Raw genomic sequence first — 56,413 nt, 5'->3', positions numbered from 1 at the left:
AGTACGCCCTCGGGCCGGTAACCGTCGACGAGGTCGTGGAAGTCGCGCAGCCACGTCACCGCCTCGGCGAGCACGTTGTCGAGGACGATCTCCTTGTCGACGGGGACGCCGCGACCCTCGACGTACTCCAGGATCTCGCGGCCGTCCTCGTCGATGCCGTGGAGCTCCGGGATGCCGCGCAGGCCGTTGTCGTGCAGGTAGGTCAGCAGCTCGTGGACCGCCGGCGTCCACGGGCCGGTCGGCCGACGCACGGTGCGGCCGACGCGCGTGGCACCGCCCACCGCGCCGGGCAGGTGCTCAGGCTCTGTGTCGTCGCGTGGCACTCTTTCATCGTGGCACATTCTCACTCGCATGACGTGGCCGACTACGGACCTCCCCGACGCGGCCTCGCCGCCACCCTCGCCGTCGCCGTGTTCGCGATCGCCGCCCTGGCGCTCGCGGCGATGGTCGTCCTGTGGCCGGACTCCGACAAGGTGCCGCACGACAAGAACCCCTACGGCGGGCAAGGCGTCACGACGATCAGCGCCAAGGTCACCGGAGTCGACCCGTTCGACTGCAACAGCGGCGGCCAAGGTCCCGACGGCCTGCCCCAGGTCAAGGGCGACTGTGCGCACATCACGGCAACCACCGACGGCGGCACGGCGACCTTCGACCTCGACGCGGCGCGCTACAAGGCCGGCATCAAGGCCGGTGACGAGGTCAAGGTCCTGCGCCTCGCGACCAAGGGCCAGCCCGTGTCGTACCAGTTCTTCGACTTCCAGCGGGGGGTGCCGCTCACGGCCCTCGCGGTGATCTTCTCGGTGCTCGTGGTGGCGGTCGCGCGATGGCGCGGCCTGTTCGCCCTCGTCGGCATCGCGGTGACGGTGCTCGCGCTCACGAAGTTCGTCCTGCCGGCATTCCTCGCGGGCGAGTCACCCGTGCCCGTGGCGATCGTCGGCTCGACGGTGATCATGATCGTGGTGCTCTACCTCGCACACGGGGTGTCGATCCGTACGACCTCGGCCCTGTTCGGCACGCTCGTCGGCATCGGGGTGACCGGGCTGCTCGGGCTGGGAGCGACGGCGTGGACGAGTCTGTCCGGCGTCGGGTCCGAGAACGACCAGACCCTCCTGGCCACGGTGCCGGGGGTCCAGATCTCCGGCGTCGTCGCGGCGACGATGGTCATCGCCGGGCTGGGTGTCCTCAACGACGTCACGGTGACGCAGGCCAGCGCCGTCTGGGAGCTCCGTGCCATGCAGCCGTCGATCAGGCCGGCTTCGCTGTTCGCCTCGGCCATGCGCATCGGCCGTGACCACATCGCGTCGAGCGTCTACACGCTGGTGTTCGCGTACGCCGGCTCGGCGATGACGATCCTGCTGCTCATCACGGCCTACCAGCAGAGCCTGGGGACGATGGCGACGACCGAGGAGATCGGCACCGAGATCGTCCGTACGATCGTCGGCGCCATCGGCCTCGTCCTCGCCGTGCCGATCACGACGGCGTTCGCGGTGCTGCTGGCGCCCAAGGGCGAGCACGACCACGACGACAGACCGGTGCAGCCCGGGCGACGCCGGGGCAGCCATGCGGGTCCTGCCGGAGCCTGACCGTCAGTCGTTTTCCTCAGCCGGCCCGCCGGCCTGCGGTGCCAGGTCGCCGCGCCGCTCGCCGGTGTCGCTGACGTCCTCCGGCTCGGGCGGTACGGGGCCCTGGTTGGCGAGCTCGCCGTCCTCGTCGGTGTTGGCGTTGCGTGCATCCTTGGGATCAGCCATGCAGCACGCGTACCGCTGAGATCTGGCGCCAAGCGAGATCCGGGACTCGATCGACAGAGGCCTAGGTCCCGAGCATCGGTGACCTTCACGTCCTCCGCGACAGGCTCTCAAACCATACGTTCGTCGTATGGGACGCCGGGGCCGGATCTGCAGCTACGAGCAGCGGGTGGGCCACGCACCCGTTGCTCCAGCCGACGCACTGCTCGCCTTGCGGCGGGCGATCGCGACGGAGGTCGCCGTCATGGCCTTCGAGGCGAGGTCGAGACGCTGAGGCGCGGCGCCACCTTGATGGTCTGCAGCACGACGCAGTAGCGCTCCGTCAGGCGTTCGAGCGTCGCCAGCTGCTCGGCGTTCGCATCGGTGTCGAGCTCGAACGAGAGCCGGATGTCGGTGAAGCCGACCGGCACCTCCCTGTCGACCGCGAGGGTCCCACGGAAGTCGAGGTCGCCCTCTGCTCTGACGACGCCGCCGCGCACCTCGATCCCGAGCGACATCGCGACCGCACTCAGCGTGACGCCGGCACAGCCGACCAGTGCCTCCAGCAGCATGTCGCCGGAGCACAGCTGGGTGCCGTCGCCTCCGGCGGCGGGGTGCAGACCGGCGGCGGCCATCGCGCGCCCGGTGTCCAGCGAGCAGCTGACCCCGTCGCCGAGGTGTCCGGTCGACCGCAGCGTGACGACTGCAGACTGTGGGTCGTCACGGTACTGCTGCTTCAGCGGACCCTGCCTGGCGCTCAACGAGGTGTCGGTCATGCCTGACGATAACCAGTCCACAGGCTGTCCCGTTCACGGAATCGGCATCCAAAGTTCACCTGCCGTGCCCAGCGAACGGACACCTGCGGCCAAGGTCCACTCCTAGCCTTGAGGCATGACGTCAACGCCGCACCGCGCCGCCTGGACGTCGACATACAGGATCTCCTCCGAGACCCGCCAGCAGCGCATCCTGCGTGCGATCCACCGCCTCGACCACCCCGGGATCACCGCGCTCGGCACGACCCGCACCGACGAGCACGTGATCGTCATCGAGTGCACGTCAGCGGCTGCCGAGGTGCGGTCGCGCCAGGTCGTGATGGCGGTCGACGCCCTGGCGATCCGCACCGACACGACCCGCGCCGCGGGGCTCTCGGACGCCGAGGAGAGCCCCGGGACGGTCCACCTCGCCGGGCTCACGATCCCGCGGCAGCTGCTCCGGCTCGTGCCGATGGAGCAGCTCCGAAGATTCATCTGAGATTGTTCGCCGGCTGGGGCATGTCGGCTTGAGTCTCGGCATTTACGCAGGTAGATGTGGGTACGTACGTTTTCGCCTCAAGCAGATGGGCCGGTCGTCATCTCGATCGTCACCTGCTTCCCCCTGCCGAGGAATGGTTCCATGATCGACCTTGTCATCCGCCCATTGGCCGGACTGCTGCTGTGCGCGCTCTTCGCAGCATTCGTCCTGTCACTCCCGACCATCATTCGTCACGTACGCGCATGGGTCGCCCAGATCCGCGAGGGCAACCTCCCGGCTCCCGTGCTGAGCCTCATTCGTCAGCGCGACGACGCCGAGGAGCCCGAGGTCGAGCGCAAGGCCTCCTGAACCAGCCTCAGACGCGGACGGCCGTGCCCGAGTGGACGTATGCCCACGGCCTCGCCAACTTCGGCCCGGGCAGGTAGCGCTGCTCCAGCTCGGCGATCTCGAACCCGGCGGCGCTGACCAGCGCGGGGATGTCGCGGGTGAGGTGGCAGCCGCCGGCCACGGCCTTCTGCATCGGCTCCATCCGCCGCTGCCAGCTCACGACCTGCTGCTGGGGCGCCAGTCCGTGCTCGAGGAAGTGGAACGCGCCGCCCCGCCGCAGCACACGGTGAACCTCGCGCAGCGCCAGCTCGACGTCCGGGATCGTGCACAACGTGAACGTCGAGAGCGCCGCGTCGTACGAGCTGTCGGCCTCGTCGAGCGCCTGGCCGTCGAGCCCTGACCGGCTGATCGGCGTACGCGACCCGGAACGGCGATCAGCGGACATCCGCCACGCGGTGTCGGACGGCTCCACCGCGGCGACCGAGTCGACCGCGGCCGGGTACTTCTCGATGTTGAGACCTGACCCGAAGCCCAGCTCGATGACCTCGCCGCGAAGGCCCGCGCACACCCGCTGGCGTTCCTTCATCACGTCCCCGGTCGACAGCGACCTGTCGACGAGGTGCGGCAGGATCCGATCAGTCCAGAGAGCCATGCTCGATCGTAGGCCGCGACCGGCCTGATCGGGACAGGTCGCGCGTCAGCCGCGCTCGCGCCCCGGCAACGGCGACCCGGCGAGAAACGCCTCGTACGCCTCACGGGCGTCCTCGTCCACCTCGGTCGTGCGAGGGCCGTAGCGGGTGTCGGTGCGGTCGCGCTTGGGTCCGGAGATCCAGAACTCCTCGTCCGTCTCGACGTCCACGAAGTTGCCGTCGACGCCTCCGCCGGGCACGCGTCTGAGCTCCCTTCCCCGGTAGCGGGCGGTCGCCCACGACTTGCTGAAGTCGACCCAGCCGATCCACGAAGGGCCACGATCGGTCCCCTCGTCCGACTTGAGCTGCACGAACATCACGCGCCGGGGCATGCCCCGACCGTGGCACACTCCGCCTGCCCGTTCCATGGATTCGGAAAAGTTCCGACCCAGCCCTTGTCAGGCCGGTGTGACCTGCCTTACATTCGTCGAACCGGTTCGTCGAACCGGTTCGATCAGCGAGAGGGTGTAGCGGATGGCGACCATCGGAGACGTGGCGAAAGCGGCCGGCGTGTCGCGCAGCACGGTCTCCTACGCCCTGTCGGGCAAGCGCACGATCTCGCTCGACACCCGGCGGCGGATCGACGACGCGATCAAGTCGTTGAACTTCACTCCGAACGCCGGGGCTCGAGCGCTCAAGACGTCCCAGACGATGGTCCTCGGCCTGCTGCTGCAGTTCCACGAGGACGAGTTCGCGCCCGCGATGCTGCAATACCTGCTCCCGATCACCGAGTCGGCTCGCTCGCTCGGCTACGACATCTTGATGATGACCGAGGCCGACGGCGCCGCCGCCCTCACGCGCGTCGCGCAGTCCGGCATGGTCGACGGGCTGATCCTGTTGGACGTCGCGCACGACGACCCACGGCTCGCCTCCCTCCGCGCCGCCCGGCAGCCCGGCGTGCTCGTGGGCCTCCCCGCCGACACCGAGGGGCTCGACGTCTTCGACCTAGACTTCCCCGACGCGGCGCGCACCCTCGTCGACCACCTGCACGGGCTCGGTCACGAGGAGATCTGCCTGATCACTCCCCCGCGGCACGTCTACGAGCGCGGCGGCTCGTACGCCTGGCGGTTCCGCGACGCCGCGCTGGAGCAGGCCACCAAGCACGGCATGAAGTTCTCGGCGCACTACGGCGAGTCCCGGCAGCCGGCCATCGACCAGAGCCTGAACCGCATCCTCGACGCGACACCGAAGGCCACCGGCCTGATCGTGCACAACGACGCGTCGGTGGCGGTCCTGCCCGCCGTGCTGCACAGCAGGGGCGTCAGTGTCCCGGACGACCTGTCGGTCGTGAGCCTCTACTCCAAGGACTTTGCCCGGAGCTTCTCGCTGCCCTACACGGCGGTCGAGTCGTCCCCGGACAAGCTGGGCCGCCTGGCCGTGGAGCGTCTGACGCACCGCATCCAGAACCCCGGCACGACGGATCCCTCGGAAGTCCGTTTCATCGCCGCTGAGCTCGTGGACCGAGGCAGCACCCGCTGAGAACACCCCAACCCTCCGCCGCTTTTCGACGCCCGTTGTCGAATCGGTTCGACACAACGAAAGGTTCCACTCATGACCCACTCTCGACTTCGGCCGCTCGGCCTGGCCCTCGCCGGCCTGGCCCTCGCCGGGACCGTCGCCGGTTGCTCCAACGGCAGCGACTCCGGCGGCTCTGGCGGCTCCAGCGGCAAGCAGTTCCAGTTCTGGGACCCCTACCCGCAGTTCGACAACTCCTCCGACTGGGTCAAGCTGGTCAAGTCCTGCGGCGACGAGGCCGGGGTGAAGATCAAGCGGACCGGCTACGACACCTCCGACCTGACCAACAAGGCCCTCCTCGCCGGCCAGCAGGGCGCATCGCCCGACGTCATCGTGATCGACAACCCGGTGATCTCGACCCTCGCCGACGCAGGAGTCCTCGCCTCGGCCGATGACCTCAAGCTCGACACGGCGCCGTTCGCGAAGAACATCGCCGCTGCGGGAGTCCTGGACGACAAGGCGTACGGCGTGCCGATCGGCGCCAACACGCTCGCGCTCTACTACAACGCGGACCTGCTCAAGAAGGCCGGCGTCGACCCGACCTCGATCAAGGACTGGGACTCGCTCAACGCGGCGCTCGCGAAGATCAAGGACGAGGGCGCCAAGGGCATCACGTTCTCGGGCATCGGCACCGAGGAGGGCTCCTTCCAGTTCCTGCCGTGGTTCTGGGGCTCGGGCGCCAACCTCAAGGATCTCGCGTCGCCCGATGCCGTCTCCGCCGTCAAGCTGTGGGACGACTGGCTGTCGAAGGGCTACGCGCCCAACTCGGTCATCAACAACACCCAGACGACCGCGTGGCAGGAGTTCGAGACCGGCAAGTTCGGGTTCGTCGAGAACGGCACGTGGCAGATGGGCAACGCCGAGAAGCTGGGCTTCACGTACGGCATCATCTCGATCCCGGCCAAGGACGGCGGCGCCGCTCCGGTGCCGACCGGCGGTGAGTTCGTCGCGGCACCGGTGCAGAAGGACACCGCCCGGTACGCCAAGACGACCAAGATCATCGACTGCCTGACCAGCCCGGCCAACCTGCTCAAGACCGACGCGACGCTGTCCTACATCGCGCCGATCGAGAGCGCCCAGCAGGAGCAGGCGACCAAGGACCCGAAGCTCGCGCCGTGGGTCACCGCCGTCGGCGACGCCAAGGGTCGTACGAGCGACAACCTCGGCACGAACTACCCGATCATCTCCGAGCAGATGTGGGACGCCTTCCAGAAAGCCATGAGCGGTTCGGACTCGCCGAAGGCCGCGATGGAGACGGCCCAGAAGGCCGCCGCCTCGAAGGTCAAGTAACACCAACCCTCGGACTGGAGCTTCATCATGAGCAACACCAGGGCCGCCATCCGGGCGCCCCGCGTCGAGACCCCGGTCTCGGCGCGGGGGCGCCGGGCCCCTCGCCTCCCCCGCTTCATCGCCTGGGCCTACCTGGCGCCGGTCGTGATCTACCTGATCGCGTTCTACGCCTATCCGCTCTACCGCAACCTCGATCTCAGCCTCCGCGACTACACCGTGCGCTCGTTCGTCTCGGGTGACGCGCCGTTCATCGGGCTGGACAACTTCCGCGAGGTCTTCGCCGATCCCACGTTCTGGCCCGCGGTGATCCACACCGGGATCTTCGTGGTGGTGTCGATCGCCTTCCAGTACGGGATCGGTCTCGCGCTCGCGGTGTTCTTCAACAACAACTTCCGGCTCTCGTCGACCCTGCGCGCACTGTTCCTCGTGCCGTGGCTGCTGCCGATGATCGTCTCGGCGTCCACCTGGTCGTGGATGCTCAACAGCGACTCGGGCGTGGTCAACACCGCGCTCAACGCGTTCGGCCTGCCCGACGTCAACTGGCTGACGTCGCCGACCTGGTCGCTCGTCGCCGTGATCCTGGCGAACATCTGGATCGGGATCCCGTTCAACCTCGTGATCCTCTACAGCGGGCTGCAGAACATCCCCGACAACCTCGTCGAGGCAGCCGCCCTGGACGGTGCCAGCAGCTGGCAGACGTTCCGGCACATCACGCTGCCGCTGCTGCGGCCGGTCTCGGCGATCACGCTGCTGCTCGGCTTCGTCTACACGCTCAAGGTCTTCGACATCATCTGGATCATGACCCGGGGTGGGCCGAGCAACTCCTCGACCACGCTGTCGACCTGGTCGTACGAGCTCGGCTTCGGCTCGCTGCTCCCCCACTTCGGGCCCGCCGCGGCGGTCGGCAACCTGCTCATCATCGTGGCGATGCTGTGCGGCCTGCTCTACATCAAGTTCCAGCGCTCGGAGGCCGCCCGATGAGGACCGCCAGGAGCACCCCCAAGACCGTCATCGGGATCGTCCTGACAGCGTTCATGCTGTTCCCCGTCTACTGGATGCTGAACGTCTCGCTCATGCGTACGGGCGACATGCGGCGGGACCCGCCCTACCTGCTGCCGCTGCACCCGACGTTCAGCGGCTACCGCGCCGTGATCAACGACCAGCTGCCCTACCTCGGCACGAGCCTGGCCATCGGCATCGGCACGGTGGCCCTCACGCTCGCGGTGTCGGCGCCCGCCGCGTACTCGCTGGCCAAGCTGCGACCGATGGGCGGCCGGCCGCTGACGTTCGTCCTGCTGATGGCGCAGATGATCCCCGGGATCATCATGGCGATGGGGTTCTACTCCATCTTCCTGAACGTCGGGATCATCAACACCTGGTGGGGCCTGGTCATCGCCGACTCGACGCTCGCGGTGCCGTTCGGCGTCCTGATCTTCACGGCGTTCATGTCGGGCATCCCCGACGAGCTGATCCAGGCGGCCAAGCTCGACGGCGCCGGCAGCTGGCGCACGTTCACCTCGATCATCCTGCCGGTGAGCCGCAACCCCGTCGTGACCGTCTCGCTGTTCGCGTTCCTCTGGGCGTGGTCGGACTTCATCTTCGCCAGCACGCTCAACAGCGGCGGCTCGATGCAGCCCATCACGCTCGGCATCTACAAGTACATCGGCAACAACAACCAGGAGTGGAACTCGATCATGGCGACAGCCGTCGTCGCCTCGATCCCCGCTGCCTTCCTCCTCGTCGTCGCCCAGCGCTACGTCGCAGCCGGCGTCACCGCCGGCGCCGTCAAGGACTGACCCCACACCTCACCAGCTCAGGAGCTTCACCCGTATGAACATGTTCCGCACCGCCGGATCGGCCCTCGAGGTCCAGCACCGTCACGAACGCCTCCGCATCGAGGCGTGGGGGAAGGACTCCGTCCGCGTACGCGCGGCGCAGTTCTCGATCCCCACGAGCTCGGTCGGCGCGCTCGACGACGTGCCCGAAGGCACCCAGGACCCGGTCATCAAGATCGAAGGCGACCTCGCCCAGCTCGTCCACGGCGAGGTGACCGTCGAGGTCACGTTCTCGAGGGAGCAGGCGTACCCCGAGCCGCTCATCAGGTTCCTGCGCACCAGCACCGGCGAGGAGCTGCTGGCCGAGAGCCGCGAGCACTTCTGGATGCCGGGATCGCGGGTGTTCCAGGGCAACCGCGCCGGGGCGTACGAGATCCACCAGCAGTTCAAGGCGTACCCCGACGAGCGGCTGTACGGCATGGGTCAGCGCACCCACGGCCGGCTCAACCTCAAGGGGCTGTCGCTCGACCTGGTCCAGCGCAACGCCGAGGTCAACATCCCGTTCGTGCTGTCCAGCCGCGGCTACGGCCTGCTGTGGAACATGCCGGGCATCGGCCGCGCGGAGTTCAACGACGACGTCACCCGCTGGACCGCCACGCAGGCACGCGGCCTCGACTACTGGTTCACGGCCGCGGCCACGCCCGCCGGCATCCTCAGCAGCTACGCCGACGCGACCGGGCACGTGCCGGACCTGCCGGAGTGGGCCAGCGGCTTCTGGCAGAGCAAGCTGCGCTACCTCGACCAGGACGAGCTCATGGGCGTCGCGCGTGAGCACCGGCGCCGCGAGCTGCCGATGTCGGTCATCGTGACGGACTACTTCCACTGGTCGGCCATGGGCGACTACCGGTTCGACGAGGCCGAGTGGCCCGACCCCCAGGCGATGGTCGACGAGCTCGCCGGCATGGGCATCGAGCTGATGGTGTCGATCTGGCCGACCGTCTCGCCGCTGTCGGAGAACTTCGCGGACTACCGCGACGGCGGCCTGCTCGTCGGCTCGGACCAGGGCGTCGAGTTTCACCAGACGATCCAGGACAAGGGCATGTCCACTCCCCTGCCCCTGGCGTTCTACGACCCGACCAACCCGGAGACCCGCGAGTACGTCTGGGGCCTGGTCAAGCAGAACTACCTCGACCTGGGCATCCGCGTGTTCTGGCTCGACGCGTGCGAGCCGGAGCTCAACCCGGCGCACCCCGCCAACCTCGTCCTGCACGCCGGGCCGGGGGCCGAGGTGGCCAACATCTATCCCCGTGACAACGCCCGCATGTTCGCCGAAGGCATGGCGTCGGCGGGCCAGGACCCGACGGTGCTGCTGTGCCGCTCGGCGTGGGCGGGCTCGCAGCGCTACGGCGCAGCGGTGTGGTCCGGCGACATCCCGGCCACCTGGCTCTCGCTGACCCAGCAGGTGCGCGCAGGGCTCAACATCGCGATCTCGGGCATACCGTGGTGGACGACCGACATCGGTGGCTTCCACGGCGGCGACGCGAGCGACCCGGCGTACCAGGAGCTCATGGTCCGCTGGTTCCAGTTCGGCGTGTTCTGCCCCCTGTTCCGCCTGCACGGCGACCGCGACCCGCGTACGCCGACCAGCTACGCGCAGACGGGCGGGCCCAACGAGGTCTGGGCCTTCGGCGACGAGGCGTACGGGATCATCGCGGACGTGCTGCGACTGCGCGAGCGCTTGCGGCCCTACATCCACGAGCACATGGCGATCGCCTCGACGACCGGGCTGCCGCCGATGCGGCCGTTGTTCGTCGACCACCCGGGCGACCCGCAGGCGTGGCACGTCGAGGACGAGTTCATGTTCGGCGACTCGATCCTGGTGGCACCCGTGACCGAGCCCGGCGCGACGTCCCGCGCGGTCTATCTGCCCGCGGGTCACCGCTGGGTCGACGTCCGTACGCGTCAGGTGCTCGAGGGCGGCTCGACGCACGTCGCCGACGCGCCGATCACCTCGATCCCGGTCTTCGTCATCGACGGCTCGGCCGTGCTGGAGAGCATGTGACGACACCACTGCGTCCGCTCGCGCCCGGCGAGCTGACGATCGACGGGGGCTTCTGGGGTGACTACCAGCAGCTCAACCAACGCGCGATCATCCAGCACTGCCTCCACTGGGTCGAGCGCATCGGCTGGGTCGGCAACTTCGACGCGGCCGCGGCCGGCGGCGCGTACGAGCACGCCGGCGTCGAGTTCGTCGACTCCGAGGTCTACAAGCTGCTCGAGGCGATGGCGTGGGAGCTGCGTCGCGCACCGGAGGCCGGCCTGGCGACGCAGTACAAGGACCTCGTCGCGCGGGTCGCCGCTGCGCAGGAGGCCGACGGCTATCTCCACACGGCGTTCGGCCACCCCGGGCAACGCGCCCGCTACTCCGACCTCGAGTGGGGGCACGAGCTCTACTGCTTCGGTCACCTGTTCCAGGCGGCCGCGGCCGCGCTCCGCGCCGGCATCGAGAGCGACCTGCCCCGGGTCGCGCTCAAGCTCGCCGACCACGTGCATGCCGAGTTCGGGCCAAGCGGCCGCGAGGCGGTGTGCGGCCACCCCGAGATCGAGCTGGCGCTGGTCGAGCTGCACCGGGCGGTGGTTTCGACAGGCTGGGTTTCGACAGGCTCAACCGGCGAGGCCGGCGATCTGCTCGAGCTCGCGCGGTGCTTCGTCGACCGGCGCGGCCACGGCACCCTCGGCGAGATCGAGTTCGGCGCGGCCTACTTCCAGGACGACGTCCCCGTCCGTGACGCCGACACCTTGCGGGGCCACGCCGTACGCGCGCTCTACCTCGCGGCCGGCGCCGTGGACGTGGCGGTCGAGGACCACGACGAGCAGCTGCTCGAGGCGATCACCCGCCAGTGGGAGCACACCGTGGCCCGCCGGACGTACCTGACCGGCGGCATGGGCGCGCACCACCAGGACGAGGCGTTCGGCGAGGACTTCGAGCTGCCGCCGGACCGCGCGTACGCCGAGACGTGTGCCGGCATCGCGTCGGTCATGCTCAGCTGGCGGCTGCTCCTCGCGACCGGCGACACGCGGCACGCCGACCTGATCGAGCGCACCCTCTACAACAACGTCATCAGCTCGCCCCGCGCCGACGGCAAGGCGTTCTTCTACGTCAACACGCTCCACCAGCGCGTGGCCGGGACGGTGCCGGACGAGGAGCATCACAGCGCTCGAGCGCTCGCCAGCCTCCGTGCGCCGTGGTTCGAGGTGTCGTGCTGCCCCACCAACGTCGCCCGCACGCTGGCGAACGTCGGGATGTACTTCGCCAGTGCCTCGAACCACGCGCTGCACGTCCACCAGTACGGCGACGTGACGATCGATGCCCAGCTCACCGGTGGCGCGCGGGTCGGCGTGCAGGTGCGCACCGGCTATCCGTACGAGCCCTCGGTGTCGGTCACGCTGCTGCGGGACCTCGATGCCGAGACCTCGGTGACCCTGCGCGTGCCGTCCTGGGCCCGCGGCAACGCCGTGCTGTCGGACGGTCTCGACCGAGTCGCCGTCACCGGCGACACCGTCGTCATCAAGGGCCCGCGACCCGCCGGCAGCCCGTACGTCCTGCAGCTGCCCATGCCGCCGCGGGTCACCCACCCCGACCCACGCATCGACGCGATCCGGGGTCAGGTCGCGCTCGAGCGCGGGCCTTTCGTCCTCGCGGTCGAGGACGTCGACCTGCCCGGCGGGGTCACCGTCAACGACATCGAGATCGACCCGGCAGGGGTCGTTCCCGCCGAGGGCGGCGGTGCCACCGTGCCGGTGCAGCTCAGCCGGGTGGCCGTCGACGACGGCGAGCTCCCGTACGGCGACCGGCTCGCCGTCGACCGGGCACCGCTCGACGACCCGTCGGTCGTGACGTTCCGGCCGTACCACCAGTGGGCCAATCGCGGGCCCTCCACCATGCGGGTCTGGACGCCCGTGCTCGACCACGACGCACCAGCAGGATCCAACGATTAAGGGAATGGAGCAGAGATGATGCAACGCATTCGGGGGGCCAGGGGAATCGCGGCGACAGCCGCGGGGGCGCTAGCCGCCCTGACCCTGGTCTCGACACCGGCCCACGCCGCGGAGCCGGACCCAGCCCACCTCATCGCCCACTACGACTTCGACGGCGACCCGGCCACGACCGGGACGGTCGTCGACCGCAGCGGTCAGGGCCTCGACGCCACGGTTGTCAACAAGGCGACCGCCTCGGCCGTACCGGGTGCGGCGGCCGGCGACTCGGCCCTCGACCTGCCCGGCGGCTCCCAGAGCTCGACCGGCGCCTACGTCGACCTGCCCAAGAACCTGCTGGGCAGCGCCACCGACCTCACCGTCTCGGCCCGCGTGAAGTGGGACGGCTCCGGCGGCTCCTGGCAGCGCATCTTCGACATCGGCCAGGACACCAGCCACTACCTGTTTGCCTCGCCGGCCAACGGTGACGGCAACCTCCGGGCCGCGGTCAAGGCCGCGCCTCCGGGCGACGAGTCGTACACGACCGGCTACGCCGCGCTGCCCTCCGACGCATGGAGGACCGTGACGGTCACGCTCGACACGGCCAAGCACCAGACGTCGCTCTACCTCGACGGCGCGTTCGTCGACCAGGCCAAGACCGACGTCACCGCCGCGCAGCTGCTCAACAGCTCCGCGACGCGTGCGGGCTACCTCGGCAAGTCGCAGTTCGGCAACGACCCGCTGTTCAGCGGGGCGCTCGACGACGTCCAGCTCTACGACGAGGCCCTCACCGCCGACCAGGTCGCAGGCCTCGTCGACACGGTCCCCACGCTGACCAAGCTGGCCGACACCTCGTTCGACCTCCGCACCAACATCGGCGAGGCACCCGCCCTGCCGGCCACCATCCGCGCGACGTACAGCGACGGTTTCGACCGCAACGTGCCGACCACGTGGGACACCGTCGACCCGTCGAAGTACGCCTCGCTCGGCACGTTCACGGTGCACGGCACGGCCGGCGGCCAGGACATCACCGCCGACGTGACGGTCACCAAGCCCAACCAGGTCACGATCGACCTCGCCAAGAGCACCGGCGGCTTCCACGGTGGCGCTTCCGGCACGCTCTACGGCGTCTACGGCACCGGCGTGCCCACCAGCAACCTGCTCGAGGGCATGAAGCTGCGCACGGTCTCCACCAAGGCGCAGGACGGACCGCAGCACCCCGGCGCGGACGCGCTCGAGGTCGTCAAGCCGCTCGCCGACAGCACCGGCGGTGACACCTACATCTACATGACCGACATCTATCGCGGGTTCCCTTACCAGTGGCCCGGCGACACCCCCGAGGCCAAGCTGGACGACTTCAAGACGAAGATCGCCAAGCAGGTCGACCAGGTGCTGACCATGCCGAAGACGTACCAGAAGCACGTCGTCTTCGTGCCGTTCAACGAGCCCGAGGGCAACATGTTCGGCACCGGTGAGTGGAGCTACAACAAGGTCAGCTGGCTCGACAACCCCAAGGACTACTTCAAGGCCTGGGACGACGTGTACGCGCTGATCAAGGGCAAGATGCCCGACGCCCGGATCGCAGGACCGAACACGAGCATTCTCTACACGCAGATCCAGGGCTGGCTCAAGCACGTCGTCGAGGCCAAGACCGTCCCCGACGTCATGACGTGGCACGAGCTCAGCAACCCGGCCAGCATCCGCACCAACGTGGCGAAGTACCGCACGTGGGAGGCCGCCGCGTTCGACGGCACGGCGTACGCCGGCACGAAGCTGCCGATCAACGTCAACGAGTACGCGTTCAACTACCACACGTCGGTGCCCGGCCAGATGATCCAGTGGGTCTCGGCGATCGAGGACTCCAAGGTCGACGCCGACATCGCGTACTGGAACATCGACGGCAACCTGAGCGACTCCGCCGTCCAGGCCAACCGCGGCAACGGCCAGTGGTGGCTGCTCAACGCGTACGGCAACATGACCGGCCACACGGTCGCCGTCACGCCGCCGCGGCCCAACACCAACTACACGCTGCAGGGCGTGGCGACGTACGACCCGGCGAAGAGCCAGGCTCGGGCGATCATCGGCGGCGCGTCGGGCAAGAGCTCGGTCCAGTTCGACCACGTCAGCACCGGGAAGTTCGGCAAGAGCGCCCACGTGCTCGTGCAGGAGATCCCGTGGACGGGCCAGATCGGTGACTCGCCGCAGCCGGCGACGGTCGCGGAGTACGACACCTCGGTCAAGGGCGGCAGCGTCGCGCTCGACTTCGGCGAGGGCAAGCTGCCCGCGCTCAAGGAGTCGTCGGCGTACCAGGTCATCCTGACGCCGGGCAAGGACACCACCTCGCCGTCGAAGGCCCCGAAGCTGTGGCAGAAGACGTACGAGGCGGAGGACGCGACCTACACGGGCGGCGGTTACAGCAAGAACGGTCCTGAGGGCTCGCCCGGCGACGTGAGCAAGTTCTACACCTCCGGCGGGTACGACGTCGGTGGCCTGCGCACGGGCTCCGACGGCGTCCTGAGCTTCAAGGTCTCGGTGCCCAAGACCGGCACGTACGACCTGAGCGTCTTCGCCAACTCGTTGAACACCTTCGACAAGGTCGCGGAGCAGGGGCCCACCAACGTGTTCCTCAACGTCGACGGTGCCGCTGAGCAGCAGATCTACCTGCCGCTCGGCTACAAGTGGGTCGTCTGGGACCACTCCGACGCCAAGGTCAAGCTGACCGCCGGCGACCACACGATCTCCCTGGCGGCCAAGAGCCTCGACGGCAGCAAGTCGACCAAGGGCGACGCGATCATCGACAAGATGGACCTCTCGCTGGCCAACCCGGCGGCGAAGACGTCGGTCTACGAGGCCGAGAACGCGGTGCTCAAGGGCGCCAAGCCCGTCTACAACCGCAAGCACGTGTCGGGCTCGGGCACGGTGCCGCTGGGCAGGAAGGGCTCCGTGACGTTCTGGGTCTACTCGGCCAAGGACGGCGAGGCGACCCTGAACCTCAGGGCATCGGGTCACGGCAACGCGCGACTGAGCGTCAACGACAAGACGCTCGCCACGGTCACGCGGTCGATTCCCGCGGCCAAGGTGTTCCTGCGCGGCGGCGTCAACAAGGTCGTCCTGACGGGGCACGGTGGATCGCTCGCGATCGACAGCCTCGGCGTACGTCCTTCGAAGGGCACGCTGCCGACGACGTCGTACGAGGCCGAGAACGCGACCGCTGCCGGCACCGCGAAGGCGGAGTCGTACTCGCTGGCCAGTGGCGGCAAGGCGGTGACCCGCATCGGAGGCGCCCCCGGCAACGGGAACACCCTCACGTTCAAGGTCACCGCCACCAAGGCCGGCACCGACATGGTGACGGTGCGCTACTCCAACCCAGAGCAGTCGCCCGCGACCCACTACAACCCCGACCCGCTGGCCCGGCACGCTGAGGTGTCGATCAACGGGGGCAAGGCGAAGCGCGTGTGGTTCCCGCACAGCTTCCACCAGAACAACTTCTGGGAGCTGTCGTTCCCGGTCACGTTGGCCAAGGGGAAGAACACGATCCGGTTCTCGTCCGAGGAGCTGCCGAACTTCGACGGCAAGACGTACGCGTCCGACATCTACGAGGAGCTGCTGAGGTCGAAGTTCGCACCGAACATCGACCGCATCAGCATCACCCCGCTCAGTGACAAGAGGTCCTTGACCTCACGTCGCTGACAACCCGAGCTGGGGCCGGCGGTCTTCCTCCACCGCCGGCCCCTGCACCACTCGTCAAGGCAGGCGCTCGGCGAGGTCGTGCCTCGCCGCCGCCGCGGACATTCCGCCGCATCAGTTCCCCATCGTGCGGTCGCTCCAACCCCTCTAGTCCGCATCCCAGTCGCTGAGCAGAGAGGCCTTCAACAGATCGACCTGAATCATCAGTGCGCCGAGCAACTCTTCTCGGTTGGGAGCTTCCGTTGTCCTGAACGACCAGGACGGATCCCCGTCCTCATCGAGCAACTTGATGAGCAGGAATGCACTGATCGGAACTTCACCGTCCTCCAACGGGTGAATCCCCATTCCCGGCAGCGCATCCGCGAGCGGGATACGCGGTTCATCTGACATGACATGCAGGCTATCTGAGGCGCCGCGTCATTCCGCTGCGCTGGTGCAAGTAGTGGCTAGTCGGATGGGAGCTCTGTAGCGAAACCCCATACAACAACCAGCGCCAGGATGATCATCATGACGGCGACTACGCCCAGCACCGAAAGCCACACGAGAATTTGAGTTCTGATTGGCGTCTTCCCGCGCGGCTCCTCCGGCTGCTGAGGGATCCCGCCGGATGTCATCTGTCGAATCTAGCCCAGGGCTTGCCGGCAGGCTCAACTTTGCCCCGGCTGTTGCGTCATTCCGCCGCATCAGTTCTATGCCTTCTTGCGTACCGACTCAGACGTTGAAGCGGAACTCCACGACGTCGCCGTCGGCCATGACGTAGTCCTTGCCCTCCATGCGCACCTTGCCGGCGGACTTGGCGGCGGCCATGGAGCCGGCCTCGACGAGGTCGTCGAACGAGACGATCTCGGCCTTGATGAAGCCGCGCTCGAAGTCGGTGTGGATGACGCCGGCGGCCTGCGGGGCGGTGGCGCCCTTGGGGATCGTCCAGGCGCGCGACTCCTTAGGGCCGGCGGTGAGGTACGTCTGCAGGCCGAGCGTGTCGAAGCCGACCCGCGCCAGGGCGTCGAGACCGGGCTCGTCGACACCCATGTCGGCCAGCATCTCAGCGCGCATCGCGTCGGCCTCCTCGTCGTCACCGAGCTCGACCAGCTCGGCCTCGGATTTGGCGTCGAGGAAGATCGCCTCGGCCGGCGCGACGATCTCGCGCATGCGGGCCTTGAGGTCCTCGTCGTTGAGCTCGTCGGTGTCGCAGTTGAAGACGAACAGCTGGCGCTTGGCGCTCAGCAGGTGCAGGTCGCGGATCGCATCGAGGTCGAGCCCGGCCTGGAACGCACCCTTGCCGCCCTCGAGCACGGCCTGCGCCTCCTTCGCGGCCTCGAACGCGGGGACCAGCGACTTGTCCTTGCGCGACTCCTTGTCGAGACGCGGCAGCGCGTTCTCGAGGGTCTGCAGGTCGGCGAGGATCAGCTCGGTCGAGATCGTCTCGATGTCGTCGGCGGGCGAGACCTTGCCGTCGACGTGCGTCACGTCCTCGTCGCGGAACACGCGGGTGACCTGGCAGATCGCGTCGGACTCACGGATGTGCGAGAGGAACTTGTTGCCGAGCCCCTCCCCCTCCGAGGCGCCGCGGACGATGCCGGCGATGTCGACGAACTGGACCGTCGCGGGGAGCTGGCGCTCCGAGCCGAAGATCTCGGCGAGCTTGCCGAGCCGGTGGTCGGGCACGCCCACCACGCCGACGTTGGGCTCGATCGTCGCGAACGGGTAGTTCGCCGCGAGGACGTCGTTCTTGGTCAGGGCGTTGAAGAGGGTCGACTTGCCCGCGTTGGGGAGTCCGACGATGCCGATGCTGAGAGCCACGAGGATCAATCGTACGGGCTGGCACCGGCGTCACCGTCTGCGGCCGGTCGTCAGACGAAGAGGGCGTCGACCAGCCGATCGATGAGGGTGTCGACTTCCTTGCGGGTCTTCGCCGAGCCGTCGGAGCGGGCGAGGTAGATCGCCGCCTCGTCGAGCGCGCCGATCAGCACGTGGGCCAGCGGGAGGACGGGCTGCTGCGGGATGCGGCCGCTCTCGATCGCGCCCTGGATCAGCGCCTGCACCATGCCCATGCCGTGTCGCAGGCTCACCTCGCGCCACCGCTCCCAGCCGAGCACGGACGGCGCCTCGATCAGCACGATCTGGTGCACCGATGGTTCCGCGCACGCGTCGAGCCAGATCCGCGCGCCGACCTTCATGACCTCGACGAGGTCGTCCTGGTCAGCCTCGGCGATGCCGGCGCTGATGCGCGCCATGACCTCGTCCTCGATCTCCTCGAGCACCGCGGCGTACACCTCGGTCTTGTCGGCGAACTGGTGATACATCGCGCCGCGCGTGACCCCGGCGGCACGCGCGATCGCCTCGGCGCTCACGGCGCCGAAGCCGTCGGCGGCAAAGAGCGGCCGCGCCGCGCGGATGAGAGCCTCGCGCGTCGCCGCCGAACGGTCCGCCTGGGTTCGCCGTTGATCTTTCATACAGACTGTATGTATGTTAGTCGGAGCACGTGTTCACCGTACCCGCGAAGGAGAATCATGGCGACCATCGACACCCCGTTCGGCCAGATCAACTACCGGGTCGCCGGCCCCGAGGACAGCGAGGCGCCTCCGGTCGTGTTCGTGCACGGGCTGCTGGTCAACCACGAGCTCTGGACAGGTGTCGCCGACCGGCTCGCCGCCCAGGGCATCAGGTCGTACGCCCCCGACCTGCCGATCGGCTCGCACCCCATCGCCCTCAACCCCGACGCCGACCTCGCGCCCCGCGACGTGGCACGCCTGATCATCGACTTCATGGCCGCTCTCGACCTCACGGACGTGACCCTCGTGGGCAACGACACCGGGGGCGCGCTGTGCCAGTTCGTGATCGACACCGACCACACCCGCATCGGCCGCCTGGTGCTGACCAACTGCGACGCGTTCGACAAGTTCCCGCCGGCGCCGTTCGGGCTGATCGTCAAGACCGGCCGGAGCCCGATGCGGCTGCGCGCCATGATGGCGTCGATGCGTCCGCGCCTGCTCCGCCACTCGATGCTGGGCTTCGGCGGGCTCGTCGCCAAGCCGCTCGATCCCGCGCTGACGACCCGCTGGATCACCCCCTCGCTGCGGGATGCCGGGGTACGCCGCGACACCGCGAAGTTCCTCCGCAAGGTCAAGCCAGCCGAGCTGCTCGACGTCTCCACCCGGCTCGGCACGTTCGGCAAGCCCGTACGGCTGGTGTGGGGCAACGCCGACCGGTTCTTCAAGCTCGCCGACGGTCAGCGGCTCCGCGAGGCGTTCGGTGACAACGCCGAGCTGGTCGAGGTCGACGGTGGACGTACGTTCCTCCCGCTCGACGAGCCCGAGCGGGTCGCCGACGAGATCCGGACGATGTCCTACTCGCGCGGCTGATCGAGGCGGAACGCGCGGAGCTCCACGTCGTACCACTCCGACCTGAGGCCGAGGTCGGTCATGCCGAGTCGCCGGCACACCGCCTGCGAGGCGGCATTGTCCGGATGGGTCACGGCGTAGATCTCGGTCAGCCCGGCCGCGAAGCCGCGGTCGACGAGCGCCTGCGCTGCCTCGGTGGCGTAGCCGTTGCCCCACGCGTCGGGGTGGAAGTGCCACCCCACCTCCATGTCGTCACGGTCGACGCCTTCGCTGGGCGGCAGCGGCGCGAACAGCACCAGGCCCGCCGGGACACCGGTCTCCCTGACGCTGACGTGGAAGATGCCCGCGGCCGGGTGGTCGCCGGCGCGCTTGGGCTGACCGGCGATGCGCCTGAGCGCCTCGTCGCGATCGGCGATGGGCACGCCGTCGCCGCTCCACCGCGCGACCTCGGGCCGGCTGAAGACGTCGTAGAGGAAGTCGGCGTCGTCAGGAGTGAACGGACGAAGGGTCAGGCGTTCGGTCTCGATCATGGGCGAGCCATCCTTCTCGGGTCGTGTGGACACGGGTTCAGCCGTCGATGCGCTGGGAGACGCTGATCGTGTAGCGCACCTGCTTGGGGTTGCTGACCTTGAGCGAGTAGTCGCCCGCCGCCGGGATGTCGAGGGAGAAGCTGCCGTCGCCGCCTTGGGTGTTCTCGAGGCTGTCGACGACCTTGTCGTCGGGCCCGATCACCAGGATCGTCACCGCGGCGCCGTCAGCCAGCTTGTAGGCGACGCTGGTCCGTCCGCGCTCGCCCTTGAAGGCGAACGTACGCGAAGCCGAGTCGTCCGACTTCGACAGGACCTTCACGTTGCGCCACGTCGTGGTCCCGCCGGTCGTCTCCGTCGTCGCCACCAACTTCTCCGGCGAGGCCGACACCTTGTCGTGCGAGCCGTCGCAGCCCGCCATCGAGAGAACCAATGCACCTGCGGCAGCCATCGCCGCGATCGTCTTCTTCATCCTTGCCCCCGAGTTGTCAGCCTGTCGCATCTGCGCCGGGCTACACCGTACAGGCCCGACACCCCGCCGCAATGCCGGTGTCCCGACGTGTCGGTGAACTACCGTCGAAGCATGTCGCAGGCGGTGTCCCGCACACCCTCAGCCATGGCGCAACGCGATCTCGGCGCACGCCAGGCGATCGTCCTCGCCTGCCTGGCGATGGCCGGCATCATCGGCCTCGACCTGATGGATGGGCACCTCGGTCTGCTGTTCTCGGTCGGCTTCGTCCTGATCGCCGTCACGGTGCCGCTGGCCGTCGACGTACGTTCGTTGTTCCCCGCCGGCGTGCTGCCTCCGGCGTTGCTGATCGGCAGCCTGTTGCTGGTGTGCATGTTCGACTCCTCGGCGATCCACGTGGACGGTCTGGCCAAGGACGTCGGCCTGATCGGCCGGTTCATCGCCGCGGTGATCGACCACGGCCTGACGCTGGTGATCGGCCATGGTCTGGCGCTCGGCGTCATCGCGCTGCGGATCCTCGGAGACCGCCGAACCTCGTAGCTGCTCAGCCGTTGGCCTGGTCGATGTAGCACCAGCGCCAGGCCTCGCCGGGCTCGAAGCTGCGGATCACCGGGTGCTCGGCCTCGTTGGCGTGCTGGGTCGCGTGCTTGCCGACCGACGAGTCGCAGCAACCGACGTGACCGCAGTCCATGCAGAGCCGCAGGTGCACCCAGTCGCCGCCCTCGGCGAGGCACTCCTCGCAGCCCGTCGGCGTCACCGGATTGGGCACCGTGGACGCGGCGGCCAGGTGCTCGCAGGCCGCGTCGGGGTCCGAGGGGCGCAGGTCCTCCTCGCGGTTGGCCGTCGTCTCGTCCTCATAGGCCACGTCGAGGATCGACTCCTCGACGTCGAGGGCGTTCATGACCTGGGCCAGCACGGCCTGGTCGACCGTGCCGAGCTTGCGGATGCGGAGCAGCTCGTCGCGCTCGCGCTTGATCATCTCGCCGCGGATGCGGGAGTACTGCGCGCTGGGGGTCTCCGCGCCACCGAGCCGCTCCCACACCGCGTTCGTACGATCGATGGCCCGCTCGCGCAGCCGGTGCATCACGGCGTCGGACACCGAGTCGTCGACCTCCTCGTCGAGGTAGGCCATGCCGGCGTCGGTCACCGACTGCAGCACGGTGGCCTCCTGGAGGTGGTCCTCCTGGATGTCCGGGCCGGGCACCTTGAGCCAGCGCACGAACATCGGGATCGTCAGCCCCTGGATCAGGAGCGTGCCGACCGTGACGACGAACGCCATGAGCACCAGGACCTCGCGCTCTGGCGTGTCCTCGGGCAGCAGGAACACCGCCGCCAGCGTCACCACGCCGCGCATGCCGGTCCAGGCGACGAGGAACGCCGCCTGAGGGGTGGGTCGCGCCTCGGCCTCGGCGATCCTGGGGATCATCCGCGGGATGTAGGTCGCCGGGAACACCCAGACGATGCGCAGCACGATCACGGTCGCGAGCACCGCGATGCACGACCAGGTGATGCGGGTGGCCGTGAGGTCGCTCTTGCTCAGGTCGTCGACGATCGACCGGATCTGCAGGCCGATCAAGAGGAAGACGGCGTTCTCCAGGACGTACGAGATGGTGGTCCAGTTGGTGCGCTCGAACAGCCGCGACGAGGCCGACTGGATGCGCGGCGACTTGTGGCCCAGCACGACGCCGGCGACGACGACCGCGAGCACGCCTGACGGCTGCGAGTCGAGGCCGTGGATGTGGATCTCCTCAGCCGGCAGGTAGGCGATCCACGGCGTCAGCAGCGACACCGCCACGTCGGTCACGTCGTCCTGGATCAGCTTGCGGATGTGGCCGATGACGAACGCGACGGCGAGGCCGATGGCGACACCGCCGATCGCCGAGACGAGGAACCCGCCGCCGACCTGCCACACGCTCACGGTGCCGGAGATCGCGGCGATCGAGGTGCGCAGCGTGACGATCGCGGTGGCGTCGTTGACCAGGCTCTCGCCCTCGAGGATCGTCACGACCCGGCGCGGCAGGCCGACTCTGCGCGCGATCGCCGTGGCGGCGACGGCGTCCGGCGGTGCGACGACGGCACCGAGCGCGAAGCCGACTGCGAGCTTGACGTCGAGCATGGCCCAGACGACGAGTCCCACGCCTACGGTCGTGAACAGCACGAGCCCGACGCTCAGCAGCGCGATCGGCCGCCGGTACGTCTGGAAGTCGATCAGCGACGTGCGGATCGCCGCCGCGTACAGCAGGGGCGGCAGCAGGCCCACCAGCACGATCTCGGGGGTGAGCTTGAAGTTCGGCACGAAGTCGAGGTAGGACCCGATGATCCCCACGACGATCAGCACCAAGGGCGCCGAGATCTTGAAGCGCCCGGCCGCGGCGCTGACGGTGACGACGATGGCCAGCAGGGTCACGAGCGTCAGGGCGGTGTGCACGGGTCCATTCTCTCAGTGGAGTCCAGCACCTCCCGCACGCGTCTGCCACGATCTAGCCATGAGCAGCCAGACATCCACGCCAACGTTCGTCCGCTCGGACCTCGTCATCCTGGGCGGAGGCGGCCTCGCCGTCGTGCTCGCCGGGATCGCGCACTACGCCGACTGGACCGCGGTCGTCGCGTTCGTGGTCTCCGCCGTCGCGGTCACCCTGCTCGCCACGCTGGTCGGCCGCAGCGTCGAGCAGCTCGGCGACCGGTTCGGACCCGGTGCGACCGGCGTCCTGCAGTCGGCGCTCGGCAACCTGCCGGAGCTGTTCATCTGCATCTTCGCGCTGCGCGCCGGCCTGGTCGACGTGGTCAAGGCGGCGCTGGTCGGCTCCGTGCTGGCCAACCTGCTGTTCGTCCTGGGGCTCGCGTTCGTCGTGGGTGGCCTCCGGCACGGCACGCAGCGACTCGACTCGGAGCGCGCTCGTACGATCGCGGTCCTCATGCTGCTGTCGGTGTCGGCGATGGCGATCCCCTCGCTCGCGCACGGCCTCCACACGCCGGCGGTCGCGCACGAGAAGGCGTTCTCGATCATCGTCGCCGTCGTGCTGCTGGTGCTGTTCGCGCTGTCCCTCCCGGCATCGCTGAAGCGCGGGTCTGCGGCGGCGGACCCCCACGCCGAGGCGCCGCGCTGGAGCGTCGGCCTCGCGATCGGCCTGCTCGCCCTCGCCAGCGCCCTGGCCGCGTTCGTCTCCGACTGGTTCGTCGACGCCCTCGAGCCGGCGATGGACGCGCTCGACGTGTCTCAGGTGTTCGCGGGGCTGGTCGTCGTCGCGATCGCCGGCAACGCGATCGAGAACATCGTCGGCGTGCAGCTCGCCGCCAAGGGCCAGTCCGAGTACGCGTTCGCGGTGATCCTCAACAGCCCGATCCAGATCGCCCTGGTGCTGGCGCCGGCGTTGGTGCTGATCAGCGTCGTCTTCGGGCTCTCCACGCTGACGTTGGTGTTCAGCCCACTGCTCGTGGCCTGCCTGCTGCTGTCGGTGGTGCTGGCGACGGTCATCACGATCGACGGCGAGTCCAACTGGCTGGAGGGCGCCTCGCTGATCGCGTTGTACGCCATCATCGCTGTGGCGTTCTGGTGGGGGTAGCGGCGGCTCCGCGCCCGTGCTCGCTTCGCGAGCGTCTGCTCGCAAGCTCGCAGACCACCCTGCCCCTCGCTTCGCTCGGGCGTCATCTCGCGTTGCGTCGTGCTCGGCTCTCGCTCGGGCGTCATCTTGCGTTGCGTCGGGGTAAGTCGCGATCGCTCGCCTTGAGGCTTACGTTGGTGGGACATCACTGACTGTCTTCCGGGGGGAAGCCATGCTTGAGCTTGTCGCACATGCCCGTCCACGTCGCCGCATCGCAGCGGGCCTTGCCGCAGCGCTCGCCGCTGGCACCCTGCTCGCCGTCTCAGCGAGCCCGCCGTCCTCCGCCACGGCGAGCGGGGCCACGGCGTACGGGTACGGCGGGGCGGTGTCGTCCGTCGACGCCAATGCGAGCCGCATCGGCCTGGAGGTGCTCCGCAAGGGTGGCAACGCCGCCGATGCCGCGGTCGCCACGGCCTCGGCCCTCGGCGTCGCCGAGCCCTACAGCGCCGGCATCGGCGGTGGTGGCTACTTCGTCTACTACGACGCCCGCACCCACAAGGTCAGCACGATCGACGGTCGCGAGACGGCGCCGGCCGGCATCACGCACGACGCGTTCATCGACCCGGCGACCGGCAAGCCGTACCCCTTCACCCCACAGCTCGTCTCCTCCGGCGTCGCGGTCGGCGTACCAGGCACCCTGGCGACCTGGGACTCCGCGCTCAAGCGGTTCGGCACGCGATCGCTCGCCCGTACGCTCGCCCCGTCGATCGACCTGGCGCGCAAGGGATTCGTCGTCGACACGACGTTCCGCAACCAAACGCTCGACAACAAGGCGCGCTTCGCGGCGTTCCCCGACACCGCCAAGCTGTTCCTGCCCGGCGGCGATGCACCCCAGGTCGGCACCCGGTTCCGCAACCCCGAGCTCGCCGCGACGCTCAGCACGATCGCCAAGCGAGGACCGGCGGCGTTCTATCGCGGTCCCCTCGCCGCCGAGATCGCGGACGTCGTGCAGCACCCGCGCAAGGATCCCGCCTCGACGCTGCCGGCCCCGGCCGGCTCGATGACGACCGCGGACCTCGCGGCGTACCGGGTCAGGAAGCAGGACCCGACGAAGGTGTCCTATCGCGGGCTCGACGTCTACGGCATGGCACCGTCGTCATCCGGCGGCACGTCGGTCGGCGAGGCGCTCAACATCCTCGAGAACTACGACCTCGGCAGCGGCGCGAAGCTCGCCAGGAGCCTGCACCTCTACCTCGAGGCGTCGGCGCGGGCGTTCGCGGACCGCGGCGCGTACGTGGGCGATCCCGCGTACGTCGACGTGCCGACCAAGACCCTGCTGAGCCAGAGGTTCGCCGACTCGCGGGCGTGCACGATCGACCCCGACCACGCGTCGACCCGTCCGGTCGCCGCCGGGGCCCTCGACGGCGGCGGGTGCGCGACCGCGAAGCACGAGGAGAAGGCCGATACGGAGAACGTCTCGACGACGCACCTCTCGGTCGTCGACAAGTGGGGCAACGCCGCGGCGTACACGCTCACGATCGAGCAGACCGGCGGCTCGGCGATGACGGTGCCCGGCCGCGGGTTCCTGCTCAACAACGAGCTGACCGACTTCAGCGCGGTCTACGACCCCAAGGACCCCAACCGCATCGAGCCCGGCAAGCGGCCGCGCTCGTCGATGTCGCCGACGATCGTGCTCAAGAACGGCAAGGTCAAGTACGTCGTCGGGTCGCCGGGTGGCGCGACGATCATCACGACGGTGCTGCAGATCCTGCTCAACCGCATCGACCTCGGCATGACGCTGCCTGAAGCCGTGGCGGCACCCCGCGCCTCGCAGCGCAACGCCGCCGCGACCCCTGCGGAGCCGGAGTTCATCGCGGCGTACCAGGACCTGCTGGCGCCGTACGGTCAGGTGCTGACGCCGTCGGGTGACCAGTTCACGTCGGCGGCGGAGATCGGCGCGGCGGCCACGATCGAGGTCGGCCGCCGCGGCAAGCTCATCGCCGCGTCGGAGTCCGTACGCCGAGGCGGCGGCTCAGCCCTGGTGGTGCACCCGAGTCGACGCTGACGAAGCACAGGGTGGTTGAGCTTGTCGAAACCCACGTCACGTCCTTTCGACAAGCTCAAGGACCGGTGGGTCAGCTCTGGGCGGCGAGCTTCATGTCGCGGCGCAGCTCCGGGGGGAGGGCGAAGATCAGCGACTCGTCGGCGGTGCGTACGGCCTGGGCGCCCGGGTGGCCGCGCTCGGCGAGGTAGCCCAGCACCTCCTGCACCAGGTCGTCCGGCACCGAAGCACCTGACGTGACGCCGACGTTCTGGACGCCGTCGAGCCAGCGCTCGTCGATCTCGGAGATGTCGTCGATGCGGTAGGACGCCTTGGCGCCGGCCTCGAGCGCGACCTCGACGAGGCGCACGGAGTTGGAGGAGTTGGCCGAGCCCACGACGATCACCAGATCGGCGTTCTTGGCGATCTCCTTGACCGCGACCTGGCGGTTCTGGGTGGCGTAGCAGATGTCGTCGCTCGGCGGGTCCTCCAGCTGCGGGAACTTCTCGCGCAGCCGTCGCACGGTCTCCATCGTCTCGTCGACGCTCAAGGTCGTCTGCGACAGCCAGGACAGGCGCGTACCCTCGGGGAACTCGAGGTCGTCGACGTCGTCGGGGGTCTGCACCAGCGTGATGTGGTCGGGTGCCTCACCGGCGGTGCCCTCGACCTCTTCGTGCCCCTCGTGCCCGATCAGCAGGATGCGGTAGCCCTCGTTGGCGAAGCGTCGGGCCTCGTGGTGCACCTTGGTCACCAGCGGGCAGGTCGCGTCGATCGTCTTGAGGCTGCGCTCGGCGGCCTCCTCGTGCACCATCGGCGAGACGCCGTGCGCCGAGAACACCACGGTCGCGCCCTCGGGGACCTCGTCGAGCTCCTCGACGAAGATCGCGCCGCGCTCACGCAGGTTGTTGACGACGTGCTTGTTGTGCACGATCTCCTTGCGCACGTAGACCGGTGCGCCGTAGAGGTCGAGCGCCTTCTCCACCGTGATCACGGCGCGGTCGACGCCGGCGCAGTAGCCGCGCGGGTCGGCCAGCAGGACGCTGCCTCCGACGGGGGGCATGCCGAGCTCGATCGTGGAAGACATGTGGACGAGTCTAACGGTGTCGGTCGAAGACCCTAGGGTGTGCGTATGGCTCTGGAGACGACCGCGGACACGCCCGCGCCGCTGCGCCAGATCTCCCAGCTGATCGACGGCTACATCGGCCGGCTCGGCGCGGTCTGGGTCGAGGCCGAGATCGCCCAGCTGACCCGCCGGCAGGGCGTCTGCTTCCTCACGCTGCGCGACCTCGTCGCCAAGATCTCGATCGACGCGACGTGCCACGCCAGCATCCTCGACGCCTCCCCCACGCCGATCACCGAGGGCTCCCGCGTCATCGCGCACGCCAAGCCGTCGTTCTACCTCCCGCGCGGCCAGCTCGCCCTCGAGCTGCGCGAGATCCGGCCCCAGGGCGAGGGCCAGCTGCTGGCCCAGCTCGAGCGCCGCAAGCAGCTGCTCGCCGCCGAGGGGCTGTTCGACCCGCGGTTCAAGAAGACGTTGCCGCTCCTTCCCCGCGGCATCGGCCTGATCACCGGCAAGAACTCCGCCGCCGAGCGCGACGTGCTCGAGAACGCGCGGCTCCGCTGGCCCGACGTACGCTTCCTGGTCCGCCACGCGCTGATGCAGGGCAACGGGTCGGCGCTCGACGTCATGGGCTGCCTCAAGAACCTCGACTCCGACGCCTCGATCGACGTCATCGTCATCGCCCGGGGCGGCGGATCGGTCGAGGACCTGCTGCCGTTCTCCGACGAGGCACTGATCCGCGCCGTCCACGCCTGCAGCACGCCGGTCGTCAGTGCGATCGGCCACGAGCCGGACAGCCCGATCCTCGACCTGGTCGCCGACCTGCGCGCCTCGACGCCCACCGACGCCGCCAAGCGGATCGTCCCCGACGTGCGCGAGGAGCTCGCCGGCCTCGCGGCGATGCGCCGGCGCTCGTCGCACGCGATCCGGGCGATCCTCGGCCGCGAGGTCCAGGGCCTCGCGGCGATCCGGTCGCGGCCGGTCCTGGCCAACCCCACGACGCTCGTCGATGCCGAGCAGAGCCTGGTGCTCGAGACCCGCGACCGCGCCCGTCGGTCGCTGGGTCACCGGCTCGACCGGGCCCACGACGAGGTCGGCCATCACCTGGCCCGCGTACGCGCGCTGTCCCCCCTCGCGACCCTCGAACGCGGCTACGCGGTCGCCCAGCTCCCCGACGGCACGGTCGTCACCTCGATCGACCAGGTCGCCCCCGACGACGAGCTCACGGTGCGCGTCTCCGACGGCACGCTGGGCGTACGCACCCTGACCAAGGAAGAGATGCCTCATGGCTGAGACCCCGCAGACCCCCGAGATCCCCTACGAGCAGGCGCGCGACGAGCTCATCTCGGTCGTGCAGAAGCTCGAGGTCGGCGGCACGAGCCTCGACGAGTCGATCGCGTTGTGGGAGCGCGGCGAGGTGCTCGCCGGCATCTGCCAGCAATGGCTCGACGGCGCCCGCAGCCGGTTGGCCGCGGCCGCCGGACTCGACGCCGAGGATGACACCGACGACTAGCCGCGCGGCCTATCATCGTGACTCCACGCTCAGAGGGGGTCACACATGACGATCGACGCCCTCGACCTGTTCGGGGATCCCTCGATCCTCAAGGTCTCCGCGACCGACATCGCCTCGGCCGGGTCGTGCCCGCGTCACCTGGCGGTCAAGATCCGGCCCGACGTGAAGTCCCGGCGCTGGCGCCGCTCCTTCGGCTCCGAGAAGACGTTCGTCCTCGGCATCGTGACCGACCTCGTACGCGCTGCCCACTCGTCGGAGTGGGCCCATGACCCGCAGCACCTCGCCGGCTGGATCGCGCAGGAGCTCGAACGCCGACGCGTCCACCGGCTGCTGCGCCCGTACGCCACAGCGGCGGTGACCAACATCCTCGAGGCGCACTGGGACATCGAGGACGAGATCGGGCCGCTGCAGCTGTTCCAGTCCGACCCGACGATCGGGACTGTCGAACGTACGTTGACCGTGTGGGGGCCGCTCTATCGCACGGAGGACGGCGTACGCGAGGTCCGGCGCTACCGGCTCGGCACGGCACACGTCGAGCCGACGCACGACGACCTGCTGTGGACCCACACCGCGGCACAGGTCGCGGCCGGCTACCCCTCGCGCGACACCCCGGTGCGCATCAGGGTCGTGGAGATCGGCGCCGCCGACGGCAGCATCGCCGTGCTGTTCGACGGCACGCCCGAGGACGCTGACGCCGAGTTCGCCGCCGAGGCCAAGCACGTCGCCGGCAGCCTCGGCGACCTCGGCACCGCGGTCCCCGGCAGCGAGTGCGCGAGCTGCAAGATCGCCGGCGCCTGCGACGCGCTCATCCCGGTGCCGGAGGTGCTGGGCCAGCCGAGCAAGGGGTACGCCTCGCGGTCGGTCTCGCCGTCAGACCTCGACCGCTACCAGCGGTGCCCCGCACAGTGGTTCCTCGCCGACGCCAGGGTGCCGCGCGACGCCGAGTACTCCGGCGCCCAGACCCGCGGCCTCCTGGTCCACACCTGGCTCGAGACCGCTCACGCGCGGGGCGTCGGCTGCAGCATCGACGACCTGCCCGAGCCCGGTGGCCACATCGGTCTCGCCGCGACCGTCATGGACGCCGACGACTACGCGATCGCCCACCCGTACCTCCGGCACCACGTGTCGAGCTGCCCCCTCGCGACCGACGGCGTCGACTACGTGGCGAGCGAGAGCGCGATCCACGGGTTCGACCACGACGCGGAGGTCATCACCGTCACCAAGCCCGACCTGGTGTTCCGCGTCGGCGAGCGGCTCGTGGCCCGCGAGGTCAAGACGACCGCGACGCTGCCGGCCGGTGGCGCTGACGACGTCTATGCCGACAACCTGCAGGTGCCGTTCCTGCTCGCGATGATGGGGGCAGGCGTCGCGGAGGCTCACGGCTGCAGCACCGCGACGGTCGAGGTCGAGATGCTGACGCCGGAGACCAGCGAGGTCTACGCCTGGGACCTCGACGAGCCTGAGCTCGCCGAGGCGGTCAACGCCGACGTCGCCGCAGCAGCCCGCGACTGGCACGTCGACGCGGAGTGGCACACGCGCCCGGGCCCGCACTGCGCCTGGTGCCCCGTACGACAGTGGTGTCCCGACCGCCAGGTCTACGAGAACCAGGAGCTCGCGGCGGCGCAAAGCTCGCCCGCCGACGACGAGCCGGCACCGTTCTAGGACGTCGTCAGCGACGCGATGTAGTCCTCGATCACGGAGCGCGTCGGGGTGCCCACGACGACCGTCGTCACCTCGCCCTTGCTGAGGACGTACGTCGTGCGGTCGTTCGGGCCCTTGTGCACCGACCAGGTCTGGCCGTCGATCTCGGTCTTGCCGTCGGCGCGGGTGCCGTCGGCGAAGCGCTCGAGCGCCCGGTTGACGCTGACGTCCTTGACCTGGTCGAGGCCGATGTAGTCCTGGTCGCCCCGCACGATGCCGAGGTGCCACCAGTCGATGTTGAGCTGGGCCGCGTTGGCGTGCCAGCCCTTCGGCAGGCTCGACGGGGCCAGCAGCTCGAAGCCGGCGACCGGGCGGGCCTGGTCGGTGAGCTTGGCGTAGTCGACGGCTCGGGTCGGGGTCTCGGGCTTGTCCGTGAACAGCTTGCCGAAGGCGTACAGCCCGATGATGATCAGCCCGATCACGACGACGGACCGGACGATGTCACCCATCGACGGATTGCCGCGGCTCGATCCTGGGCTGCTCATTGGTGCAACTTTACGGGGCGGTGCTGCGAGCAACTCGTCCGGTCACGGACGGCTACCGGCGGGTACGATGACCGCGTGAACAGCCTTCAGCCAGCCGCTCAGGCGCCCGACCGCAACCTCGCCCTCGACCTCGTCCGGGTGACGGAGGCCGGAGCGATGGCCGCCGGCCGCTGGGTCGGCCGTGGCGACAAGAACGGTGCGGACGGTGTCGCGGTCAACGCGATGCGCACCCTCATCAACACCGTGCAGATGAACGGCGTCGTCGTGATCGGCGAGGGCGAGAAGGACGAAGCGCCGATGCTGTTCAACGGCGAGCACGTCGGCGACGGCACCGGCCCCGACTGCGACGTCGCGGTCGACCCGATCGACGGCACGACGTTGACCGCCAAGAGCCTGCCCAACGCCGTGTCCGTCATGGCCGTGGCCCCGCGCGGATCGATGTACGACCCGTCGGCCGTGTTCTACATGGAGAAGCTCATCGCCGGGCCCGAGGCCGCCGACGTCGTCGACATCCGGCTGCCGGTCGCCGAGAACATCGCGCTGGTCGCCAAGGCCAAGGGCATCTCGGTCAACGACGTCACGGTGTGCGTGCTCGACCGGCCCCGCCACCAGGACCTGGTCGACCAGATCCGGGCCGCGGGCGCCCGCATCAAGTTCATCATCGACGGCGACGTCGCCGGCGGCATCACCGCGGCGCGTCCTGACACCGGCGTCGACCTGCTGGTCGGCATCGGCGGCACCCCCGAGGGCATCATCACGGCGTGCGCCATCAAGGCGATCGGCGGCACGATCCAGGGCAAGCTCTGGCCCATCGACGACGACGAGCGCCAGCGCGCGATCGACGCCGGCCACGACCTCGACCGCGTGCTCTACACCAACGACCTCGTCCGGGCCGACGACTGCTTCTTCGTCGCGACCGGCATCACGGACGGCGAGCTCATGGCGGGCGTGCGCTACGGCGCCGGCAAGGCCTACACCGAGTCGATCGTCATGCGCTCGCGCAGCGGCACGATCCGCAAGATCACGAGCGAGCACCAGCTCGCCAAGCTCAAGGCGTACTCGACGATCGACTACGAGTCCTGAGTCCATGACCCGGTCCGGGGAAGAGTTCGCGTCGCTGCCGTCCGGCATCGACATCTGCTACGAGACGTTCGGCGATCCCGAGCACCCCGCGATCCTGCTGGTCATGGGCCTCGGTGGCCCGATGGGCTGGTGGTCAGACGACTTCTGCGAGCGCCTCTCCGGGCGCGGCTTCTTCGTGATCCGCTACGACAACCGCGACACCGGGCGCTCGACCAAGCTGCGCCAGCACAAGGTCGGCAAGCTCGACGTGGTCCGGGCCTTCGCCGGCTTCGGCAAGCCGCCTTACGGCATCGGCGACATGGCCGAGGACGCGTTCGGCCTGCTCGACCACCTCGGCGTCGAGCGCGTGCACCTGGTCGGGGTGTCGATGGGCGGCATGATCGTGCAGACCATGGCGATCGCGCGGCCCGAGCGGGCCATGTCGATGACGTCGATCATGTCGACGACCGGCAACCGCCGCGTGGGCTGGCAGCATCCCAAGATCATGCCGACGCTGCTCGCCTCGGCCGGCTCGACCCGCGACTCGTACGTCGCGAGGTCGCTGCGCACCTCGGCGATCCTCGGCTCCCCCGCCTTCCCCAGCGACGAGGAGCTCTCGCGCGCCAGGGCCTACGAGACGTACGACCGGGGCTGGACCGCGAGCGGCGTCACCCGGCACATGCTCGCCGTGCTGGCCCAGCCCGACCGGACCAAGGACCTGGCGAAGCTCGACCTCCCGGTCACCGTGATCCACGGGCTCAACGACCCGCTGGTGCACCGCTCCGGCGGCAAGGCCGTCGCCAACGCCGTCCCGGGCGCCGAGCACATCGAGATCGCCGGCCTGGCGCACGACCTGCCGGTGCAGCTCTACGACACGTACGTCGATGCGATCGTCCGCACCGCCGAGCGCGCCGTCTCGCGCTGACCGCGTCTGCGGCTCAGTTCGATCCATGCAACCGCAGATCATGCCCTAGAGTTCTGCTCATGGCGCACATACGGATCTCCGACGCCGCGCGATTCCTCGGCGTCAGCGACGACACCGTACGCCGATGGGTCAGTGCCGGCAGCCTGCCGTCCGTGACCGACGCCGGCGGCCGGATGGCGATCGAAGGGCGCGAGCTGGCGCAGTTCGCCAAGTCGCAGGCGGCGTCGTCCGGCGATGCAGGTGCCGCGAGCTCTGCGCGCAACCGTCTCGTCGGCCTGGTCACCGCGGTCAAGGCCGACACCGTGATGGCGCAGGTCGAGCTGCAGTGCGGACCGTTCCGCGTCGTGTCCCTGATGAGCAGCGAGGCCGTCGACGAGCTCGGCCTCGAGCCTGGGTCCGTCGCGGTGGCGGTCATCAAGTCGACGAACGTCATCATCGAGTCCCTGGACGGAGCGTCATGAGGCGGCTCGCCGCGGCGCTCGTGCTGCTCACCGCGCTCGCCGGCTGCTCCCGCGGCGTCGTCAGCGACAGCGATGGTCAGGTGCCCTCCAGGACGCTGCACGTGTTCGCCGCGGCGTCCCTGAAAGGCGCGTTCACCGAGATCGGCAAGCGGTTCGAGGACGCCAACGAGGGCGTCACGGTGACGTTCACGTTTGCCGGCTCCTCCGACCTCGTCGCGCAGATCCAGCAGGGCGCCCCGGCCGACGTGTTCGCCTCCGCCGACACCGCCAACATGGACAAGGCGGTCAAGGCGGGAGTCGTCGGCGGCACCCCGCAGGACTTCGCGACCAACACGCTCGAGATCGTCACCCCACCCGGCAACCCGGCACACATCACGTCGCTCGACGAGCTCGCAGTCGGTGGCGCCAAGGTCGTCGTGTGTGCGCCCGAGGTGCCGTGCGGCGCCGCCGCCAAGCGCGTCGAGCAGGCCGCCGGGATCACGATCAAGCCGGTCAGCGAGGAGCAGTCGGTGACGGACGTGCTCGGCAAGGTCACCTCCGGCGAGGCCGACGCCGGGCTGGTCTACGTCACCGACGTGCTGAGTGCCGGCGCCAAGGTGCACGGCGTGCCGTTCCCCGAGTCCGCCGGGGTCGTCAACACGTACCCGATCGCCTCGCTGCGAGGCGCCGACGACGAGACCCTCGCGGCCTACTTCACCGACTACGTCACGGGGCCCCAGGGCCAGTCCGTCCTGTCGACCTTCGGCTTCCAGAAACCGTGACATGAGCCTGGTCCAGCAGTCCGGCGTGCCCCGGTGGGTGCTGGTGCCTGCTGCGCTCGGTGCGGCGTTCGTGGTCCTGCCGCTCGTCGCGCTGGCCACGCGCATCGAGTGGGGCAGCTTCTGGTCGCTGATCACGTCCGACTCGTCGCGCGCGGCGCTGTGGCTGAGCCTGCGTACGGCCGCCGTGAGCACGCTGCTGTGCGTCCTGCTGGGCGTGCCGATGGCGCTGGTGCTCGCCCGCACGTCCTTCCGTGGGCAGTCGCTGCTGCGGTCCGTGGTGCTGCTGCCGCTCGTGCTGCCACCGGTCGTCGGCGGCATCGCGCTGCTCTACACGTTCGGCCGCAAGGGCCTGCTCGGCGAGACGATCGACGTGCTCGGCCTGCAGATCGCGTTCTCGACGACCGCGGTCGTGATCGCCCAGACGTTCGTTGCGCTGCCGTTCATGGTGGTCAGCCTCGAGGGCACCCTGCGGACGGCCGGCGAACGCTACGAGGTCGTCGCCGCGACGCTCGGCGCGCGGCCGACGACAGTGCTGCGCCGCGTGACGCTCCCCCTCGTCCTGCCCGGGCTCGCCGCAGGCGCGGTCCTGTCGTTCGCCCGGGCGCTCGGCGAGTTCGGCGCCACGATCACGTTCGCCGGCAGCCTGGAGGGGGTGACCCGCACGTTGCCGCTGGAGATCTACCTGCAGCGTGAGACCGATCCCGACGCCGCAGTCGCCCTGTCGCTGGTGCTCGTGGTCGTCGCAGTCCTGGTCATCGGGCTCGTACGCGGGACGCGGAGCACGGCGCTGTGAGCCTCAGCATCGACGCGACGATGACCGATCGCGAGGTCGACGTGTCGCTCGAGGTCGCTGCCGGCGAGATCGTCGCGATCCTCGGGCCCAACGGCGCCGGCAAGTCGACGGTGCTCGCGGCGATCGCCGGGGTCGTACGACCTGACGCGGGCCGGGCTACCCTCGGCGACGACGTCCTGTTCGACATCGCTGCCGGCACCTGGCAGCCGGCGTACGCCCGGGGCACCGCCCTGCTGGCCCAGGACCCGTTGCTGTTCCCCCACCTCGACGTCGCCGACAACGTCGCGTTCGGGCCGCGCAGCGCCGGTCGTACGAGAGCGCAGTCCCGTGCCACGGCGATGACCTGGCTGGCGGAGGTCGACGCCACCGAGCTGGCCGATCGCAAGCCGTCAGAGCTCTCGGGAGGGCAGGCGCAGCGCATCGCCGTGGCGCGGGCCCTCGCCGCAGACCCGCGGCTCCTGCTGCTCGACGAGCCCATGGCGGCGCTCGACATCACGGTGGTCCCGGCGATGCGCCAGGTGCTCAAAAGCGTGCTGGCGGGGCGCAGCGCGATCATCGTGACCCACGACGTGCTCGATGCGTTGCTGCTCGCCGACCGGGTCGTTGTCATGGAGGGCGGCCGGATCGTCGAGGAAGGCCCGACCAAGGAGGTGCTCGAGCGCCCGCGGAGCACGTTCGGTGCCGGCATCGCCGGGCTCAACCTGATGCGAGGTCGTGCCGTCGGTGGTGCCGTACGTACGTCATCGGGGTCCTCGGTGTCCGGCCTCTCCGACGAGCCGCTGCCCGACGGCACCGACGCCGTCGCGGTGTTCAACCCGAGCGCGGTCGGTGTGTACGTCGAGCCGCCCGCCGGCAGCCCCCGCAACGTGTTCGCGTCGACGATTCGCGAGCTCGAGCCACGTGGCGCGCAGGTCCGCGTGCGTACCGACGAGCTGAGCGCCGACGTGACCCTGCCGGTCGTCGCCGAGCTCGACCTCGAGCCGGGCAAGCCGGTGTTCTTCGTCGTGAAGGCCAGCGAGGTCACGATCTACCCGGCCTAGAACCCCGCGATTCGTGAACCTCCAGGCGCTGTCGCGCGCCCGTAGCGCCTGGAAGTTCACGAATCGCGGAGCTCTAGGCTGGTTGGCATGGGTGGGGCGACGGTACGGCGCCGCGACGACGGCGCCCTGGAGCTGCGGGTCAACGGCGTGTTCGTCATGGACGACGTCGAGACATCGTCGGAGCGGGCCCTCGCGCGTACGGTCATCGACCTCGGCGGCCGCGAGGTGCTCGTCGGCGGCCTCGGGCTCGGCTACACCCTCCGTGCCCTGCTGGAGTCGCCGCAGGTCAGCCGCGTCGTCGTCGCCGAGCTGCACCCCGAGATCGTCGAGTGGATGCGCGACGGCACGATCCCCGGCGCCGACCTGCTGGCCGACGGACGTACGCACGTCGTGGTCGACGACGTACGCGAAGTCGTCGCCGACCAGCCGGCCGCCTCCCTCGACGCGATCGTGCTCGACGTCGACAACGGGCCGGACTTCCTCGTGCACGACTCGAACGCGGCGGTGTACGGTCCGGACTTCGTCGAGATGTGCGCCTCGCGGCTCAGGCCCGGCGGGAGCCTGTGCGTCTGGACGATGGCGACGTCGGCGAGCCTCACCGCTGCCCTCGGCACGGTGCTGACGGACGTACGCGAAGAGCCGTTCGACGTACGGCTGCAGGGTCGCGACGAGCGCTACTGGATCGTGTCCGGCACTCGGCGCGACGATGTGGACGCAGCCGACTAACGTCGGAGACATGGAGTCGCTGAGTCGCACCGAGTTCGTTGATGCCTGCCACGTCGCCCTTCGCCTGGCGAGTCGCCCGGAGGTCGCCGAGGCGTGGGACGCCGAGAGTGCGTGCGCCGGCATGACCGTCGGCGGGCTGACGCACCACCTGTTGGCCCAGGCGAAGTACGTCGCGCGGTTCCTGGGGCAGCCGCCGACGACCGACTCGCCGATCCCGTTGCTCGACCACTACGCCGGCGCCGCGTGGGTGTCCGCCGCGCCCGAGGACGAGGCCAACACCTCGATCCGCGACGAGGGCAACGACGCTGCCGCGGTGGGCCGCGACGCCGTGCTGGCCGAGGTCGAGCCCTTGATCGCGCAGCTGCCCGACCTGTTGCGCACACCGCGCGACCCCGACACGATCTTCATCCCGTGGCAGGGCTGGGCGCTGACGACCGACCACTTCCTGGTCACCCGGTCGATGGAGATCATGGTGCACTCCGACGACCTGGCCGCGAGCGTCGGCCTGCCGACCCCGGAGTTCCCCGACTCGATCGCGGCGCACGTGGTCGACCTGCTCGGCGGCGTCGCCGTACGCCGTCACGGTCAGGCGGCGGTGATCCGCGGGCTCAGCCGGCCACAGCGCGCCCCGGGCTCGATCTCGGCCTTCTGACGTACGACCACGCCTGCCGGCCGCGCGCCGCGACCGCAGCGATATCGTCGGAAGCATGACCGAATACCGCATCGAGCACGACACCATGGGCGAGGTCCGCGTCCCCGCCGACGCCCTCTGGCGAGCCCAGACCCAGCGCGCCGTCGAGAACTTCCCGATCTCCGGCACCCCGATCGAGCCCGCGCAGATCCGCGCCCTGGCCCAGATCAAGGCCGCCTGCGCCAAGGCCAACGCCGAGCTCGGCATCCTCGACCAGGACGTCGCCGACGCGATCATCGCCGCCGCCGAGGAGGTCGCCTCCGGCGCACACGACGCCCAGTTCCCGATCGACGTGTTCCAGACCGGGTCCGGCACGTCGAGCAACATGAACACCAACGAGGTCCTCGCGACGCTCGCCACGAAGTCGCTCGGCAAGGACGTGCACCCCAACGACCACGTCAACGCCAGCCAGTCCTCCAACGACGTGTTCCCGACGTCGATCCACGTCGCGGCCACCGCGTCGGCGACCAACGAGCTGATCCCCGCGCTCGACCACCTCGCCACCTCGCTCGAGGCCAAGGCCAAGGAGTTCGCCAGCGTCGTGAAGTCCGGGCGTACGCACCTCATGGACGCCACGCCGGTCACGCTCGGCCAGGAGTTCGGCGGGTACGCCGCGCAGATCCGCCGCGGCATCGAGCGCGTCGAGGCGTCCCTCCCCCGTACGGCCGAGGTCCCCCTCGGCGGCACCGCGGTCGGCACCGGCATCAACACGCCGATCGGCTTCCCGCAGCGCGTCATCGAGATCCTCGCCGAGAACACCGGCCTGCCGATCACGGAGGCCACCGACCACTTCGAGGCGCAGAGCGCCCGCGACGGCCTCGTCGAGATGTCCGGGCAACTCCGCACGATCGCCGTCAGCCTCACCAAGATCTGCAACGACCTGCGCTGGATGGGCTCCGGCCCCCGCACGGGTCTCGGCGAGATCGCCCTGCCCGACCTGCAGCCGGGCTCGAGCATCATGCCCGGCAAGGTCAACCCGGTCCTGCCCGAGGCGACGCTGATGGTCGCGGCCCAGGTCATCGGCAACGACGCGACGATCGCGACGGCGGGCGCCTCCGGCTCGTTCGAGCTCAACGTCATGCTGCCGGTCATCGGCCGCAACATCCTCGAGTCGATGCGCCTGCTCGGCAACGCGTCGCGGGTGCTCGCCGATCGCTGCATCGACGGCATCACGGCCAACGAGGAGCGGTGCCTCGAGCTCGCCGAGTCGTCGCCGTCGGTCGTCACGCCGCTCAACCGGTTCATCGGCTACGAGAACGCTGCCAAGGTCGCCAAGACGTCGGTCAAGGAGAAGAAGACGATCCGTCAGGTCGTCGTCGAGATGGGCTTCGTCGAGCGTGGCGAGATCAGCGAGGCGGACCTGGACAAGGCGCTCGACGTCATGTCCATGACCCACCCATGACCCTCAGCCACCGGCGACGCGTCTGGCGAGGACGTAGCCGTCGCGGTTGAACACCAGCTCGTACGTCCCGCCGTGGGCCTGCTCGGCGTACGCGACGACGTCGACGGGTGAGTCGATGCCGGCGGCGGCGTCGAACAGCACGTACGACGGTTTCACCTGCTTGCCGATGGTGCCCCACCAGTAGACCGTGTGGTCCGTGACGAGGTGGCTCATCATCGCGATGTCGGTCTCGACCGTCGCCCCGTCAGGCACCGCGGCGATCACGGCGTGCGCGGCGGCGGCGCGCGGCGGCTCCTCGTACGTCTCGGAGTCGAGCAGCGTCGACAGCGGTGAGTTGACCAGCGTGAACCCCGTGACCACGACCGCCGCGACCGTCGCCCACCGCAGCACCGGCCACCGCCGCATCGCGTCGATCATCGCGATGAAGACGATCGGCATCAGGAGCAGCGAGTAGTGCCACTCGGTGCCCCAGTAGTAGGCGTTGTCGCCGGCGAACCGCCACGCGAACGTCGGCAGCACCAGCAGCACCCACGGCGACACCAGGGCGGCGAGCCCCGTGATGCCGACCGTCAGCGCCACCGTGCCGAGCTTGCGGTCGGAGTCGTCGAACAGCGTCGCCACGATCCCGCGATCACCGCCGAGCGACGACGTGTACGCGTACGAGTCCCCCGGGTTGAACGACGGCACGATGACCAGCACGATGAACGCCATCGCGATCAGCCCGGCCGCGGCGAGCTGCACGCCCCGCCGTCGCTCACCGGCGAGCCACAGGACGCCGCCGATCATGGCGACGGTGAGCCCGAGGTCCTCCTTGACCAGCAGCAACGGCAGCGACCACAGCACCACGGCACCGAACCGCCGGTCGACGTACGCCGCACCGGCCAGTGCCAGCAGCGGTGCACCGAACGCCACCTCGTGGAACTCCGCCTCGACGCCCGACTGCAGGCCGAACGACAGCCCGTACGCCAGGCCGATCACCGCACCCGTCACCGTGCCGAGGTGGCGCATGGCCACGAGGGCGATCACGGCGACCGAGACCGCGATCAGCACCACCTGCGCCAGCAGGATCGTCTGCGCCGACGGGAACACGCGGTAGAACGGCGCGATCAGCGCGTCGATCGGCGAGAAGTGGTCGCCGAGGATGTTGAAGCCCGGCGCCTTGACGTCGACGATCGGCGCGCCGGGCCGGGCGTAGCCCTTGACCGCCTGCTCGAAGATCGCGTGGTCCCACGACGAGATCGTGAACCGGCGATAGCGCATCAGCGTCAGCACGCCGTACGCCGTGCCGATCACGACGGCGAGCAGCGCGGCGATCAGCCGCTGACCACGAGTGGAGGTCATCGGGCGAGCGTGAGGTTCTCACCCGTCTCGGGGTCGAACACGTGCACCCTGCCGCGCGGTATGACCACCCGGATCGACATCCCCGGGCGCAAGGTGCTCTCGGCGGCGAGCTCGGCGACCAGGAAGCTCTGGAACAGGTCGAACTCCAGCAGGTCCTCGACCTCGTTGAGCAGCTCCTCGACCTCGGGCGCGATGTCGTAGCCGAGATAGGCGAACTGGCTGCTGCCACGCCACTCCACGTCGTCGATGCGGGTCGTGAACTCGACCCGGTCGGTGACCGCCTGGCCGCCCTGACCGGTCGCGTCGTAGCAGTGCTCGGGCCGGATGCCGGCGACGACGACCCCGCGATCGCCGATGCGCTCCAGCAGGTCGTCGTCGAGCAGCATCGTCGCGAGCGGCATGACGAGCTGACGGCCCATGGGGAACGCGGGCACGAGGTTCATCGGCGGCGAGCCGAGATAGCCGGCGACGAACATGTCGGCCGGCCGCTCGTAGAGGTCGCGCGGCGTGCCGACCTGGTGGATGAATCCCTGGTGCATCACCGCGACGCGGTCAGCGGTGCTGAGCGCCTCGGCGACGTCGCTGGTCGTGAAGATCGAGGTGCGCTGGTTCTCCTGCTGCCACTGGCTCGTGACGGACCGGACCTGCGTGCGTACGCGCTCGGACTGCTGCGAGAACGGCGCGTCCAGCAGGTACGCCTTGGCGTCGCGCACGAGCGAGCGGCCGAGCGCCACGCGCTGGCGCTGGGCGTCGTCGAGCTCTGCGGGCTTGAGGTCGAGCAGCTCGCTGAGCGCCAGCAGCTCGGCGACCTCGTGGATGCGCTCCGAGAGCTCACCGCGGTTGTATCCCCGGCGGAGGGTCGCGGCGAACGCGAGGTTGTCGAACACGTCGAGGTGCGGGTGCAGGGCATAGTCCTGGAACACCATCGCGAGGTCGCGTCGCCGCGGGTCGGCGGCGTTGACGACGACGTCGTCGATCAGCACGTCGCCGGAGGTCTGCTCCTCGAGACCGATGAGGGTCTTGAGGAGCAGGCTCTTGCCGGCACCGGAAGGGCCGGTGAGCGCGAGCGTCTCCCCCGACGGCACGGTCAGGCTGATGTCGTCGAGCAGCGGGCGGTCACCCTTGCCGGCCCTCGTGAGGTTGCGGACTTCGATCGAGGTCATCGGTAGGACCTTCCCAGGAGTTGAGTGATCCGGCGCGGGAACACGAGCAGCAGGAGGACGACCGGCGCGAGCCACAGCAGCCCGGCCGCAGCGACGGCGGAGCTCGAGGTCTCGATCTGGCCGGTCGCGAGCATCAGCGTCGCGGGCAACGGTCGCGAACGGTCGTCGGCCGACAAGGCGGCGCCGAGGACGAAGTCGTTGCAGCCGGCCACGAAGACCAGCAGGGTCGCCACGGCGACACCGGGCAGGACGTTGGGCACGGCGAAGCGTACGAGCGACTGCAGCCAGGTGGCGCCGTCGGCACGCACGGAGTCGCGCAGCGACCACGGCACGTCGTGGAACACCGTGACGCAGAGCCAGATCGCCAGCGGCAGCGTGATCAGCAGCGCCGGGGGCACCAGCGACATCCGGCTGCCGAAGCGGTCGGCGGCGATGACCTGGTCCGTGATGGGCCCGGCCAGGGCGAGCACCGGCATCAGCAGCGCGGCGACGACCAGGCCGTACGCCACCCGCCGGCCACGCATCGGCTGGCGCACGAACGCGTACGCAGCGGCGACCGCCAGCGGCATCGCGACCGCCGTGGCGATGCCGGCGACGACGATCGAGGTGACGGCGGCGTCCTGGAGGATCTGCGAGTGCAGGGCGCCGTCGAACGCCTTCCACGAGATGTCCTGCGGCCACACCGAACGCGGCGTCGTGCCGCTCGGCGCGGTCGCCACGGTGAACGTCCACAGCAGCGGGACCAGTGTGAACACGGCGAACAGCTCGATGCCGATGAGCGACCAGACCGACAGGGGCCGCGGCGTGTCGGCGAACAGCACGCCGGCCGCGCTGGTGGCCATGAGCACGACGGCGAGGCCGACCCAGATCCACAGGTCTGGCCGGGAGACGCGGATGATGCCGTAGTTGGCCACGGCGAAGCCGAGGACGAAAGCGAATCCCGAGGCCCAGAGGCGCGAGCGTACGGAGGGCGTCACACGACCCTCCTCACGCGGAACAGCGGCACCATGATCGCGGCCATCACCGCGGCGATGACGAGCAGGACCATCGACATCGCCGCGCCGAGCCCGAGCTCCAGCGACGAGAACGTCGTGTCCCACACCAGCAGCGGTGCGGTGCGGATCGTCGTGCCGGGCTGCTCGACGAGCAGCGGACCCTCGAGGATGCGGAACGTGTCGAGGCTCCGATAGGTCGCGGCGACTGCGATCGCCGGGCCCATGGCCGGCAGGACGACACGGCGGGAACGTTGCCACGCCGTGGCGCCGTCGGCGACCGCCGCGGCCATCAGCGAGCTCGGCACGCGCAGGAGTCCGGCGAGCAGGATCAGCGCCGTGATGCCGGTGCCCCGCCAGAGCTCGCCCACCGTGACGCCGACGAGCTGGCCGAAGGGCCCGACGTCGTCCAGGCTGAACCACTCGGCGGCGAAGCCCGTGGTGACGGCGTCGCGCCACACGACCGCCGACACGACGGCCAGGAGGGCGAACGGGAGCAGCACGATCAGCCTGGTGACGGGCCACAGCAGGGTGAGGCGGCGCAGCGCCACCGCGAACACCAGGCCGATGAGCAGCTGCAGCAGCACGACGACCACCACGATCACGAGCGTCGTGGCGACCGCGAGCCACCAGCTGCGGTTGGTCAGCACGTCGGTGTAGTTGTCGGCACCCACGAACGTACGGTCGTCGGGATTCGTCAGCGGCGCGGAGTGCAGCGACAGCCAGATGGCGCGGCCGATCGGCCAGCCGGTGATGGCCAGCAGGAGCAGGAAGGCGGGAGCGAGCCAGCGCCAGCCCTTCACCGGAGCTGCCCCCGGATCGCAGCGCGTACAGCCTTCTGGGAACGCTCGAGCGTCGTGTCCTGCGAGAAGTCGCGCAGCGGCAGCCAGGTGTCGTCGAGCGCCGACTCGGCGACCTGCCAGTAGGGCGTCACGGGCAGCGTCGCGCCCGACTGCACCGCAGGACGGGTGACCGCGGCCATCGGATAGGCCCGCTTGACGGCCGGGTCGTCGTACGTCGTGAGGCGGCTCGCGCTGTGCCCGGTGCTCACCATGATCGAGGTGAGCACGGCGGGCGACGTCAGACAGCTGATCGCCTGGTAGGACAGGTCGCTGTGCGGGGCGTAGAGCGGCACCGCGAGGCCGATGCCCGACAGCGGGGCGACGCTCGTGTCGCCGACGGTCGGATAGGACGTCCACGACATGTCCGAGGCGACCGCGGCGAGATCGGGGTCGGCGATGACCGAGCTGGGGGCGAGCAGGAAGCCGCCGTCGGCTGCGGCGAACTTCTTGAGCGCGTCCTTCGACGGTCCGGTGCCCCCGGAGTCGAGATAGAACTCGACGACAGACGCAGCGGCCCGACCGGCTGCCGTGTCGAGGCCGACCTTGGCCTTGCGACCGGTGCCGTCGACCAGCGAGCCGCCGGCACCCTTGATCAGCGCGTTGACCCATTGCGCGAGACCGGTGCCGTCGTCGTCGGCGATCTGGATCGTCACGCCGAGCCGCTCCGCACCGGCGACGAGGTCGTCCCAGCTGATGGGCTTGGTCGTGTCGAGTCCCGCCCGTTCAGCGACGTTGCCGCGGAACCAGAGCAGCTGCGGGTCGAACCACCACGGCGCCACGGTGAGCTGGCCGTCGTACGTCGCGGCGGCCAGCGCGGCCGGCGCGACGTCCTGGCCCAACGGCACCTTCATGGCCTCGGGCAGCGGGGCGAGGAAGTCGGCGGCGGCGAACTCAGCCGTGAAGGCCGAGTCGAGGCTCAGGATGTCGATCGACGTGTCCTTGGCCAGCAGCCGGCGTACGAGGAGGGCGTGCCGCGCATCGACGTTGGCGGGCAGTTGCTCGACCTTGATCTCGTACGCACCGTTGGCGGACGCGGTGCACGTACGCGCGAGGGCTGCCGTGTCGGCGCGATCGGGGCCGACGTACCAGGTGAGCGTGGGGATCGCGCCGGGCTTGCCCTCGGAGGAGGACCCGCAGGCGGCGAGCACGCACAACAGGGCAGCGGCGGCCACGCGTGCCCATACCCTCCCTGGTGCGCTCACCTGCGCAACTTTGCCACAGAGGAGGGGCCCTTCCCGGCCATACCGGGAAAGGCCCCTCCGTCACATGAGTTGACTCACGTCACAGCGAGGGCGGCCGGCAGGTCGCGGCGCCTCCGGACGGGCGACAGGAAGACCGGGACGAACGCCAGGGCGAGGATCACGGCGCCCACCCACAGGGTCGCGCGTACGCCCAGGAGCTCGCCGAGGAGTCCGCCGAGAGCGGCACCCAGCGCGAGGGCTCCGGTCAGCAGGAAGCGGAACGTGGCGTTCATCCGGCCCAGCAGCTCGGGCGGGGTCATCCGCTGCCGCAGGCTCACCCCGACGACGTTGTCCATGCCGGTCTTGAACAGTGCCAGGGTCCAGCCGAGACCGGCCAACCACAGCACCGGGCCCCGGTCGATGAGGGGGACCAGCAGCGCCGCAGGCGCGACGCAGAGGCCGATCAGCGCGAGGTTGCGGCCGTAGCCGAGCCGTCGCGCGGTCGGCAGGGCACAGCGGGCTCCGAGGAGGAGACCCGCGCCTCCGACGGCCCAGAACGCCCCGAGCGCACCCGCCGGCAGGTCGAGGCTGCGGACGAACAGGATCGGCAGCATCGTGTTGATGACCTGGCTGCCGAGGTTGTTGAGGGTCGCGGTCAGCGCCAGCGCCCGCAGCTCGGCGTGCCCGAGTACGTGCCGCAGGCCCTCGGCGATCTGCACCCCCAGTCGCGGGCGGGCGGTGCCGTCGACCGGTGGCCGCACGACCGGTGTCATCCTCGTGAGGGTGACGGCCGAGAGCAGGTAGGCGAGCGCCGAGCAGAGCGCAGCCACCGGCGCGGTCAACAGCTGCACCAGCGCTCCGCCCGCCCCGCGTCCGGCGACGTTCGCCAGCGCGATCAGGGTCACGACGGCGGCGTTGGCGCGCACGAGCGCGGCGGGGCCGACGATCCGCGGCAGCACGCTCTGCGAACCCACGTCGAAGAACACCGTCGCGGCTCCGCCGGCGAACGCCACGACGTACAGCTGCTGCATCGTCAGGCGATCGAGCCACCACGCGACCGGGATCGTCGCGAACAGGAGTGCCCGCGCGAGGTCGGCGAGGATCAGCACCTGGCGGTGCCGCATCCGGTCGACCCACGCGCCGACCGGGAGCCCGATCAGCAGGAACGCGACGGTGCTCAACGCAGCGAGTGCGCCGACCTCAGCCGGTCCGGCGTGCAGAGCAGTGACCGCGATCAGCGGGAGCGCCACGTACCCCGTGTTGCTGGCGAACTGGCTCAGGCTCGCTGACTGGAACAAGGTGGTGAAGTCGGCGAAGCGCCACGGCGACTCGGCCGGGTCCGGGCGTCGCCGTACCCGCTTGGCCCCGAACACCGCTCAAGTCTGGTCGGCCGCACCCGGCCGGCCCAGTCCGGATGCCGCCACATGTCCGCGACATCCGGTCGACTTCGCGCCCCCACGTTGGATCGTTGGAAGGAAGCCACGGGAGAGGAACGTCTCCCCACCCGTGGACTCCCAACGTGGCCGTCGTCCTACAAGGTGACATCCTCAAGCATCTCGGTCACCAGCGCCGCGACCGGCGAGCGCTCCGAGCGCGTCAGCGTGACGTGGGCGAACAGCGGGTGGCCCTTGAGCTTCTCGACCACGGCGACCACGCCGTCGTGGCGGCCCACCCGCAGGTTGTCGCGCTGGGCGACGTCGTGCGTGAGGACGACCTTGGAGTTGGCGCCGATGCGCGACAGCACCGTCAGCAGGACGTTGCGCTCGAGCGACTGGGCCTCGTCCACGATGACGTACGAGTCGTGCAGCGAGCGCCCGCGGATGTGGGTCAGCGGCAGGACCTCGAGCATGCCGCGGTCGAGGATCTCCTCGATGACGGCCGGCGAGGCGACGGCGCCGAGGGTGTCGAACACCGCCTGACCCCAGGGACCCATCTTCTCGGACTCGCTGCCGGGGAGGTAGCCGAGCTCCTGGCCACCCACGGCGTACAGCGGGCGGAAGATCACGACCTTCTTGTGCTGGCTGCGCTCCATGGTCGCCTCGAGGCCTGCGCACAGCGCGAGCGCCGACTTGCCGGTGCCCGCCCGGCCGCCGAGCGAGACGATGCCGATGTCGGGGTCGAGCAGGAGGTCGAGGGCGACCCGCTGCTCGGCGGACCGGCCGTGGATGCCGAACGCGTCGCGGTCGCCGCGTACGAGCTGCACCTCCTTGTCGGCGGTGACCCGGCCCAGCCCGCTGCCCTTGTCGGACAGCAGCACGAGGCCCGTGTGGCACGGCAGGTCGCGCGCCTCCGGGAGGTCGAGGGTGCCGCCTTCGTAGAGGGTGTCGAGGTCGATGCTCTCGACCTCGAGCTCACGCATGCCGGTCCAGCCCGATTCGAGGGCGAGCTCGGCGCGGTACTCCTCGGCGATCAGGCCGACGGCCGACGCCTTGACCCGCATCGGCAGGTCCTTGGAGACGATCGTGACGTCATTGCCCTCGTTGGCGAGGTTGCGTGCGACGGACAGGATGCGGGTGTCGTTGTCGCCGAGGCGGAAGCCGGACGGCAGCGAGGACGAGTCGGTGTGGTTGAGCTCGACGCGGATCGTGCCACCCTCGTCGCCGATCGGCAGCGGCACGTCGAGGGTGCCGTGCAGCACCCGCAGGTCGTCGAGGAAGCGCAGGGCGCTGCGGGCGAAGTAGCCGAGCTCCGGGTCGTGGCGCTTGCCCTCGAGCTCGGTGATCACCACGACGGGTATGACCACCTCGTGCTCGTGGAACCGGTTGACCGCGTTGGGGTCCGCGAGCAGGACGCTGGTGTCCAGGACGTACGTGCGGCGGACAGGGCTCGTGCTCGGCTTCTTCGTGCGCGTTGCGGCCACAACTGTCTCCTCAACGAGCCCGCGCGCACCCTGCGCCGGCCCTACTCGTGGGCGGGAAATCGGGGCTCAGGGGCGAGCGTCAACACATCTCGAACGTACGACCGCGAGTCGCCGATTCCGGTCGCGACACGCTGACGGCAGGTCACGAGCGTGTGAACAATCGGTGGTTGAGGTGGGGAGCGGAGCGGGAGCCGCCGTTCTGCGGACAGGGTGTCGATCGACCGATAGCGTCACGGGATGCGAGGCACATCGATCGTCCTGGTCGCGATCCTCGGCATCACACTCAGCGGTTGCCATGGCAGCTCCGGAGACGCGTCGCCCGCGACCGAGGCGAGCCCGGCGAAGGCCAGTCGCACTCCCGCTCCCGAGGAGACGTACGTGCCGCGGCCGGGTGATCCGAAGACCCATGTCCTCCGGCTGACGATCCGTGACGTGGCCGGCATCGACGCCTACGCGACCGACAGAGAGGGATGCCCGGTGCTCGGGCCCGCGAACCTTCCGCCGCAGGTCTACGTCGCGGGTCCGAACACCAAGGAGCCCACTGCCACCTTCACGACCGTCGACGTCCCGAAGGATGCCGAGCCGATCATGGGCGCGTGCGAGGCCCACTTGACCATCACGGTGCCGTACGCGCCGCGCTACACGATCGGGATCGCCAGCGAAGGCCAAGGCATTTCCCGACCGGACGCTCCGCCGCCCAGCTGGATCATCACGAAGGGCGCCTCGCAGAAGGTCACTCTCGTGTCCCAGGTGGTCCAAACGCTGCGCTGATGTCGGGCGTACGGGCCGCCGGACACGTGCCGAGTGTCCATTCTTTCAGACGGGTCTGACACGCGATACGATCTGCCATTCCAGCAAATTACCTGTTGTCATCGAACGTCTGTTCGACTACAATGAAAGTGTGAATCCGCAGCCCACGATCGACGCGATGCGCACCGCCGCGAAGACATTGCGAACCGGTGACACGCGTGAGCAACTGCGGGCTCTCCAGGAGGCCCGGCACGCGATCGACGCAGCCCAAGCCGCACTGTTGGGCGAGCTGCAAACGTCCAAGGACTACGAGCTCGATGGCGCCTCGACCCTGAACACGTGGGTGCGCAACCAGCTGCGGATGAACTCAGGTGAAGCCAACGCCCTGGTCCGCGGTGCAGTCGTCGCCCGCGGCCTTCCGCTGGTCGCCGAGGCGGCTTTCGACGGCCGGATCAGTGCTCAGCATGTCCGCGCGTTCGCCTACGGATTGCGTCACGTCGGTGTGGAGCCGATGCGTCTGTATGAGGAGCTCCTGCTCGGCGTGGCGTTGGAGCACGCACCAGCGGACCTGTTCGAGGCCATCAAGCACCTCAAGGACGTCATCCATCCCGAGGACCTCGACGACGCGTGGGAACGAGGCATGGATCGCGAGGACATCAGCGTCGAAGCCGTCCCCGACGGATGGCACGTGAATGGCTTCCTCAACACCGTCACCGGCGCCAAGCTCAAGACCGTGCTCGATTCGGTGTCAGCACCCCGCGACAAGGACGACGACCGCACCGGATCAGAACGCCGGGTCCAGGGCTTCGACGACCTGCTCGACGCCATCTTGGCCAACGGCCTGCCCTCCGACAAAGGGGTCCGACCCCACCTCTCGGTGTTCGTCGACGCCGACACCGTCGCCGCAGCCGCCGACCACGTCCAGAACGCCACCGACAACCCGTTCACCACACCCGATCCGATGCCCGAGACTGAGCCGGCGACGCTTGCCGGGCACGGAGCGATCGGACCCCACCTGCTGATGTACCTGGCATGCATCGGCGACACCACCGCGTTCCTCACCCAGCACCGCGACGGCCAACAAGCGCAGATCCTGAACGCCGGGACCGTCAAGTATCAACCCACTCTGCTGCAACGCCGTGCCGTCCTCGCCCGCCAGAAGGGTGTCTGCGCCACCCCTGGTTGCCACCACACCCACCTGGAGATCCACCATGTGATCTGGTGGTCCCACGGCGGACCCACCGACCTCGACGTTCTTGTCGGGTTGTGCGTTCGGTGCCACCACCTCCTCCACCGCGGCCGACTCCACATCACAGGCAACGCCGTCACCGGATTCGAGTTCACCAACCGCAACGGCCGAGGCCTCCGCCGGCGACGACAAACCACCCGCCCCCAAGCCGCCTGACCCCCGCCCGGCGGCCCACCGGCACGCCCCGAGCAGTCAGCGCGGACTCCACGGTGGCGTTCTTCCGGTCGGGTCGTAGCGAGGCGGGTTGTTCCAGGGAGCCCGATCCCTGCCACTTCTCCACGCGATGAAGTCGACAGGGTACGAGTCGAGCTCACTGACCGAAGCGGCGTTCCCTTGCGGCATACGAGCGCATCGCGCGGAGGAAGTCGACGTGGCGGAACGCGGGCCACAGGGCATCACTGAAGTAGAACTCCGAGTGCACGCTCTGCCACAGCAGGAAGCCCGACAGCCGCTGCTCCCCCGACGTACGGATGACGAGGTCAGGGTCGGGCTGGCCCTTGGTGTAGAGGTGCTCGGCGATGTCGTCGACCTCGAGCGTCTCGGCGACCTCGGCGAGGCTGCGGCCTTTGGACGCCTGGTCCAGCAGCAGCGAGCGCATCGCGTCGGTGAGCTCCTGGCGGCCGCCGTATCCGACGCAGATGTTGACCCGCATGCCCTTGACGCCCGAGGTCGAGTCGGCGAGCCGCTTCATCCGCCCGGCCGACTCGTCGGGCAGCATGTCGAGGTTGCCGATCACCGCGAGCGACCAGCGCTGCTCGGCCGACAGCTTCTCCATCAGGCCCTCGACGGCGGCGAGGATGCTGCCGACCTCCTCGGGCGAGCGCTGGAGGTTGTCGGTCGACAGGAGCCACAGTGTGACGATCTCCACACCCAGCTCGTCGCACCACTGCGCGAACTCCGAGATCTTGTCGGCACCGGCCTGGTAGCCGTGCTCGAACCGGGTGCCGGCGCCCTTGGCCCAGCGCCGGTTGCCGTCGACGATCGCTCCCACGTGGTGCGGGAGGCGGGCGGGATCGAGGCGCTTGACGAGTCGCCGCTCGTACACGCCGTACGCGAGATCGCTCACTCCCATGCGGGCCAGAGTAGTACCCGTCCACGCACTACGCTGTGCGCATGACCGACCGGCAGCCTGAGGGCATCGTGCACGAGGCGACCGACCGGATCCGCGAGACCGTCGACGAGATCAAGCCCAAGCTGCGCGGGTGGCTGCATGCCATCACCCTGCCCCTGGCGTTCTTCGCGTTCATCGTCATGCTGGTCATCTCCGACGACATCCTGGTGCGCATCGGCGTGGCGGTGTTCATGGTCAGCTCGATGCTGCTGTTCGGCGTCAGCGCGGTCTACCACCGCGGCACCTGGAACGACCGGGTCAAGGGTTTCTGGAAACGCTTCGACCACGCCAACATCTTCCTGCTCATCGCCGGGTCCTACACGCCGTTCTCGCTGCTCCTGCTGTCCAAGCAGCACGCGGCGATCATGCTCTCCCTCGTGTGGGGCGGCGCGTTGCTCGGCGTCGCGTTCAAGATCTTCTGGATCGGCGCCCCGCGCTGGCTGTACGTGCCGCTCTACCTGCTGCTGGGCTGGGCCGCGGTGCTCTACTTCCCCGAGTTCGTCGACAACGCCTCGACCGCGGTGCTCGTCCTGTTGATCACCGGCGGCGCGCTCTACTCGCTGGGCGCCGTCGTCTATGGGTTCAAGTGGCCCGATCCGTCGCCGAAGTACTTCGGCTTCCACGAGATCTTCCACGCGTTCACGATCGCGGCGTTCATCGTGCACTACATCGGCGTCAGCCTGCTGGCGTACCAGAAGCACTGACCGCGTGACCCGACGAAACCGGCCGCCCAGCCGCGACGAGGCGGCCGACCGCATCTCCGCGTACGTCTACGGCAACATCCTGGTGCTGTCGTCGCTCATCGTGCTCTACAACAAGGACGTACGCAGCGGCGCCGGGCTCGCGATCGTGCTGGGCACCGCGGTGTCCACGTTCGCCGCGCACGCGTACTCCGAGTGGTTGGGATCCGCGGTGCGCGAAGGCGGGCACGCGTCGCTGCCGGTCGTGCTGCGCGACAGCCTTCCGATCATGTCGGCGGCGTCGGGGCCTGCGGTGTTCATGGCCGTCGGCGCCTTCGAGTGGCTGCCCGCCAAGGTCTGCCTCGAGCTGGCCGAAGCCTGGGTCATCGCGCGCATCGCCGCCACGGGATTCGCACTCGGCCGTCTTCAAGGGCGACCCGTCACGGCAATCACGTGGATCGCGTCGCTCGCCCTCGCGGCGGTTGCCTTCGCGATCGTCGGGCTCAAGCTCGCGCTGGCCCACTGACCGAGCTCAGCAGCTCGTCGGGGTCCGTCACGGGCTGACGACAGACGAAGCCCTCACAGACGTACGCCGCGGGGCGACCGCCGACGAGGTCGCGCTGCTGGAACAGCGGGATCGCGAGACCGACGTCGCCGGCGATCACCACGGCACCCGGCGAGGCCAGCCGCACCGCTGCATGGTGGAGCGCGGCACGGTCCTCGCGCGGACCGACGACGGCGACCTCCAGGGGCCCGGCGACGACGGCCTCAGCGGCCGCCAGCGTCCAGCCGGCGAAGCGCGGGACCTGCGTCGCGATGTTCGCCGCCGACGCGATGCCGGACTCCGCGGCCGCGCGATAGCCGTGCTCGCCGGTGATGGCAGCGAACGACAGCAGCGCGGCGACGGCCGCCGACGTGCCGGAGGGGTACGCGTTGTCAGAGGCGTCCTTCGGGCGTACGACGAGGTTCTCGGAGTCGTCGGCGGTGTCGAAGAAGCCGCCCTCGGGGTCCACGAAGTGCTCCACGACCCGGTCGAGCAGCAGCCGCGCACGGTCGAGCCACACCGCCTCGCCGGTGATGCCGAGCACCGCGATGAACGCCTCGGCCACCGCGCCGTGGTCCTCCAGCACCGCCGAGTTGCCGCCGGCGACACCGTCGCGTGAGGTCCGCGCGAAGCCGTCGGCCAGGTGCACGTCGACCAACAGCTGCGCCGCCGCGACGGCGGCGTCGGCGAAGTCGGGCTCGTCGAGCAGCACCGCCGCCTCGGCCAGCGCCGTGATCGCCAGCCCGTTCCACGACGCCACGACCTTGTCGTCGCGCGCCGGCCTGGTGCGCTCAGCGCGGGCGGCGAGGAGCGTCGTGCGTACGCGATGCCAGCGCTCGGCGTCGTCAGGGTCCACCCGGAGCTGCAGGGTCGAGAAGCCCCGCTCGAACGTGCCCGGCCCCGTGACCCCCAGCAGCTGGGCGGCCCAGGCCCCGTCGTCGGCGCCGAGCAGCCGCATGAGCTGGTTGGGGTTCCACACGTAGAAGGTGCCCTCGTGGCCGTCGCTGTCGGCATCGAGCGCCGACGCGAACCCACCCTCGGGCGTACGCAGCTCGTCGAGCATGAACCGGGCGGTCTCGCGCGCGATCCGCTCGGCGAGCGGCGAGCCGGACTGCCGCCACCAGTGCAGGTAGACCCGCAGGAGCAACGCGTTGTCGTAGAGCATCTTCTCGAAGTGCGGCACCCGCCAGAACCGGTCGACGCTGTAGCGCGCGAACCCGCCCGACAGCTGGTCGTACATGCCGCCCCGCGCCATCGCCTCGCACGATCCCGCGACCATCGCAAGCGCCTGCTCCGAGCCGGTACGTGCGGCGTTGCGCAGCAGGAACTCCAGCACCATCGACGGCGGGAACTTGGGGCTCGTGCCGAATCCGCCGGCCTCCACGTCGTACTGCTTGGCCAGCTCGGCGACCGCCTCGTCGAGCTCGTCGGGCCCCAGGGGCCCACCCACCGTGTCGGTGTTCTGCCGGAGGTGCTCGAGCACGTCGCCGCTGACCTTCAGCACCTCGTCGCGCCGGTCACGCCAGGCCTCCGCGAGCGCCTGCAGCACCTGCGTGAACGCCGGCGCACCCTGCCGCGGCTCGGGCGGGAAGTACGTACCGGCGAAGAACGGCTCACCCGTCGGCGTCAGCACGCACGTCATGGGCCAACCGCCCTGGCCCGTCATCGCGGTGGTCGCCTTCATGTAGACCGCGTCGATGTCGGGCCGCTCCTCGCGGTCCACCTTGATGTTGACGAAGTGGTCGTTCATGTACGCCGCCGTCGCCGCGTCCTCGAACGACTCGTGCGCCATGACGTGGCACCAGTGGCACGCGGCGTAGCCCACGCTCAGCAGGATCGGCCGGTCCAGCTCCTGGGCGACGGCCAGCGCCTCGTCGCTCCACTCCCACCAGTCGACCGGGTTGTCGGCGTGCTGCTGGAGGTAGGGACTGGTGGCCTGCGCGAGGCGATTCGGCATACCGCCAGCCTAGGTGCGTGGTTCCATGTCGGCATGGCGCGTTCGAGTCCGGCGGCGAGTGCAGCCCTCATCGCCCTCGGCGTGCACGTCGGGGTCGGCATTCCGATCTACTTCTGGGCCGGCCTTTCGACATACTTCATGAACGACCTGCCCACCGCGCACGACAACGTCAGCTATCTGCGATGGGGCGTCATCTCGGCGCTGCTGTCGGCCACGGCACTCGTGCTCCTGTCCGTCAGGAATCCTCGAGGGACGTGGCGTGCCATCGCGTTCGCGGCAGCGACGGCTGCCGTGCCCAACGGTGCCTGGCTTGCCTTCTTCTTCGGCACCCAGATCTCGGATCTGGGCGATGACTCGGGGACGACCTACGACGCGATGTCGACCTCGACCGTGCGCTCGATCGCCACTGCCTGCGTGGTGGCAGCCGTCATCGGGCTGGTCGTCGCCGTCGTGAGCCGACCACGCCGCGCCCACGCCTGACACACTGTCCCGGTGCTCCTGACCATCTCCGCCTCGCGATCGGACGTCCTCGACGACGCCTCCGACCTGGGCTTCCTGCTGCACAAGCACCCCGACCGGCTGCAGAAGTTCGACGTGCACGGCGGTCAGGCGCACGTGTTCTATCCCGAGTCCGGCCCGGAGCGGTGCACGGCTGCGCTGCTGCTCGAGATCGACCCCATCGCGCTCGTACGCGGCAAGGGTCGGCACTTCGACGGCTTCTCGCTGGCCCAGTACGTCAACGACCGCCCGTACGCCGCGTCGTCGCTGCTGTCCGTCGCGATGGGCAAGGTGTTCCGCACCGCGCTCAGCGGGCGGTGCGAGAGCAAGCAGGAGCTCGCCGATGCCGACCTGCCGCTGACGATCGCCATCCCCGCAGTCCCGGGCGGCAGCGATCTCGTCACGCGGTTGTTCGCACCGATGGGCTGGACCGTCGACGCCGAGACGCTCCCGCTCGATCCCGAGGTGCCGGACTGGGGTGACTCCTCGTACGTACGCCTGAGGCTGACCGGGACGATGCGGCTCGCGGCGGCGCTCAACCACCTCTACGTCCTGCTGCCCGTGCTCGACGACGCCAAGCACTACTGGGTCTCCGACGACGAGGTCGACAAGCTCCTGCGCGCCGGCGCGGGGTGGCTCGCCGAGCACCCCGAACGCGAGCTGATCTCGCGTCGCTACCTCGCGCACCAGCGATCCATGACCGACGAGGCACGCACGCGCCTGGCCGAGCTGGACGGTGAGGTCGTCGCCGACGTCGAGGAGACGGAGCGGCCGCGCCCTCTCGTCGCGCTCAGGCACGACGCCGTCATCAGCGCCCTCACCGAGGCACGCCCCGCCTCCGTGGTCGACCTCGGCTGCGGCCCCGGCGCGCTGATCGGGAAGCTGCTCGACATCCAGGGCATCGACCGGGTCATCGGCACCGAGGTCAGCGACGCCGCCCTGCGCCAGGCCGCCCGTCGCCTGCACGTCGACGCGATGACCGAGCGCCAGGCCGATCGGCTCTCGCTCTGGCTCTCGTCGCTGCAGTACCAGGACGCCCGCCTGACCGGCCTCGACGCCGCAGTCCTCATGGAGGTCATCGAGCACATCGATCCGGAGCGGGTGCCCGCCGTGACCGCCAACGTGTTCGGGTTCACGCGACCCCGCACCGTCGTGGTCACGACGCCCAACGCCGAGCACAACGTCCGCTACGAGGCGCTGGCCGCCGGCGCCATGCGGCACCCCGACCACCGCTTCGAGTGGACCCGCTCCGAGTTCGCGTCGTGGGCCGCTGCCGCCGGCGAGGCGTACGGCTACACCGTCGAGCACCGCCCGGTCGGACCCGTCGACGACGAGGTCGGGCCGGCGACGCAGCTCGCCCTCTTCACCCGCACGGAGGTGGCCTCATGACGACGCTGGGGATCCCCGAGACGTCGCTCGTGGTGCTGGTCGGCGTCAGCGGCTCGGGCAAGTCGACGTTCGCCGCGAAGCACTTCAAGCCGACCGAGATCGTGTCGAGCGACTTCTGCCGCGGGCTCGTGGCGGACGACGAGAACGACCAGGCCGCCACCAAGGACGCCTTCGAGGTGCTCGAGTTCATCGTCGGCAAGCGGCTCGAGCTCGGCCGGCTCACCGTCGTCGACGCGACGAACGTGCAGCCCGGCGCCCGCAAGAGTCTCGTCGCGCTGGCCAAGGCCCACGACGTCCTGCCCGTCGCCGTCGTGCTGGACCTGCCGACCGGCGTCAGCGTCGAGCGCAACGCCGCACGCGAGGACCGCGACTTCGGCGCCCACGTCGTCAAGCGTCAGCACGACCAGCTCCGCCGGTCGCTCAAGGGCCTCAAGCGAGAAGGCTTCCGTACGGTCCACACGCTCAGCTCCGTCGAGGAGGTCGAGGCGGCGACGTTCGAGCGCCAGAAGCTCATGAACGACCTGCGGGACCAGACCGGTCCGTTCGACGTCATCGGCGACGTGCACGGCTGCCGCCTCGAGCTCGAGGAGCTGCTCGCCGAGCTCGGCTACGACCTCGTACGCGACGACACCGGCCGCCCCGTCGACGCCAGCCACCCTGACGGCCGCCGCGTCGTGTTCGTCGGCGACCTCGTCGATCGCGGCCCGGACTCCCCCGGCGTCCTGCGCCTCGCGATGGGCATGGTCCGCGCCGGCCACGCCCTCTGCGTCTCCGGCAATCACGAGGCCAAGCTCAACCGCGCGCTCGGCAAGCGGAGCGTCACGCTCAGCCACGGCCTCGAGCGCACGATGGAGCAGCTCGCACAGGAGCCCGAGGAGTTCGTCGAGGACGTGCGCCGCTTCGTCGACGGGCTCATCGCCCACTACGTGCTCGACGAGGGCAATCTCGTCGTCGCGCACGCGGGGCTCAAGGAGAGCTATCACGGCCGGGCCTCGGGCCGGGTGCGCTCGTTCGCCCTGTACGGCGACACCAGCGGCGAGACCGACGAGTACGGGCTGCCGGTCCGCTACCCGTGGGCCGAGG

General features: G+C 69.6%; 55 protein-coding genes (2 of these 55 running past the window's edge). 33 read left to right on the top strand and 22 right to left on the bottom strand.

Annotation, left to right across the window (positions count from 1 at the left end; translation table 11 throughout):
• Positions 1-323: the 5' portion of a phosphotransferase gene (locus ASE12_RS17665; RefSeq protein ID WP_235508939.1), read on the bottom strand. The gene continues 436 nt to the left of window position 1, outside the view; only the first 323 of its 759 coding nucleotides appear in the window; the start codon lies at positions 321-323; the stop codon falls past the left edge of the window.
• Between the two features lie 9 nt (positions 324-332).
• Here ASE12_RS17665 and ASE12_RS17660 point away from each other — a divergent pair, with 9 nt between their 5' ends.
• Positions 333-1,583, top strand: coding sequence for a YibE/F family protein (locus tag ASE12_RS17660; protein ID WP_157413045.1), 1,251 nt, complete (start codon positions 333-335; stop codon positions 1,581-1,583).
• Between the two features lie 3 nt (positions 1,584-1,586).
• Here ASE12_RS17660 and ASE12_RS20160 read toward each other — a convergent pair whose 3' ends face one another.
• A complete protein-coding gene (locus tag ASE12_RS20160) occupies positions 1,587-1,748 on the bottom strand; it encodes a hypothetical protein (RefSeq protein WP_157413044.1) in 162 nt (53 codons plus the stop codon).
• A gap of 239 nt (positions 1,749-1,987) precedes the next feature.
• Positions 1,988-2,500 carry an OsmC family protein gene (locus ASE12_RS17655; RefSeq protein ID WP_056403658.1) on the bottom strand — a complete coding sequence of 171 codons (513 nt, stop codon included), beginning with the start codon at positions 2,498-2,500 and terminating at the stop codon, positions 1,988-1,990.
• 115 nt (positions 2,501-2,615) lie between these two features.
• Here ASE12_RS17655 and ASE12_RS17650 point away from each other — a divergent pair, with 115 nt between their 5' ends.
• Both ASE12_RS17650 and ASE12_RS17645 read left to right on the top strand, forming a co-directional pair.
• Positions 2,616-2,975, top strand: coding sequence for a hypothetical protein (locus ASE12_RS17650; RefSeq protein WP_056403655.1), 360 nt, complete (start codon positions 2,616-2,618; stop codon positions 2,973-2,975).
• Positions 2,976-3,116: 141 nt separating this feature from the next.
• The gene (locus ASE12_RS17645; protein ID WP_056403651.1) at positions 3,117-3,323 is read left to right on the top strand and encodes a hypothetical protein; all 207 of its coding nucleotides are present in this window, start codon (positions 3,117-3,119) and stop codon (positions 3,321-3,323) included.
• Between the two features lie 7 nt (positions 3,324-3,330).
• On the opposite strand, the gene ASE12_RS17640 is transcribed toward ASE12_RS17645, so the two are convergent.
• On the bottom strand, positions 3,331-3,954 hold the full coding sequence (locus ASE12_RS17640; RefSeq protein WP_056403649.1) for a class I SAM-dependent methyltransferase: 624 nt from the start codon (positions 3,952-3,954) through the stop codon (positions 3,331-3,333).
• Positions 3,955-3,999: 45 nt separating this feature from the next.
• Positions 4,000-4,323 (bottom strand): hypothetical protein, encoded by a 324-nt coding sequence (locus tag ASE12_RS17635; protein ID WP_056403646.1) that lies wholly within the window; start codon positions 4,321-4,323, stop codon positions 4,000-4,002.
• 142 nt (positions 4,324-4,465) lie between these two features.
• Here ASE12_RS17635 and ASE12_RS17630 point away from each other — a divergent pair, with 142 nt between their 5' ends.
• From ASE12_RS17630 to ASE12_RS17600, 7 genes are all read left to right on the top strand, one after another.
• Positions 4,466-5,470 (top strand): LacI family DNA-binding transcriptional regulator, encoded by a 1,005-nt coding sequence (locus tag ASE12_RS17630; RefSeq protein ID WP_056403642.1) that lies wholly within the window; start codon positions 4,466-4,468, stop codon positions 5,468-5,470.
• A 72-nt stretch (positions 5,471-5,542) separates the two neighbouring features.
• Positions 5,543-6,796, top strand: a complete 1,254-nt coding sequence (locus tag ASE12_RS17625; protein WP_056403639.1) for an extracellular solute-binding protein — start codon at positions 5,543-5,545, stop codon at positions 6,794-6,796.
• A 27-nt stretch (positions 6,797-6,823) separates the two neighbouring features.
• Positions 6,824-7,777 carry a carbohydrate ABC transporter permease gene (locus tag ASE12_RS17620; protein WP_056403636.1) on the top strand — a complete coding sequence of 318 codons (954 nt, stop codon included), beginning with the start codon at positions 6,824-6,826 and terminating at the stop codon, positions 7,775-7,777.
• On the top strand, positions 7,774-8,592 hold the full coding sequence (locus ASE12_RS17615) for a carbohydrate ABC transporter permease (protein ID WP_056403633.1): 819 nt from the start codon (positions 7,774-7,776) through the stop codon (positions 8,590-8,592). The genes ASE12_RS17620 and ASE12_RS17615 overlap by 4 nt, the downstream gene beginning before the upstream one ends.
• 34 nt (positions 8,593-8,626) lie before the next feature.
• Positions 8,627-10,633, top strand: a complete 2,007-nt coding sequence (locus tag ASE12_RS17610; protein WP_056403630.1) for a TIM-barrel domain-containing protein — start codon at positions 8,627-8,629, stop codon at positions 10,631-10,633.
• The gene (locus ASE12_RS17605) at positions 10,630-12,570 is read left to right on the top strand and encodes a glycoside hydrolase family 127 protein (RefSeq protein WP_056403627.1); all 1,941 of its coding nucleotides are present in this window, start codon (positions 10,630-10,632) and stop codon (positions 12,568-12,570) included. Before ASE12_RS17610 ends, ASE12_RS17605 begins: the two co-directional genes overlap by 4 nt.
• Before the next feature lie 18 nt (positions 12,571-12,588).
• Positions 12,589-16,236, top strand: a complete 3,648-nt coding sequence (locus ASE12_RS17600; protein WP_157413043.1) for a LamG-like jellyroll fold domain-containing protein — start codon at positions 12,589-12,591, stop codon at positions 16,234-16,236.
• Positions 16,237-16,380: 144 nt separating this feature from the next.
• On the opposite strand, the gene ASE12_RS17595 is transcribed toward ASE12_RS17600, so the two are convergent.
• The 3 genes from ASE12_RS17595 to ASE12_RS17585 all read right to left on the bottom strand — a co-directional run bounded on the left by ASE12_RS17595 (position 16,381) and on the right by ASE12_RS17585 (position 18,686).
• Positions 16,381-16,623 carry a hypothetical protein gene (locus tag ASE12_RS17595; RefSeq protein ID WP_056403621.1) on the bottom strand — a complete coding sequence of 81 codons (243 nt, stop codon included), beginning with the start codon at positions 16,621-16,623 and terminating at the stop codon, positions 16,381-16,383.
• Between the two features lie 321 nt (positions 16,624-16,944).
• A complete protein-coding gene (gene ychF, locus ASE12_RS17590) occupies positions 16,945-18,033 on the bottom strand; it encodes a redox-regulated ATPase YchF (RefSeq protein WP_056403618.1) in 1,089 nt (362 codons plus the stop codon).
• A gap of 50 nt (positions 18,034-18,083) precedes the next feature.
• Positions 18,084-18,686, bottom strand: coding sequence for a TetR/AcrR family transcriptional regulator (locus ASE12_RS17585; protein WP_056403614.1), 603 nt, complete (start codon positions 18,684-18,686; stop codon positions 18,084-18,086).
• 57 nt (positions 18,687-18,743) lie between these two features.
• Here ASE12_RS17585 and ASE12_RS17580 point away from each other — a divergent pair, with 57 nt between their 5' ends.
• Positions 18,744-19,595, top strand: coding sequence for an alpha/beta fold hydrolase (locus ASE12_RS17580; protein WP_056403610.1), 852 nt, complete (start codon positions 18,744-18,746; stop codon positions 19,593-19,595).
• Here ASE12_RS17580 and ASE12_RS17575 read toward each other — a convergent pair.
• Together ASE12_RS17575 and ASE12_RS17570 are read right to left on the bottom strand one after the other, a co-directional pair.
• The gene (locus ASE12_RS17575; protein WP_056403608.1) at positions 19,580-20,104 is read right to left on the bottom strand and encodes a GNAT family N-acetyltransferase; all 525 of its coding nucleotides are present in this window, start codon (positions 20,102-20,104) and stop codon (positions 19,580-19,582) included. The genes ASE12_RS17580 and ASE12_RS17575 overlap by 16 nt on opposite strands.
• A 37-nt stretch (positions 20,105-20,141) precedes the next feature.
• A complete protein-coding gene (locus tag ASE12_RS17570) occupies positions 20,142-20,573 on the bottom strand; it encodes a hypothetical protein (protein WP_056403605.1) in 432 nt (143 codons plus the stop codon).
• 111 nt (positions 20,574-20,684) lie between these two features.
• Here ASE12_RS17570 and ASE12_RS17565 point away from each other — a divergent pair, with 111 nt between their 5' ends.
• A complete protein-coding gene (locus ASE12_RS17565; RefSeq protein ID WP_157413042.1) occupies positions 20,685-21,110 on the top strand; it encodes a DUF6542 domain-containing protein in 426 nt (141 codons plus the stop codon).
• A 4-nt stretch (positions 21,111-21,114) separates the two neighbouring features.
• On the opposite strand, the gene ASE12_RS17560 is transcribed toward ASE12_RS17565, so the two are convergent.
• On the bottom strand, positions 21,115-22,998 hold the full coding sequence (locus tag ASE12_RS17560; RefSeq protein WP_056403599.1) for a Na+/H+ antiporter: 1,884 nt from the start codon (positions 22,996-22,998) through the stop codon (positions 21,115-21,117).
• 58 nt (positions 22,999-23,056) lie between these two features.
• On the opposite strand from ASE12_RS17560, the gene cax reads away from it, so the two are divergent.
• Together cax and ggt are read left to right on the top strand one after the other, a co-directional pair.
• A complete protein-coding gene (gene cax, locus ASE12_RS17555) occupies positions 23,057-24,133 on the top strand; it encodes a calcium/proton exchanger (protein ID WP_056403597.1) in 1,077 nt (358 codons plus the stop codon).
• 211 nt (positions 24,134-24,344) lie between these two features.
• Positions 24,345-26,177 carry a gamma-glutamyltransferase gene (gene ggt, locus ASE12_RS17550; RefSeq protein WP_056403594.1) on the top strand — a complete coding sequence of 611 codons (1,833 nt, stop codon included), beginning with the start codon at positions 24,345-24,347 and terminating at the stop codon, positions 26,175-26,177.
• 70 nt (positions 26,178-26,247) lie between these two features.
• Here the strand turns inward: ggt and ASE12_RS17545 are convergent, their stop codons facing one another.
• On the bottom strand, positions 26,248-27,237 hold the full coding sequence (locus ASE12_RS17545; RefSeq protein ID WP_056403591.1) for a 4-hydroxy-3-methylbut-2-enyl diphosphate reductase: 990 nt from the start codon (positions 27,235-27,237) through the stop codon (positions 26,248-26,250).
• Between the two features lie 45 nt (positions 27,238-27,282).
• On the opposite strand from ASE12_RS17545, the gene xseA reads away from it, so the two are divergent.
• From xseA to ASE12_RS17530, 3 genes are read left to right on the top strand one after another with little or no spacing between them, the layout of a single operon-like run.
• Positions 27,283-28,506: an exodeoxyribonuclease VII large subunit gene (xseA, locus tag ASE12_RS17540; protein ID WP_056403588.1), complete on the top strand. Its 1,224-nt coding sequence runs from the start codon at positions 27,283-27,285 to the stop codon at positions 28,504-28,506.
• On the top strand, positions 28,499-28,726 hold the full coding sequence (locus ASE12_RS17535; RefSeq protein WP_056403586.1) for an exodeoxyribonuclease VII small subunit: 228 nt from the start codon (positions 28,499-28,501) through the stop codon (positions 28,724-28,726). Before xseA ends, ASE12_RS17535 begins: the two co-directional genes overlap by 8 nt.
• 45 nt (positions 28,727-28,771) lie before the next feature.
• Entirely contained in the window at positions 28,772-30,388 is a 1,617-nt protein-coding gene (locus ASE12_RS17530; RefSeq protein ID WP_056403583.1) for a PD-(D/E)XK nuclease family protein, read from the top strand.
• Here ASE12_RS17530 and ASE12_RS17525 read toward each other — a convergent pair.
• Complete coding sequence (locus tag ASE12_RS17525) at positions 30,385-30,912, bottom strand: DUF4245 family protein (RefSeq protein WP_082582367.1); 528 nt, start codon at positions 30,910-30,912, stop codon at positions 30,385-30,387. The genes ASE12_RS17530 and ASE12_RS17525 overlap by 4 nt on opposite strands.
• A 75-nt stretch (positions 30,913-30,987) precedes the next feature.
• On the opposite strand from ASE12_RS17525, the gene glpX reads away from it, so the two are divergent.
• The 9 genes from glpX (at position 30,988) to ASE12_RS17480 (ending at position 38,773) form a co-directional block, all read left to right on the top strand.
• Entirely contained in the window at positions 30,988-31,995 is a 1,008-nt protein-coding gene (glpX, locus tag ASE12_RS17520; protein WP_056403579.1) for a class II fructose-bisphosphatase, read from the top strand.
• Between the two features lie 4 nt (positions 31,996-31,999).
• On the top strand, positions 32,000-32,899 hold the full coding sequence (locus ASE12_RS17515) for an alpha/beta fold hydrolase (protein WP_056403576.1): 900 nt from the start codon (positions 32,000-32,002) through the stop codon (positions 32,897-32,899).
• Positions 32,900-32,958: 59 nt separating this feature from the next.
• Positions 32,959-33,360 carry a molybdopterin-binding protein gene (locus tag ASE12_RS17510; protein ID WP_056403573.1) on the top strand — a complete coding sequence of 134 codons (402 nt, stop codon included), beginning with the start codon at positions 32,959-32,961 and terminating at the stop codon, positions 33,358-33,360.
• Positions 33,357-34,121, top strand: coding sequence for a molybdate ABC transporter substrate-binding protein (gene modA, locus ASE12_RS17505; protein ID WP_056403570.1), 765 nt, complete (start codon positions 33,357-33,359; stop codon positions 34,119-34,121). Before ASE12_RS17510 ends, modA begins: the two co-directional genes overlap by 4 nt.
• 1 nt (position 34,122) lies before the next feature.
• Positions 34,123-34,914 carry an ABC transporter permease gene (locus ASE12_RS17500; RefSeq protein ID WP_056403567.1) on the top strand — a complete coding sequence of 264 codons (792 nt, stop codon included), beginning with the start codon at positions 34,123-34,125 and terminating at the stop codon, positions 34,912-34,914.
• On the top strand, positions 34,911-35,954 hold the full coding sequence (locus ASE12_RS17495; RefSeq protein ID WP_056403563.1) for a sulfate/molybdate ABC transporter ATP-binding protein: 1,044 nt from the start codon (positions 34,911-34,913) through the stop codon (positions 35,952-35,954). The genes ASE12_RS17500 and ASE12_RS17495 overlap by 4 nt, the downstream gene beginning before the upstream one ends.
• An 87-nt stretch (positions 35,955-36,041) precedes the next feature.
• Positions 36,042-36,680 carry a hypothetical protein gene (locus ASE12_RS17490; protein ID WP_056403560.1) on the top strand — a complete coding sequence of 213 codons (639 nt, stop codon included), beginning with the start codon at positions 36,042-36,044 and terminating at the stop codon, positions 36,678-36,680.
• Between the two features lie 10 nt (positions 36,681-36,690).
• Positions 36,691-37,332 (top strand): maleylpyruvate isomerase N-terminal domain-containing protein, encoded by a 642-nt coding sequence (locus ASE12_RS17485; RefSeq protein ID WP_056403557.1) that lies wholly within the window; start codon positions 36,691-36,693, stop codon positions 37,330-37,332.
• A 55-nt stretch (positions 37,333-37,387) separates the two neighbouring features.
• The gene (locus ASE12_RS17480) at positions 37,388-38,773 is read left to right on the top strand and encodes an aspartate ammonia-lyase (protein ID WP_056403554.1); all 1,386 of its coding nucleotides are present in this window, start codon (positions 37,388-37,390) and stop codon (positions 38,771-38,773) included.
• Between the two features lie 3 nt (positions 38,774-38,776).
• Here the strand turns inward: ASE12_RS17480 and ASE12_RS17475 are convergent, their stop codons facing one another.
• The 7 genes from ASE12_RS17475 to ASE12_RS17445 form a co-directional block, all read right to left on the bottom strand.
• Entirely contained in the window at positions 38,777-40,114 is a 1,338-nt protein-coding gene (locus tag ASE12_RS17475) for a DUF2079 domain-containing protein (RefSeq protein WP_056403551.1), read from the bottom strand.
• Positions 40,111-41,277, bottom strand: coding sequence for an ABC transporter ATP-binding protein (locus tag ASE12_RS17470; protein WP_056403549.1), 1,167 nt, complete (start codon positions 41,275-41,277; stop codon positions 40,111-40,113). Before ASE12_RS17470 ends, ASE12_RS17475 begins: the two co-directional genes overlap by 4 nt.
• Positions 41,274-42,254, bottom strand: coding sequence for a carbohydrate ABC transporter permease (locus ASE12_RS17465; protein ID WP_056403546.1), 981 nt, complete (start codon positions 42,252-42,254; stop codon positions 41,274-41,276). The genes ASE12_RS17470 and ASE12_RS17465 overlap by 4 nt, the downstream gene beginning before the upstream one ends.
• Positions 42,251-43,072, bottom strand: coding sequence for a carbohydrate ABC transporter permease (locus ASE12_RS17460; RefSeq protein ID WP_056403544.1), 822 nt, complete (start codon positions 43,070-43,072; stop codon positions 42,251-42,253). The genes ASE12_RS17465 and ASE12_RS17460 overlap by 4 nt, the downstream gene beginning before the upstream one ends.
• Complete coding sequence (locus ASE12_RS17455; protein ID WP_056403542.1) at positions 43,069-44,283, bottom strand: extracellular solute-binding protein; 1,215 nt, start codon at positions 44,281-44,283, stop codon at positions 43,069-43,071. Before ASE12_RS17455 ends, ASE12_RS17460 begins: the two co-directional genes overlap by 4 nt.
• 104 nt (positions 44,284-44,387) lie before the next feature.
• Positions 44,388-45,665, bottom strand: a complete 1,278-nt coding sequence (locus ASE12_RS17450; RefSeq protein WP_056403540.1) for an MFS transporter — start codon at positions 45,663-45,665, stop codon at positions 44,388-44,390.
• Positions 45,666-45,823: 158 nt separating this feature from the next.
• The gene (locus ASE12_RS17445) at positions 45,824-47,152 is read right to left on the bottom strand and encodes a PhoH family protein (RefSeq protein ID WP_056403538.1); all 1,329 of its coding nucleotides are present in this window, start codon (positions 47,150-47,152) and stop codon (positions 45,824-45,826) included.
• A 237-nt stretch (positions 47,153-47,389) separates the two neighbouring features.
• On the opposite strand from ASE12_RS17445, the gene ASE12_RS17440 reads away from it, so the two are divergent.
• Together ASE12_RS17440 and ASE12_RS17435 are read left to right on the top strand one after the other, a co-directional pair.
• Complete coding sequence (locus ASE12_RS17440) at positions 47,390-47,923, top strand: hypothetical protein (RefSeq protein ID WP_056403535.1); 534 nt, start codon at positions 47,390-47,392, stop codon at positions 47,921-47,923.
• A 130-nt stretch (positions 47,924-48,053) separates the two neighbouring features.
• Positions 48,054-49,307 carry an HNH endonuclease signature motif containing protein gene (locus tag ASE12_RS17435; RefSeq protein ID WP_056403533.1) on the top strand — a complete coding sequence of 418 codons (1,254 nt, stop codon included), beginning with the start codon at positions 48,054-48,056 and terminating at the stop codon, positions 49,305-49,307.
• A gap of 154 nt (positions 49,308-49,461) precedes the next feature.
• On the opposite strand, the gene ASE12_RS17430 is transcribed toward ASE12_RS17435, so the two are convergent.
• Positions 49,462-50,223 carry an isoprenyl transferase gene (locus ASE12_RS17430; RefSeq protein ID WP_056403530.1) on the bottom strand — a complete coding sequence of 254 codons (762 nt, stop codon included), beginning with the start codon at positions 50,221-50,223 and terminating at the stop codon, positions 49,462-49,464.
• Positions 50,224-50,264: 41 nt separating this feature from the next.
• Here ASE12_RS17430 and ASE12_RS17425 point away from each other — a divergent pair, with 41 nt between their 5' ends.
• Positions 50,265-50,966: a hemolysin III family protein gene (locus tag ASE12_RS17425; RefSeq protein ID WP_056403526.1), complete on the top strand. Its 702-nt coding sequence runs from the start codon at positions 50,265-50,267 to the stop codon at positions 50,964-50,966.
• Between the two features lie 4 nt (positions 50,967-50,970).
• Entirely contained in the window at positions 50,971-51,468 is a 498-nt protein-coding gene (locus tag ASE12_RS17420; protein WP_056403523.1) for a hypothetical protein, read from the top strand.
• Here the strand turns inward: ASE12_RS17420 and ASE12_RS17415 are convergent.
• A complete protein-coding gene (locus ASE12_RS17415) occupies positions 51,446-53,443 on the bottom strand; it encodes a thioredoxin domain-containing protein (protein WP_056403520.1) in 1,998 nt (665 codons plus the stop codon). The two genes, ASE12_RS17420 and ASE12_RS17415, sit on opposite strands and share 23 nt — an antisense overlap.
• A 33-nt stretch (positions 53,444-53,476) precedes the next feature.
• Between ASE12_RS17415 and ASE12_RS17410 the strand changes: the two genes are divergently transcribed.
• The 3 genes in view from ASE12_RS17410 to ASE12_RS17400 are tightly spaced (at most 12 nt apart) and all read left to right on the top strand, a layout consistent with a single transcriptional unit that may run on beyond the window.
• Positions 53,477-53,923 carry a hypothetical protein gene (locus tag ASE12_RS17410; RefSeq protein ID WP_056403517.1) on the top strand — a complete coding sequence of 149 codons (447 nt, stop codon included), beginning with the start codon at positions 53,477-53,479 and terminating at the stop codon, positions 53,921-53,923.
• A gap of 12 nt (positions 53,924-53,935) precedes the next feature.
• Positions 53,936-55,330, top strand: a complete 1,395-nt coding sequence (locus ASE12_RS17405; RefSeq protein WP_056403515.1) for a 3' terminal RNA ribose 2'-O-methyltransferase Hen1 — start codon at positions 53,936-53,938, stop codon at positions 55,328-55,330.
• Positions 55,327-56,413: the 5' portion of a polynucleotide kinase-phosphatase gene (locus tag ASE12_RS17400; RefSeq protein ID WP_056403511.1), read on the top strand. The gene runs 1,409 nt beyond the window's last position; only the first 1,087 of its 2,496 coding nucleotides appear in the window; it begins with the start codon at positions 55,327-55,329; the stop codon falls past the right edge of the window. The genes ASE12_RS17405 and ASE12_RS17400 overlap by 4 nt, the downstream gene beginning before the upstream one ends.

Source organism: Aeromicrobium sp. Root236, from assembly GCF_001428805.1.
Classification (GTDB): domain Bacteria; phylum Actinomycetota; class Actinomycetes; order Propionibacteriales; family Nocardioidaceae; genus Aeromicrobium.
The sequence above is the reverse complement of the archived record's forward strand: the minus strand, read 5'-3'. Positions and strand labels throughout refer to the sequence as shown.

Excerpts from the sequence above, each read along its gene's own strand:
- ASE12_RS17425 (WP_056403526.1), top strand. The coding sequence starts at position 50,265 with ATGACCGACCGGCAGCCTGAGGGCATCGTGCACGAGGCGACCGACCGG.
- ASE12_RS17640 (WP_056403649.1), bottom strand. The coding sequence starts at position 3,954 with ATGGCTCTCTGGACTGATCGGATCCTGCCGCACCTCGTCGACAGGTCG.
- ASE12_RS20160 (WP_157413044.1), bottom strand. The coding sequence starts at position 1,748 with ATGGCTGATCCCAAGGATGCACGCAACGCCAACACCGACGAGGACGGC.
- ASE12_RS17630 (WP_056403642.1), top strand. The coding sequence starts at position 4,466 with ATGGCGACCATCGGAGACGTGGCGAAAGCGGCCGGCGTGTCGCGCAGC.
- ASE12_RS17410 (WP_056403517.1), top strand. The coding sequence starts at position 53,477 with ATGGCGCGTTCGAGTCCGGCGGCGAGTGCAGCCCTCATCGCCCTCGGC.
- ASE12_RS17625 (WP_056403639.1), top strand. The coding sequence starts at position 5,543 with ATGACCCACTCTCGACTTCGGCCGCTCGGCCTGGCCCTCGCCGGCCTG.
- ASE12_RS17530 (WP_056403583.1), top strand. The coding sequence starts at position 28,772 with ATGACGATCGACGCCCTCGACCTGTTCGGGGATCCCTCGATCCTCAAG.
- ASE12_RS17580 (WP_056403610.1), top strand. The coding sequence starts at position 18,744 with ATGGCGACCATCGACACCCCGTTCGGCCAGATCAACTACCGGGTCGCC.
- ASE12_RS17585 (WP_056403614.1), bottom strand. The coding sequence starts at position 18,686 with ATGAAAGATCAACGGCGAACCCAGGCGGACCGTTCGGCGGCGACGCGC.
- ASE12_RS17430 (WP_056403530.1), bottom strand. The coding sequence starts at position 50,223 with ATGGGAGTGAGCGATCTCGCGTACGGCGTGTACGAGCGGCGACTCGTC.
- xseA (WP_056403588.1), top strand. The coding sequence starts at position 27,283 with ATGGCTCTGGAGACGACCGCGGACACGCCCGCGCCGCTGCGCCAGATC.
- ASE12_RS17600 (WP_157413043.1), top strand. The coding sequence starts at position 12,589 with ATGCAACGCATTCGGGGGGCCAGGGGAATCGCGGCGACAGCCGCGGGG.
- ASE12_RS17635 (WP_056403646.1), bottom strand. The coding sequence starts at position 4,323 with ATGCCCCGGCGCGTGATGTTCGTGCAGCTCAAGTCGGACGAGGGGACC.
- ASE12_RS17515 (WP_056403576.1), top strand. The coding sequence starts at position 32,000 with ATGACCCGGTCCGGGGAAGAGTTCGCGTCGCTGCCGTCCGGCATCGAC.
- ASE12_RS17645 (WP_056403651.1), top strand. The coding sequence starts at position 3,117 with ATGATCGACCTTGTCATCCGCCCATTGGCCGGACTGCTGCTGTGCGCG.
- ASE12_RS17525 (WP_082582367.1), bottom strand. The coding sequence starts at position 30,912 with ATGAGCAGCCCAGGATCGAGCCGCGGCAATCCGTCGATGGGTGACATC.
- ASE12_RS17595 (WP_056403621.1), bottom strand. The coding sequence starts at position 16,623 with ATGTCAGATGAACCGCGTATCCCGCTCGCGGATGCGCTGCCGGGAATG.
- ASE12_RS17485 (WP_056403557.1), top strand. The coding sequence starts at position 36,691 with ATGGAGTCGCTGAGTCGCACCGAGTTCGTTGATGCCTGCCACGTCGCC.
- cax (WP_056403597.1), top strand. The coding sequence starts at position 23,057 with ATGAGCAGCCAGACATCCACGCCAACGTTCGTCCGCTCGGACCTCGTC.
- modA (WP_056403570.1), top strand. The coding sequence starts at position 33,357 with ATGAGGCGGCTCGCCGCGGCGCTCGTGCTGCTCACCGCGCTCGCCGGC.
- ASE12_RS17475 (WP_056403551.1), bottom strand. The coding sequence starts at position 40,114 with ATGACCTCCACTCGTGGTCAGCGGCTGATCGCCGCGCTGCTCGCCGTC.
- ASE12_RS17610 (WP_056403630.1), top strand. The coding sequence starts at position 8,627 with ATGAACATGTTCCGCACCGCCGGATCGGCCCTCGAGGTCCAGCACCGT.
- ASE12_RS17570 (WP_056403605.1), bottom strand. The coding sequence starts at position 20,573 with ATGAAGAAGACGATCGCGGCGATGGCTGCCGCAGGTGCATTGGTTCTC.
- ASE12_RS17500 (WP_056403567.1), top strand. The coding sequence starts at position 34,123 with ATGAGCCTGGTCCAGCAGTCCGGCGTGCCCCGGTGGGTGCTGGTGCCT.
- ASE12_RS17655 (WP_056403658.1), bottom strand. The coding sequence starts at position 2,500 with ATGACCGACACCTCGTTGAGCGCCAGGCAGGGTCCGCTGAAGCAGCAG.
- ASE12_RS17440 (WP_056403535.1), top strand. The coding sequence starts at position 47,390 with ATGCGAGGCACATCGATCGTCCTGGTCGCGATCCTCGGCATCACACTC.
- ASE12_RS17480 (WP_056403554.1), top strand. The coding sequence starts at position 37,388 with ATGACCGAATACCGCATCGAGCACGACACCATGGGCGAGGTCCGCGTC.
- ASE12_RS17650 (WP_056403655.1), top strand. The coding sequence starts at position 2,616 with ATGACGTCAACGCCGCACCGCGCCGCCTGGACGTCGACATACAGGATC.
- ASE12_RS17470 (WP_056403549.1), bottom strand. The coding sequence starts at position 41,277 with ATGACCTCGATCGAAGTCCGCAACCTCACGAGGGCCGGCAAGGGTGAC.
- ggt (WP_056403594.1), top strand. The coding sequence starts at position 24,345 with ATGCTTGAGCTTGTCGCACATGCCCGTCCACGTCGCCGCATCGCAGCG.
- ASE12_RS17490 (WP_056403560.1), top strand. The coding sequence starts at position 36,042 with ATGGGTGGGGCGACGGTACGGCGCCGCGACGACGGCGCCCTGGAGCTG.
- ASE12_RS17565 (WP_157413042.1), top strand. The coding sequence starts at position 20,685 with ATGTCGCAGGCGGTGTCCCGCACACCCTCAGCCATGGCGCAACGCGAT.
- ASE12_RS17415 (WP_056403520.1), bottom strand. The coding sequence starts at position 53,443 with ATGCCGAATCGCCTCGCGCAGGCCACCAGTCCCTACCTCCAGCAGCAC.
- ASE12_RS17510 (WP_056403573.1), top strand. The coding sequence starts at position 32,959 with ATGGCGCACATACGGATCTCCGACGCCGCGCGATTCCTCGGCGTCAGC.
- ASE12_RS17615 (WP_056403633.1), top strand. The coding sequence starts at position 7,774 with ATGAGGACCGCCAGGAGCACCCCCAAGACCGTCATCGGGATCGTCCTG.
- ASE12_RS17575 (WP_056403608.1), bottom strand. The coding sequence starts at position 20,104 with ATGATCGAGACCGAACGCCTGACCCTTCGTCCGTTCACTCCTGACGAC.
- ASE12_RS17545 (WP_056403591.1), bottom strand. The coding sequence starts at position 27,237 with ATGTCTTCCACGATCGAGCTCGGCATGCCCCCCGTCGGAGGCAGCGTC.
- ASE12_RS17620 (WP_056403636.1), top strand. The coding sequence starts at position 6,824 with ATGAGCAACACCAGGGCCGCCATCCGGGCGCCCCGCGTCGAGACCCCG.
- ASE12_RS17535 (WP_056403586.1), top strand. The coding sequence starts at position 28,499 with ATGGCTGAGACCCCGCAGACCCCCGAGATCCCCTACGAGCAGGCGCGC.